This is a genomic window from Vibrio aestuarianus (assembly GCF_012395185.1).
GTDB lineage: Bacteria > Pseudomonadota > Gammaproteobacteria > Enterobacterales > Vibrionaceae > Vibrio > Vibrio aestuarianus.
Window position 1 is genome coordinate 1 of sequence record NZ_JAAZTU010000018.1, and the last position, 57,671, is coordinate 57,671.

General features: G+C 42.0%; 45 protein-coding genes and 4 pseudogenes (1 of these 49 running past the window's edge). 32 read left to right on the forward strand and 17 right to left on the reverse strand.

The genetic code is table 11. The features are described from left to right. The first annotated feature begins 208 nt into the window (after nucleotides 1–208). The 14 genes and pseudogenes from HGG78_RS10205 (at nucleotide 209) to HGG78_RS10270 (ending at nucleotide 17,388) form a co-directional block, all read left to right on the forward strand. The gene (locus HGG78_RS10205; RefSeq protein ID WP_171375404.1) at nucleotides 209–1,393 is read left to right on the forward strand and encodes a DUF3103 domain-containing protein; all 1,185 of its coding nucleotides are present in this window, start codon (nucleotides 209–211) and stop codon (nucleotides 1,391–1,393) included. Nucleotides 1,394–1,634: 241 nt separating this feature from the next. Beyond that, on the forward strand, nucleotides 1,635–2,546 hold the full coding sequence (locus HGG78_RS10210) for a siderophore ABC transporter substrate-binding protein (RefSeq protein ID WP_216835544.1): 912 nt from the start codon (nucleotides 1,635–1,637) through the stop codon (nucleotides 2,544–2,546). A 27-nt stretch (nucleotides 2,547–2,573) separates the two neighbouring features. Further along, nucleotides 2,574–3,509, forward strand: a complete 936-nt coding sequence (vctD, locus tag HGG78_RS10215) for an iron chelate uptake ABC transporter permease subunit VctD (RefSeq protein ID WP_172532819.1) — start codon at nucleotides 2,574–2,576, stop codon at nucleotides 3,507–3,509. Continuing rightward, nucleotides 3,502–4,452: an iron chelate uptake ABC transporter permease subunit VctG gene (gene vctG / locus HGG78_RS10220; protein ID WP_172532820.1), complete on the forward strand. Its 951-nt coding sequence runs from the start codon at nucleotides 3,502–3,504 to the stop codon at nucleotides 4,450–4,452. Before vctD ends, vctG begins: the two co-directional genes overlap by 8 nt. Before the next feature lie 5 nt (nucleotides 4,453–4,457). Next, nucleotides 4,458–5,219 (forward strand): iron chelate ABC transporter ATP-binding protein VctC, encoded by a 762-nt coding sequence (gene vctC / locus HGG78_RS10225; RefSeq protein ID WP_168787017.1) that lies wholly within the window; start codon nucleotides 4,458–4,460, stop codon nucleotides 5,217–5,219. 325 nt (nucleotides 5,220–5,544) lie between these two features. Next, complete coding sequence (locus HGG78_RS10230; protein WP_053310587.1) at nucleotides 5,545–6,738, forward strand: acetate/propionate family kinase; 1,194 nt, start codon at nucleotides 5,545–5,547, stop codon at nucleotides 6,736–6,738. A gap of 402 nt (nucleotides 6,739–7,140) precedes the next feature. Next, nucleotides 7,141–7,371 carry a hypothetical protein gene (locus HGG78_RS10235; RefSeq protein WP_170895388.1) on the forward strand — a complete coding sequence of 77 codons (231 nt, stop codon included), beginning with the start codon at nucleotides 7,141–7,143 and terminating at the stop codon, nucleotides 7,369–7,371. Nucleotides 7,372–7,840: 469 nt separating this feature from the next. After that, the gene (locus tag HGG78_RS10240; RefSeq protein WP_170895387.1) at nucleotides 7,841–9,451 is read left to right on the forward strand and encodes an AAA family ATPase; all 1,611 of its coding nucleotides are present in this window, start codon (nucleotides 7,841–7,843) and stop codon (nucleotides 9,449–9,451) included. 382 nt (nucleotides 9,452–9,833) lie between these two features. Next, a complete protein-coding gene (locus HGG78_RS10245) occupies nucleotides 9,834–10,397 on the forward strand; it encodes a sigma-70 family RNA polymerase sigma factor (protein ID WP_171981189.1) in 564 nt (187 codons plus the stop codon). A gap of 130 nt (nucleotides 10,398–10,527) precedes the next feature. After that, entirely contained in the window at nucleotides 10,528–11,535 is a 1,008-nt protein-coding gene (locus HGG78_RS10250; RefSeq protein WP_172532821.1) for a permease, read from the forward strand. A 120-nt stretch (nucleotides 11,536–11,655) separates the two neighbouring features. Next, nucleotides 11,656–11,895 (forward strand): thioredoxin family protein, encoded by a 240-nt coding sequence (locus tag HGG78_RS10255; protein WP_246203264.1) that lies wholly within the window; start codon nucleotides 11,656–11,658, stop codon nucleotides 11,893–11,895. Between the two features lie 176 nt (nucleotides 11,896–12,071). Further along, nucleotides 12,072–13,277 carry a tyrosine-protein phosphatase gene (locus HGG78_RS10260; RefSeq protein ID WP_338326133.1) on the forward strand — a complete coding sequence of 402 codons (1,206 nt, stop codon included), beginning with the start codon at nucleotides 12,072–12,074 and terminating at the stop codon, nucleotides 13,275–13,277. Between the two features lie 255 nt (nucleotides 13,278–13,532). Then, nucleotides 13,533–15,489, forward strand: a pseudogene (locus HGG78_RS10265) (LTA synthase family protein). A gap of 663 nt (nucleotides 15,490–16,152) precedes the next feature. After that, nucleotides 16,153–17,388 carry a RidA family protein gene (locus HGG78_RS10270; RefSeq protein ID WP_172532822.1) on the forward strand — a complete coding sequence of 412 codons (1,236 nt, stop codon included), beginning with the start codon at nucleotides 16,153–16,155 and terminating at the stop codon, nucleotides 17,386–17,388. A gap of 168 nt (nucleotides 17,389–17,556) precedes the next feature. On the opposite strand, the pseudogene HGG78_RS18935 reads toward HGG78_RS10270, so the two are convergent. Together HGG78_RS18935 and soxR are read right to left on the reverse strand one after the other, a co-directional pair. Then, nucleotides 17,557–17,697: pseudogene (locus HGG78_RS18935) on the reverse strand (AraC family transcriptional regulator); the annotation flags it as partial. Further along, nucleotides 17,681–18,139, reverse strand: a complete 459-nt coding sequence (gene soxR, locus HGG78_RS10275; RefSeq protein WP_053310615.1) for a redox-sensitive transcriptional activator SoxR — start codon at nucleotides 18,137–18,139, stop codon at nucleotides 17,681–17,683. The gene soxR and the pseudogene HGG78_RS18935, both read right to left, overlap by 17 nt. Nucleotides 18,140–18,251: 112 nt before the next feature. On the opposite strand from soxR, the gene HGG78_RS10280 reads away from it, so the two are divergent. Then, nucleotides 18,252–19,478 (forward strand): MFS transporter, encoded by a 1,227-nt coding sequence (locus HGG78_RS10280; RefSeq protein ID WP_172532823.1) that lies wholly within the window; start codon nucleotides 18,252–18,254, stop codon nucleotides 19,476–19,478. A 10-nt stretch (nucleotides 19,479–19,488) separates the two neighbouring features. On the opposite strand, the gene HGG78_RS10285 is transcribed toward HGG78_RS10280, so the two are convergent. Both HGG78_RS10285 and HGG78_RS10290 read right to left on the reverse strand, forming a co-directional pair. Next, entirely contained in the window at nucleotides 19,489–20,565 is a 1,077-nt protein-coding gene (locus tag HGG78_RS10285; protein ID WP_172532824.1) for a PQQ-dependent sugar dehydrogenase, read from the reverse strand. Between the two features lie 274 nt (nucleotides 20,566–20,839). Continuing rightward, the gene (locus HGG78_RS10290; protein ID WP_172532825.1) at nucleotides 20,840–22,300 is read right to left on the reverse strand and encodes a hypothetical protein; all 1,461 of its coding nucleotides are present in this window, start codon (nucleotides 22,298–22,300) and stop codon (nucleotides 20,840–20,842) included. A 434-nt stretch (nucleotides 22,301–22,734) separates the two neighbouring features. Here HGG78_RS10290 and HGG78_RS10295 point away from each other — a divergent pair, with 434 nt between their 5' ends. Next, nucleotides 22,735–24,441, forward strand: a complete 1,707-nt coding sequence (locus tag HGG78_RS10295; RefSeq protein ID WP_172532826.1) for an autotransporter assembly complex protein TamA — start codon at nucleotides 22,735–22,737, stop codon at nucleotides 24,439–24,441. Between the two features lie 57 nt (nucleotides 24,442–24,498). Here the strand turns inward: HGG78_RS10295 and HGG78_RS10300 are convergent, their stop codons facing one another. The 4 genes and pseudogenes from HGG78_RS10300 to HGG78_RS18940 form a co-directional block, all read right to left on the reverse strand. Then, a complete protein-coding gene (locus HGG78_RS10300) occupies nucleotides 24,499–25,959 on the reverse strand; it encodes a phospholipase D-like domain-containing protein (RefSeq protein WP_172532827.1) in 1,461 nt (486 codons plus the stop codon). A 67-nt stretch (nucleotides 25,960–26,026) separates the two neighbouring features. Continuing rightward, complete coding sequence (locus HGG78_RS10305; protein WP_172532828.1) at nucleotides 26,027–28,045, reverse strand: carboxylesterase family protein; 2,019 nt, start codon at nucleotides 28,043–28,045, stop codon at nucleotides 26,027–26,029. A 206-nt stretch (nucleotides 28,046–28,251) separates the two neighbouring features. Beyond that, complete coding sequence (locus tag HGG78_RS10310; RefSeq protein ID WP_168524571.1) at nucleotides 28,252–29,922, reverse strand: hypothetical protein; 1,671 nt, start codon at nucleotides 29,920–29,922, stop codon at nucleotides 28,252–28,254. 349 nt (nucleotides 29,923–30,271) lie between these two features. Then, nucleotides 30,272–30,538, reverse strand: a pseudogene (locus HGG78_RS18940) (IS110 family transposase); the annotation flags it as partial. A gap of 209 nt (nucleotides 30,539–30,747) precedes the next feature. Here HGG78_RS18940 and pdxY point away from each other — a divergent pair. The 4 genes and pseudogenes from pdxY (at nucleotide 30,748) to HGG78_RS10330 (ending at nucleotide 35,796) form a co-directional block, all read left to right on the forward strand. Next, nucleotides 30,748–31,500 carry a pyridoxal kinase gene (gene pdxY, locus HGG78_RS10315; RefSeq protein WP_172532829.1) on the forward strand — a complete coding sequence of 251 codons (753 nt, stop codon included), beginning with the start codon at nucleotides 30,748–30,750 and terminating at the stop codon, nucleotides 31,498–31,500. A gap of 527 nt (nucleotides 31,501–32,027) precedes the next feature. Further along, the gene (locus HGG78_RS10320) at nucleotides 32,028–33,212 is read left to right on the forward strand and encodes a patatin-like phospholipase family protein (RefSeq protein WP_053310624.1); all 1,185 of its coding nucleotides are present in this window, start codon (nucleotides 32,028–32,030) and stop codon (nucleotides 33,210–33,212) included. Nucleotides 33,213–33,493: 281 nt separating this feature from the next. Further along, nucleotides 33,494–34,392, forward strand: a pseudogene (locus HGG78_RS10325) (LysR family transcriptional regulator). A gap of 174 nt (nucleotides 34,393–34,566) precedes the next feature. Beyond that, nucleotides 34,567–35,796: a BamA/TamA family outer membrane protein gene (locus HGG78_RS10330; RefSeq protein ID WP_422108884.1), complete on the forward strand. Its 1,230-nt coding sequence runs from the start codon at nucleotides 34,567–34,569 to the stop codon at nucleotides 35,794–35,796. A gap of 379 nt (nucleotides 35,797–36,175) precedes the next feature. Here HGG78_RS10330 and HGG78_RS10335 read toward each other — a convergent pair whose 3' ends face one another. Beyond that, nucleotides 36,176–36,694, reverse strand: a complete 519-nt coding sequence (locus HGG78_RS10335; protein ID WP_172532830.1) for a cysteine hydrolase family protein — start codon at nucleotides 36,692–36,694, stop codon at nucleotides 36,176–36,178. A 118-nt stretch (nucleotides 36,695–36,812) separates the two neighbouring features. Between HGG78_RS10335 and HGG78_RS10340 the strand changes: the two genes are divergently transcribed. Beyond that, nucleotides 36,813–37,727 (forward strand): GlxA family transcriptional regulator, encoded by a 915-nt coding sequence (locus tag HGG78_RS10340; RefSeq protein ID WP_172532831.1) that lies wholly within the window; start codon nucleotides 36,813–36,815, stop codon nucleotides 37,725–37,727. 295 nt (nucleotides 37,728–38,022) lie between these two features. On the opposite strand, the gene HGG78_RS10345 is transcribed toward HGG78_RS10340, so the two are convergent. From HGG78_RS10345 to HGG78_RS10360, 4 genes are all read right to left on the reverse strand, one after another. Beyond that, nucleotides 38,023–38,280 carry a hypothetical protein gene (locus tag HGG78_RS10345; RefSeq protein WP_172532832.1) on the reverse strand — a complete coding sequence of 86 codons (258 nt, stop codon included), beginning with the start codon at nucleotides 38,278–38,280 and terminating at the stop codon, nucleotides 38,023–38,025. A 160-nt stretch (nucleotides 38,281–38,440) separates the two neighbouring features. Then, nucleotides 38,441–40,138, reverse strand: a complete 1,698-nt coding sequence (locus HGG78_RS10350; protein ID WP_172532833.1) for an FAD-dependent oxidoreductase — start codon at nucleotides 40,136–40,138, stop codon at nucleotides 38,441–38,443. A 68-nt stretch (nucleotides 40,139–40,206) separates the two neighbouring features. Then, nucleotides 40,207–40,335: a pyridine nucleotide-disulfide oxidoreductase gene (locus HGG78_RS10355; protein WP_172532834.1), complete on the reverse strand. Its 129-nt coding sequence runs from the start codon at nucleotides 40,333–40,335 to the stop codon at nucleotides 40,207–40,209. A 50-nt stretch (nucleotides 40,336–40,385) separates the two neighbouring features. After that, nucleotides 40,386–40,571, reverse strand: a complete 186-nt coding sequence (locus HGG78_RS10360; RefSeq protein WP_053310630.1) for a YgaP family membrane protein — start codon at nucleotides 40,569–40,571, stop codon at nucleotides 40,386–40,388. 154 nt (nucleotides 40,572–40,725) lie between these two features. Between HGG78_RS10360 and HGG78_RS10365 the strand changes: the two genes are divergently transcribed. The 5 genes from HGG78_RS10365 to HGG78_RS10385 are packed head-to-tail and all read left to right on the forward strand — an operon-like array spanning nucleotide 40,726 to nucleotide 46,179. Further along, nucleotides 40,726–41,034 (forward strand): metalloregulator ArsR/SmtB family transcription factor, encoded by a 309-nt coding sequence (locus HGG78_RS10365; RefSeq protein ID WP_420895668.1) that lies wholly within the window; start codon nucleotides 40,726–40,728, stop codon nucleotides 41,032–41,034. 19 nt (nucleotides 41,035–41,053) lie between these two features. After that, nucleotides 41,054–41,473, forward strand: a complete 420-nt coding sequence (locus HGG78_RS10370) for a YeeE/YedE family protein (protein WP_168524576.1) — start codon at nucleotides 41,054–41,056, stop codon at nucleotides 41,471–41,473. A gap of 12 nt (nucleotides 41,474–41,485) precedes the next feature. After that, a complete protein-coding gene (locus HGG78_RS10375; RefSeq protein ID WP_172532836.1) occupies nucleotides 41,486–41,944 on the forward strand; it encodes a YeeE/YedE family protein in 459 nt (152 codons plus the stop codon). 52 nt (nucleotides 41,945–41,996) lie between these two features. Further along, the gene (locus tag HGG78_RS10380; RefSeq protein ID WP_172532837.1) at nucleotides 41,997–43,016 is read left to right on the forward strand and encodes an efflux RND transporter periplasmic adaptor subunit; all 1,020 of its coding nucleotides are present in this window, start codon (nucleotides 41,997–41,999) and stop codon (nucleotides 43,014–43,016) included. Between the two features lies 1 nt (nucleotide 43,017). Further along, nucleotides 43,018–46,179 (forward strand): efflux RND transporter permease subunit, encoded by a 3,162-nt coding sequence (locus tag HGG78_RS10385; RefSeq protein WP_172532838.1) that lies wholly within the window; start codon nucleotides 43,018–43,020, stop codon nucleotides 46,177–46,179. Between the two features lie 61 nt (nucleotides 46,180–46,240). Here the strand turns inward: HGG78_RS10385 and HGG78_RS10390 are convergent, their stop codons facing one another. Next, complete coding sequence (locus HGG78_RS10390; RefSeq protein WP_172532839.1) at nucleotides 46,241–47,143, reverse strand: endonuclease/exonuclease/phosphatase family protein; 903 nt, start codon at nucleotides 47,141–47,143, stop codon at nucleotides 46,241–46,243. A gap of 293 nt (nucleotides 47,144–47,436) precedes the next feature. Here HGG78_RS10390 and nrdD point away from each other — a divergent pair, with 293 nt between their 5' ends. From nrdD to HGG78_RS10410, 4 genes are all read left to right on the forward strand, one after another. Next, nucleotides 47,437–49,557 carry an anaerobic ribonucleoside-triphosphate reductase gene (gene nrdD, locus HGG78_RS10395; RefSeq protein WP_172532859.1) on the forward strand — a complete coding sequence of 707 codons (2,121 nt, stop codon included), beginning with the start codon at nucleotides 47,437–47,439 and terminating at the stop codon, nucleotides 49,555–49,557. 21 nt (nucleotides 49,558–49,578) lie between these two features. Then, nucleotides 49,579–50,046 carry an anaerobic ribonucleoside-triphosphate reductase-activating protein gene (gene nrdG, locus HGG78_RS10400; protein ID WP_172532840.1) on the forward strand — a complete coding sequence of 156 codons (468 nt, stop codon included), beginning with the start codon at nucleotides 49,579–49,581 and terminating at the stop codon, nucleotides 50,044–50,046. Between the two features lie 62 nt (nucleotides 50,047–50,108). After that, nucleotides 50,109–51,290 carry an amino acid aminotransferase gene (locus tag HGG78_RS10405; RefSeq protein ID WP_053310638.1) on the forward strand — a complete coding sequence of 394 codons (1,182 nt, stop codon included), beginning with the start codon at nucleotides 50,109–50,111 and terminating at the stop codon, nucleotides 51,288–51,290. A gap of 28 nt (nucleotides 51,291–51,318) precedes the next feature. Then, complete coding sequence (locus HGG78_RS10410) at nucleotides 51,319–51,942, forward strand: ATP-dependent zinc protease family protein (RefSeq protein WP_053310639.1); 624 nt, start codon at nucleotides 51,319–51,321, stop codon at nucleotides 51,940–51,942. A 193-nt stretch (nucleotides 51,943–52,135) separates the two neighbouring features. Here the strand turns inward: HGG78_RS10410 and fruA are convergent, their stop codons facing one another. The 3 genes from fruA to fruB are packed head-to-tail and all read right to left on the reverse strand — an operon-like array spanning nucleotide 52,136 to nucleotide 56,006. After that, a complete protein-coding gene (fruA, locus tag HGG78_RS10415; protein WP_172532841.1) occupies nucleotides 52,136–53,887 on the reverse strand; it encodes a PTS fructose transporter subunit IIBC in 1,752 nt (583 codons plus the stop codon). A gap of 18 nt (nucleotides 53,888–53,905) precedes the next feature. Further along, nucleotides 53,906–54,859, reverse strand: a complete 954-nt coding sequence (pfkB, locus tag HGG78_RS10420) for a 1-phosphofructokinase (RefSeq protein WP_172532842.1) — start codon at nucleotides 54,857–54,859, stop codon at nucleotides 53,906–53,908. A 10-nt stretch (nucleotides 54,860–54,869) separates the two neighbouring features. Next, nucleotides 54,870–56,006: a fused PTS fructose transporter subunit IIA/HPr protein gene (gene fruB / locus HGG78_RS10425; RefSeq protein ID WP_171980491.1), complete on the reverse strand. Its 1,137-nt coding sequence runs from the start codon at nucleotides 56,004–56,006 to the stop codon at nucleotides 54,870–54,872. Nucleotides 56,007–56,166: 160 nt separating this feature from the next. Between fruB and cra the strand changes: the two genes are divergently transcribed. Further along, complete coding sequence (gene cra / locus HGG78_RS10430; RefSeq protein WP_172532843.1) at nucleotides 56,167–57,300, forward strand: catabolite repressor/activator; 1,134 nt, start codon at nucleotides 56,167–56,169, stop codon at nucleotides 57,298–57,300. A 106-nt stretch (nucleotides 57,301–57,406) separates the two neighbouring features. Continuing rightward, on the forward strand, nucleotides 57,407–57,671 hold the 5' end (the start) of the coding sequence (locus HGG78_RS10435) for an exonuclease SbcCD subunit D (protein ID WP_171980492.1). 878 nt of this gene lie beyond the right edge of the window; only the first 265 of its 1,143 coding nucleotides appear in the window; its start codon is at nucleotides 57,407–57,409; the stop codon falls past the right edge of the window.

Genomic DNA, 57,671 nt, shown 5'->3' on the forward strand with positions numbered 1-57,671 from the left:
TTATCGTCTATGTTCTTCTAGAACACGTCAGCCTACGAGGGCGCTGTACTTGTGTATTATGTAAGTGAGCCGGCCATGTCGCATTCTTCAGCTTTCTATTCTTCGTCAGCTCCAGCTTTTGTTTAGACACTTTATCATAACCCCTTGCAAATTGATGTGTCTATTTCAGCTGGCAAGGGAATAATAACGAGAATATAAAGGGTTCATTATGAAATATATAACACCCGTTTCATTACTACTTGTGGTAACGCTGGTTGGCTGCCAATCTGAAGAGACGAGTACGACTAACTCGGCACAATTTAATGCTGATGCCATCACACAGCAAAAACGCGAATTGGCGCTGAAGTTAAGTGAAAGTTATAGCGAGTTTGAAGCGACGCTTAAAACGCAAATTAGTGCTCAAAACTTATCCATTTCGGTTTCCACTTTGAAAGAAAAACAGCCTGATTCTGACTTTAGCCAGCAAATGGTTGCGGTTGATGCCCAAATTCGCTCGATGAAAGGGATTGAGGAGTTTACTCAACAGCTGCTACAACTTCGTATTGCTGATGCATCCATGGTTAAAGAATGGCAGGAAGGGCAGAGCCCACTATTTGCATTCGAGCCGAAAGGAAATGATGCATCATGGCAATATATTGAAGCTTTTGATGTGTACGGGCAGGTTCATCAACTTGATGTGTACCAGATGCCAGATGTGCCTGTTTTTGTTGTTGATAGCAATAGTGAAGTGGAACTGCGTGCTGGTTTACAAGCGATGCGCGTTGAAATGAATAAACTTGGTCAACCTACCATGTTGACTACGACGGAAAGTGGTCAAGTTGAAGCAGTTTCAATGGCACGCAGCACTGAAGTTAGCAGTGTTGCTCCAATCTCCACGACCGTACTAAAGAAAATTCAATTAGCGGATGATAAAGAACCGTGGATTTCTGGCAGAGCTGAAATCTACGCCATTGTGACCGGAGTGAACCCCAGCCGTGATGAACCGACTATTGATTTAGTTGAAATGCCTTATTTGGACTACGACAAGCAAGATTATTTTCCAAACCAAGTGATGATCCAATGGTCTCGTTACCGTTGGGGGGCGGCTGATCTCATTCTAATGGAGCAAGATGATGGTACTGATTATAAGGAATTGGGTAAGTTATTGGTCAAAGTAGCTGAAGAAGTTATGAAGCTTATCCCAGATCCAGAAGTACAAGCTTATGCGATTATCCCACAGATTACCGGGAAGATTATTGATGCAATCCCAGACGGTTTGCTCACTAATGACGATGATTACGTAGATGTTTTTTATACGATTATGCAAGACACATCTTACATTGATCATCCTGGAGCAAGTGGTAATGCAGTGGCAACGTTTGAACCACTAACGATTAATCCGACCCGCCCTTAACGACTCTTTTCTTTGTTTTTAGCCCCACCAAACCACCTACTTCAGTAGGTGGTTATCATTTATATAGCGCTAACGTTTTGTTGTTGTTTGTTTTTTCGACATTCTGCCTATTTCATCACCTCATCGTCAGTTTTTCAGGTAAAGACGGTTGCTCTTAGCGATGTCTGCAATTATATTACCACCAAATCCAATGCGAATGATTATCAAAATCTGTCGCAATTAACTTTAAATGGAAATCTGTATGAAATCGCTTATTAGTTTGGTGACGGTAGGGTTGCTTGCCTCTTTTTCTTTGCACGCAAACACTGTTTCAGTGGAGCATGAACTCGGTACAACTACATTAGAGCAAAAACCGCAACGTGTTGTTGTCATTGGTTTGGGTGCGCTTGATGCACTAGATAGCTTTGGTGTGGAGCCTGTTGCCGTTTCGAAAGTCGCCCAATTACCAAGCTATTTGGACAAATATAAAACCAAACAATACGTTTCAGCTGGTTCGTTATTTGAACCCGATTTTGAAGCTATTTACATGCAAAAGCCGGACGTTATTGTGATAGGTTCACGAGCGGCAACCAGTTATGACGAGCTATCAAAAATTGCTCCAACCTTTGTGTTTGCTGCTGACGCGAGTAAAGGCTACTGGCAGAGCACTCAAGAGCAGTGGCGCAATTTGGGTAAAGTCTTTGCGATTGAAGACAAAGTAGAAGCAAAAATAGCGGCTTTGGATAAACAGTTTCAAGCGATTCGCCACTTCAATCAAACCAGTCATATAGACGCTCTCACAGTGATGAGCTCTGGTGGCAATATTACTACTTTTGGTCCTGAATCGCGTTTTTCTGCCATATACAAAGATTTTGGTTTTCAACCGACAGTGGAGAGTATTAAGGCGACACGACATGGTGACCTTATCTCCTACGAATTTATTCGCGAGCATGATCCAAAAACATTATTGATCATTGACCGCGATAGATTGGTCAATAAAGGACAAAGCAATACTCGTCAAGAGTTCGAGAATGATTTGATCAAAGCAACGCAAGCTTATCAAAATAAACATATGGCCTTCCTAGACCTTAACGCTTGGTATCTTTCTATTTCTGGCGTAACAGCAACAGAGCAGATGATCCAAGACGTTAAAAATGCAGTTGGTATTCAATAAGTTCCCACAAACAAGCTGAGGTTAGCTTTGAAAAAGTTATTGCTTGTTTTATTGGTAATTGGTCTATCTTCACTGTTTGTGGGGGTAGGCGATTTATCGTTGACAGCGTTATTCCATGGTAATGCTAGTGCGTGGCAGTTATTGTTTACCAGTCGCTTGCCTCGTTTATTAGCTGTGGTACTGGCAGGTGCCGGGCTAAGTATCGCCGGGCTTATTATGCAGCAAATTAGTCAAAATCGATTTGCTGCTCCTTCCACTTCCGGCACCATTGAATGTGCAATGCTTGGTTATGTACTGAGCCTAGTGTTTTTTGGGCATGGTGATAATTTGTGGCTTATATTTTCAGTCGCGATTGCTGGCACTTTAGTGTTTGTGCAGCTTATTCAGCGTATTCAGTTCAAGAATGCCATTTTTGTCCCTTTGATCGGCATTATCTTTGGTAATGTTATCGACTCTGTCGCTTCGTTTATTGCTTATAAATACGATGCCGTACAGAACTTGTCTGGTTGGGCAGTTGCAAACTTTGCTAATTTATTGAAAGGGGATTTCGAGCTTCTGTATATCGCACTTCCTATTGCTTTGTTCAGTTACTTGTATGCAGCGCGAATTTCCGCTGTGGGTATGGGTAAAGATTTTGCAATGAACTTAGGACTTAACTATCAGCAAGTACTTGTCATTGGTGTATGCCTAGTTTCTGTAATGTCAGCCACAGTAGTGATGATCATCGGACAGTTGCCTTTTTTGGGGCTGATTGTACCGAACTTAGTCAGTCATTATTACGGTGATAATCTGCGCAAAAACATTCCGCGTACCGCGATGTTTGGTGCGCTGTTAGTTTTGCTGTGTGATTTAGCTAGTCGGCTGATTATTTTTCCTTACGAAGTCCCTATTTCGATGATCATAAGCATTCTTGGTGGTGGCGCATTTGTGTTGCTGATTTTACGAGGTCGCAGCCATGCGTGATAATACAAAGCTTTTGTTGCTAGTTTTGCTTTCACTAATATTTGCTGGGTTATTTATTGGTATTGGCCTCAATCTTGATAATTATCAGTACTTTTTATCTCGTCGGGTACCTAAAGTCTTAGCAATAGTATTAGCGGGAATTGCGATCGCACAATCTTCTCTGGCATTTCAAACCATTACTCATAATCGAATTTTAACACCTAGCATCATGGGGTTTGATTCGCTGTATATGTTTGTTCAGGTCATGGTTGTGGTGCTGTTTGGCGGGTTAAGTAGCTACGCTCTGAATCCGTATGTGAATTTTTCACTTTCTGTTGCTGTTATGTTGGCTTTTTCGAGCTTATTGTTTGCATTCTATTTTCGTAGGCAGCAAAGCAACCTGATGGCGCTACTACTCTTGGGCGTCATATTGGGGCAATTATTTTCCAATATATCCTCGTTCTTCATCATGCTGATGGATCCGAACGACTTTTCATCAGTTCAAGCCAATATGTTCGCTAGTTTTAATAACGTTAAAGTGGAATTAGTTTATTGGGTGACACCCTTGTTATTACTGGTTTGTTTCGGATTGTTTCAAATGCACCGTTTACTTGACGTGTTCTGGTTAGACAACGATAACGCGGTCAGCTTGGGGGTCGACGTACGGTTGGTTACACGTAACGTCTTTATGCTTAGTGCGATTCTAATTGCAATTTCGACGGCATTAGTAGGGCCTGTGATGTTCTTTGGCTTGCTAGTGACCAACTTAACCCGAGAATGGTTTCGTTCATATCAACACAAAACGTTGTTGATTGGTTGCTCCGCGATATCGGTGTGTGCACTGCTATCTGGGCAGTGGGTGGTAGAAAAAGTGTTCCAATTTGAAACCACGCTGAGTGTGGTGATCAACTTCATTGGTGGCATTTACTTTCTCTCACTCCTTTTACGCAATAAAGTGGTTTAATTTTTATGATCCAATTAGATAAATTGACCAAAGTATTTGGTCAACAAGCAGTAGTCGACAAAGCCAGCGCGCAGTTCGAAAAAGGTAAAGTGACTTCAATTATCGGCCCAAATGGTGCAGGTAAAAGTACCTTACTATCTATGGCAAGCCGATTAGTTAGCCGCGACAGTGGTAAAGTTTGGATTGAAAACCAAGAATTAGTGGAGTGGGATACTAAAGCCCTCGCGAAAAAACTTTCGGTACTGCGTCAGGCTAATACATTGACGATGCGTTTTACGGTTAAGGAGCTTGTTGCGTTCGGCCGTTTTCCTTATTCACAAGGTAAACTTACCGCAGATGATCATGCCGTCATTGAACAATCTATCGATTATCTCGATCTGAAAGCCATTCAAGATAAATATTTAGATGAATTAAGTGGTGGTCAGCGCCAGTTAGCGTTTATTGCGATGGTTATCGCGCAAGATACCGATTATGTCTTTCTTGATGAACCCCTAAATAATCTCGATATCAAACATTCCCTGCAAATCATGGCGACTATCCAGCGTTTAGCTCATGATCTAAACAAAGCCGTGGTTGTTGTTATCCACGATATTAACTTTGCTTCTTGCTATTCTGACCGCATCATCGCGCTTAAAAAAGGTAAAGTGGTTGCGACGGGAGCCGTCGAAGAGGTGATTGAATCTTCGGTACTCAGCGATATCTATGAAACGCCATTTAACGTATTAGAGATCGAAGGTAAACGTATTTGTTTGTATCACAATAATTAACCCACTTCTAATATACATTCATACAAGTTAAGTCAGTAGATGCATATCGATCTTAATCATTCGAGTTCGTCGGCTATGATATTCAATGGTGCCAAGAATGGTAAGGATGTAAACGTTTGCTTCAATAAGCACTTGTGTCGATACAAAACGATATATTTCTCAGTTCGAAAAAAATAATAGTTTGCGTTAGATCAAGAAAAAATCGTTTGGTTTGGATAAAAAACTAAAACAAAGTTGAAAGATTCAAAAATTATTGAATAATGGTCCTTATATCTAAACAAGCGATAAAGCTTGAAAGTTGGTCTCACACAGGAATCTTACCCCCATGTCTAATTCGTATGTTCTGGTTATTAACTCTGGCAGCTCTTCACTGAAGTTTGCTGTAATTGATTCAAATACGGGCGACGCCGTACTTAGCGGTCTAGGTGAGTGTTTTGGGCTGGAAGACGCTCGAATGAGCTGGAAGTTTAATGGCGAAAAAGCAGATTTTGCGATTAAAGGTGAAGAGAACCACCACCAATTGGCTGTCGCAAAATTAGTTGAGTTAGTGAAAACCTACGGTCTGATTGATGATGTGGTTGCTGTTGGGCACCGAGTGGTACATGGCGGTGAGAAGTTCACTAAAACCGTTAAGTTAGACGATAAAATTGTGCAAGAAGTGGAAGCATTGAGCGATCTTGCGCCACTACACAACAAAGCACATGCTATCGGTATGCGCGCAGCAATGGCTGCATTCCCTGAATTGCCACAATTCGCGGTTTTTGACACGGCTTTCCACCAAACCATGCCTGCAAAAGCGTATACCGGCGCAATCGCGAAAGAGTTGTACACTGAATTTGGCATTCGTCGATATGGTTTCCATGGTACAAGTCATTACTATGTGAGCCGCGAGGCTGCAAAAATGATCAACAAGCCAATCGATGAAAGTAGTTTTATCTCTGTACACCTTGGCAACGGTGCTTCTGTGTGCGCGATTAAAGACGGCCAAAGTGTTGATACAAGCATGGGTTTCACACCACTTTCAGGTTTGATGATGGGTACACGTTGTGGTGACCTTGACCCAGGGATTATCGAGTTTCTATTGAAGAAGGGTTGGTCGCAAGAGCAAGTATTCAACTCACTCAATAAAGCGTCTGGTTTCCTTGGTGTATCAGGTTTAACCAGTGATGCTCGTGGTATTTTAGAAGCGATGGAAGAAGGTCATGAAGGCGCAACTTTAGCATTCCAAGTCTTTACTTATCGCGTTGCAAAATACATAGCTTCTTACCTAGCCGCTTTAGATTCATTAGACGGCATCATTTTCACTGGCGGCATTGGTGAAAACGCACTACCAATTCGTCGTGAAATTCTGCGCAACCTGAAAATTCTAGGTTTTGTTGAAGATGAACAAGGCAATGAGCAAGCTCGCTTTGGTAACGCTGGTATTATCGCAAAATCAGACATGCTAAATGCAGTTGCGCTTGTTGTACCAACTAACGAAGAATTCGTCATTGCCCAGCAGTCGGTTGAATTGCTGTAATTACATTTAAAATCAAACAGATAGGAGCGAGCTTTGTGCTCGCTTTTTTTTGTGTTCATATGTTGGATAGACCATCGCAAAGCACGCGAATGGCGAGCACTCAACGCTCACTAAATTGACTTATGCAATTCACTATTTTAGCTCCACACTAGTGAGGTTAGTGTTGGCTTGTTTATGCCAAGACTCTTCTCAGCGCGCTCATTGCTAGCAAGGTTTTGCCCCAAAACTGTTTAGTTCTAGAATCTTGACTCGATACTGTTGTTATTAGTTGACCTACTTTGGCTAATGGTAAAATATGTGCCTAGTTTATTATGGAGTGTTAGGTATCGGAAACCGTAATGCCCTCACACCATGCTCCAACATCTGAAAAATTAACCAAAGAAAGCTCATTAAGGTATAGCCATGAATAAGAAACCAGCTCAAAGCAAAAAACCTGGAGACCTAGATGTTAACGGTCATCCAATCCCAAGATATATCATCCATGGTGGGCCAGAACTTGCCAAACAACTGAACCTTCCAGCCTCAGAGTGTCAGTTCTTCGATGAGCCACCGCATTCAGAAGAACATCGCAAGAATCGAAAAGCGATGTGGGCACGCTGGATAAAAGCTGGAGCCGAGCACATTTACCCTTAGACAGCACTCGGTACGCCGCAATAGAGGCTTTGCTACTAAGCAAAATTTACGTTAAGCATCACAAATATTAAGGCGATGATAGTTATCCGAGTTCAAATTTAACTAATAACTTTCAAGAGTTTTCTCAGCGGGCACCTTTCTAAATCAAAAGTGCCCCCAAAAGAGTTAACTCGTTGTCTGTGGTGCAGTCCAACGCAGACTTTCTCGCCTACAAATTTTCATCCGTTTAACTCAAATGTTGCCATTCTTTGTAATGCCTAAAAGCTGGGCAGATATACAGTTATATTGAAATCAAGACGATTTTTATCTCAACTTCGTGCGCGTTTTCACATTCCGATATGAATAAATGTTCTTAAAATCACGCAATTATAAAACCTATGTGTTAGATAATAGGTTTGGGAAACGCGCATGCGTAATAATAAAATGTTAGCGCTCAAAAAGTGGCCAGAATCTATAGATTGAGGAATCAATGAGAATAAAAAAATTGCAATTGAAGAATGGTTACAAGAGATTCTTTGATTTGACGATCGATTTGGGCGATGAGCCTAAGCGTATAGTCGCATTGGTTGGCCCCAATGGTTGTGGTAAGAGTAGCGTTTTAGATGGGATGCTTTTTCATAATAATGCTTATAACCATATTGGGAACAAAGGTGGTAAGAATCACGAATACCACTCAATGAATAAAACACCAAACTATAACTATCAAAATGTAAGCATCGAGTTTTCTGAAGGAAGCTTTCAAAAAATACGAGAAGAAAGAGCCAAAATCGGCAAAGAAAATACAATTTTTTCATTTCGAAGCCCTTATAGATATAATAGCAGTTTAAAAGTTACCCAATCGCAAGCAACTAGCGAAATTAGATTAAATAATTATGGGGCCTCTTCGGCATCTGATCTCGATGACAAAATGGAGGAGAACTATCGTCGTCTGTATATAAAATTCAATAAGTACTTGCATGAGACAGACTGCAAACCTAGTGAGGCTAGGGCGAAAATAATTGGCGATTTGAACTCATCAATATCTAAATGTCTTGATTTGGAGATCTGTAGTATAGGTGACATTGAAGCATCAGAAGGCACTCTTTATTTTCAAAAGAAGGATCATCCAAATAGATTTGAATTTAATGTTCTTTCGTCTGGAGAGAAAGAAGTCGTTGATATTCTTCTGGATCTATATTTAAGAAAAGATGAATATTGCGATGCGATATTTTTATTAGATGAGCCAGAGTTACACATTAATACATCCATACAAAAAAACCTTTTGATAGAGATTAATCGGTTAGTTGGGGAAAACTGTCAGATATGGATAACAACACACAGTATTGGTTTTCTAAGAACACTCCAAGATGACTTAAGAGATTATTGTCAAGTTATTCAGTTTAAAAGTGAGTATGAATTGGCATCTAAACCATATACGTTAAAACCATTGAAGGGGGCTAGAGCTAGCTGGAAGGAAATCTTTTCTATTGCGCTAGATGATTTAGCTAACTTAGTGTGTCCAAAACGAATAGTTTATTGTGAAGGGCGGGATAGTCCAGGTAGAAATGGTTCCGAAAGAGGCTTGGATGCTAACGTATTTAACAATGTATTTTCAGAGAGCCATCATGACACGCTGTTTGTATCCAGCGGTGGAAATACGGAGCTTGATCAAAGAAGCGATATTGCGATTGCCATATTAAGCAAAGTTTTTTCTGACTTAGAAATACTGGTTTTAAAAGATAGAGATATGGCATCTGGTAGAGACACTAACGAGAATGATCGGCAAGTATATCTCCAAAACAATCCCGACAATCACAGAGTTCTAAAAAGGTGGGAAATCGAAAACTATCTGTATGACAAGGAGGTCTTGTTTAATTACTGCAAGCAAAACGGCTTAGCTTTTGATGAAGTTTCATATGACCAATTTGTAACTGACATCGTTAATCAGAATCTTAAAGATGCCACAGGAAGGATAAAGAATTTCTGCCAAATCACATCTAGCATCAACGCGGAAAAGTTTAAGTTAACTCTTTCTGAGTATATGACATCGGACATGGCTGTATACAAGGAGTTAGTTTCATGTGTCTTCGAGCGCGGATAGTGACGGCGCTAACAAGTCAAAGCACTCGGACACAGCAAAGCTGCGCCGGTGTTTGAAGTGTTAGCCCATAGAAATTTTCATCCGAAAATGACGAGTTAGAGTTAAGGCTTTAACTCGGAATTGTCCAAATCCCTGTTAGTAGATGCGATACTAATAGAAACCCAACCAATGAAGAATTCGTGATTGCTCAGCGGACAGTGGAATGGTAGTAAATTTCAAAGAATATTGAACATCGAAAGTGAGCTGTTAGATAGCTCGCTTTTTTTGTGGGGGGATTCGTTATTATTAGGGTGTTGGTTTTTATCACTAGCAGTGAATCTCTTGAACATGAGAATCACTTTAAAATGTCAACGCATCACCTTTATGTGTAAGCGAGCTTGTTATGCCTGATACTTCTCATCCTACCGTTGTTCCATGCCTTCTTCAGACTTGGCATTTAACGGAGTCTGAGCTATTTCATTGGCTACTTAAGCAATGTGGTAACAAAGAGCTAGCCTTTGATCTTCTTCAAGAGACATTTTTACGTGCCTTGCTGCAGAAAAAAGCATTTTGTGATATCAAAAATCAACGTTCTTGGTTGTTTCGTGTCGCCAACAATTTACAAGTTGATGAGTGGAGAAAGACGAAAGAGGTAATGTTTGATGATGACGCAATATTGTCATTACATGGCGAATGTGATGAAGATCCGCACGTAATTGATAGCCTCGCGCAATGTTTACCCAAAGCGTTGGATCAACTTTCTCAAGCGGATAAAGCAATCATAGAAGCGTGTGATCTCAATGGCGAACCACAGCAAATATTTGCACGAAAACATGGCTTAACTTTACCGGCAACCAAGTCACGTATTCAACGCGCGCGTTATAAATTAAAGCAAATTCTGAAAATACAATGCCGGATCCGTTTTGATGAACAGCAGCGAGTTTGCTGCTTTTTTCCTGAAAAATAACTCATCCATCTCATATTTGGTCAATTAATCCTAAAATCTTGCATCTTTTTAGCTCGTCTTTCGTCTTATGACAAAGCGATAAGTCGATGTATCAGGTTATCGGCTCAACAATAGCCATATGGGAGCTGTCATGTTTGAAGTATTCTCGCTGCTTGCAGATTGGTTGACCTATTCAGTCTTTTCTATTACGCCCAATTCAAAATTGGCCGATGGCGTACATTTCTTCATTGAAGACACCAGCAAGATCATGGTGTTGCTGGTGGTCATGATTTACGTAATTGCTCTTTTTCGGGCTTCGCTAAATGTAGATAAAGTTCGTCATTACCTTGCGGGCAAAAGACGTATTTTCGGATATGTAACTGGTAGTTTCTTTGGGGCAATTACACCATTTTGTTCATGTTCTAGTATCCCGGTGTTTTTAGGATTTACAACGGCAGGTATTCCGTTAGGGATAACCATGGCTTTTTTGATCACATCTCCATTAATCAATGAAATTGCGATGTTGCTGTTAGTGAGTTTACTTGGGTGGAAGTTCATGCTGATGTATGTGTTTGTCGGAATGTTAATTGGTGTTACTAGCGGATGGTTTTTAGATTCGATTGGCGCAGAACGTTGGCTTCAACCATTAGCAATGAAAGCACTTCAGCGTGGTCAAAATGCTAAAGCACAAACGTCAATCACGACTATGACTGCACAGATGACATTGGCAGACCGCCACGCTTTTGCCAAACACGAAATGGTAGTTATTGTTTCGCGAGTTTGGATATGGGTATTTATCGGGGTGGGTATAGGCGCGGGTTTGCATGGGTTTGTGCCCGATGGCTGGATAGAAGCTCACCTAGGGCAAGGGCAGTGGTGGTCTGTTCCTGCTTCTGTTTTGTTGGGTATTCCGCTTTATTCTAATGCAACTGGGGTGATCCCCATCATGGAAAGTCTGTTGATTAAAGGATTGCCGATTGGGACGACATTGGCATTTTGTATGAGTACTGTTGCTGCCAGCATTCCGGAGTTTGTGATGCTCAAACAGGTCATGCAATGGCGTCTATTAGGGCTACTTTTTTGTTTGTTGCTCGCTGCATTTACGGTCATGGGGTGGGTGTTTAATTTATCTATTTGGAATTACTCCCTTCCTACTTGAAGCTGCAGCGGTGTTGGCCACGTTCACTCACCCCAATCACATAGTTTATTTATGCTAATGGGGATGAACTCACTTGCCGCCTACCTGCAACTTCAAGTTGTTTGGGTATATTAGGAGTCGATGATGAAAATATTTAAAGTACTAGGTTCTGGTTGTGCTAATTGCGTCAATACAGCGAAGCTTATTGAAAAAGTGGCAAATGAGATGGGTGTTACAGTCACCGTCGAGAAAGTGACGGATCTCGAAACGATTATGGATTACGAAGTGATGTCTACACCTGCGGTAGTTTTGGATGAAACTGTTGTCCATTGTGGCTCCATCCCAACAGTGCAAATGATATGTGCCTGGTTGGAGGGTTAACTTGGTTCGCCTAACACACTTTATGCCAGCGATGATGTTAGGCGACCCCTACTAAGTTTTGTTACTGTCACAAGTTTCTCTTTGTGTCGTTCATATCTCATGTTTTGTATATACCATTTCGGTAGACTGAGTTTATCCATACCCTTCCGACTTGAAGTTGCAGCGGTGTTGGCTAGGTGCGCTTATCCCAATCTCATAGTTTATCTATGCTCATGGGGATGAGCTCACTTGCCGCCTACCTGCTACTTCAAGTGGTTTGGGTATATATTGGTCTATATTTAAGGTTCAGCAAAGTGATGCACTATCAATATCGTGGCGACAATATTATTTTCAATATTCCAATTCAAGCGAGCAATAATATCTTTTTTGTCGGTAACGCAACCAATTGGAAGGTAAAAGAGGATTTTAAGTTTCACCGAGAGGGCGATTCGCTGACGCTGATTAAACCCAAAGAGTTAGCACTGCACATCGGTAATTCAGGCTATTGTGAATACTTTTTTTGGGATCAAGATTTAGAACAAGCGTTACCTTTCGACCACAATCATCCGCAAGGTTATTTTTTCAACAATCAGTTTAATGGAAGTTTCAACTATTTGCTGTTGGCTGAAAATCCAAGCCAGAATGAATTGGTACAGATACATCAAGCAAGTGAAGCCTCTTTTATGATTAAGCAGCAACGAGAAGATTATTCGAGTGAAGAGTCGCTAGCCAACTTTAGAACAGTATTAGGAGGCGCTTTAAAACCTAAGCGCCTATACCGTTCTTATCATCCGATTTCACCATCTCGATCTCATATAGCAGAACTTAAATCGCTCGAAGAGCTCCGACAAATAGCGGTACGTAAACTGCTCTCACAGTACCAGATCGCCAATATCATCAATTTGTCTGAAACGGATCACCAGCTTAAACAAGAAATAGAACAACAAGGGGCCAGTTATTATCAACAGCTCTGGTCTCAAGGGTGTGTCTATTCAGTGCCGATGTCTTACGAGACGGTTTATTTTATGTCGCATCTTAATCAGGCTTTTAATGATAATGAACTTGGTTTTCAAGATGGTATCAAACAGATCATCACTATCATTGCAAACGAGCAAGCACCATTCCATGTTCATTGCCGGTTAGGGTCTGATCGTACTGGTGTCGTTATTGGTTTTTTACAACTGTTTATGGGGGCCACTAAGTCTGATATAGAAAACAATTACTTGCTGACCAATCAGCTGGGTATTGGTGAATATCGAAGCTTTAAATTGCTTGAAGTTGCGCTCACCAACGCGCTTGGAGAGAATTGTTTTGATGATGGTCGTCAGGTTGTGTATGACTATTTATTAAATTTAGGGCTTGAAAAATCAATGATTAATAATGCGTATCAAAAGTTGAGTTAGAGAATCAGATGGGCGGTTAAATTTTGGTGGTTAATTATAAATCAGGAGTCTTACCTTTATCTGTTTCAAGCTTTGGCTGAATGCTGACATTTTTTCTACATCGCTGGTGGAATACTCAGCAAATTGATACAAAAACTTGATGTCAGTGCACACGAAAGTAAAGAGTCTTTAGGAAAAATGAGGAACTTATTCGTTTTAGCTATGCCATACAGTATCATCCACCAATCCAGTCAATAATAATGCGTCTTGAAATTTATGCTCAATAAACTAAAACCTTACTTCGGTCCCTTGTATCCTATCGTTGCCGTTTTCCTTATGGGGATTGCAATATTTTTCGTATCTCGCTTAGGGCTCGCGATCTGGCATTCTGACAGAGTCAGTGACGCTCACGGTTGGCTGACCATTTTCTTTAGTGGCTTGCGAGTCGATATTGTATCGCTATGTTATCTACTTATTTTACCCGCGCTGCTCTCTTGTTTATTGTCTGGTAACCACATTGTTGGACGCGCCTGGCATTGGGTTCTAAGAGTCTGGATCACACTGGGTCTATGGCTTATCGTGTATATGGAAGTGGCCACTCCGCCATTTATCATGGAATATGATTTACGTCCAAACCGCTTGTTTGTTGAATATCTTATTTACCCGAAAGAAGTGTTCAGCATGCTGTGGACAGGCTATAAGTTAGAGCTGCTTATTGGCGCGGTCGTTTCTACTTTGACGGTTGTTTTAGGTTGGAAGTGGAGCAAGCAGTTAGTTGCTAACTTAAGTTTTCCTAAATGGTACTGGCGACCGCTATTGGCAGTGTTAGTCATTGCTGTGGGGGTGCTAGGTGCACGTTCTTCATTGGGTCATCGTCCTCTAAACCCAGCCATGGTTTCATTTTCCAGTGATCCATTGATCAACGATTTAACGCTTAACTCATCATTCTCTGTTATTTTTGCGGCTAAACAGATGAAATCTGAAGCGAACGCATTTGAGTTCTATCCCAAAATGGAGAAGCAAGAGGTGATCGATGAGATTCATGCATCGATGAACATTGATGCTCAATATTTTGTTTCAGATACTCAACCAAGTATGGCTAAGCATCAGGCAACATATCAAGGGAAACCAAAGAACATCGTTATCTTACTACTTGAAAGTCACGGTGCACGCTATGTCAGTCGATTAGGCGGGATTGATGTCTCACCTAACATGGATAAGCTGATTGACGAAGGATGGGCATTTACTCGTTTGTACGCAACAGGTACACGTTCGGTACGTGGTATAGAGGCGATGACAACCGGTTTTTCTCCAACACCAGCACGCTCTGTTGTCAAGTTAGGTAAAAGCCAAACTAACTTTTTCTCGATAGCAGACTTGCTAAAGTCGCGTGGCTACCATACTCAATTTATTTATGGTGGTGAAAGCCATTTTGATAATATGAAGAGCTTCTTCTTAGGTAATGGTTTTGTCGACATGCAAGACTTCCCAACCTTTGCTGATCCTAAGTTTGTTGGTTCTTGGGGCGCATCAGATGAAGATCTGTACCAAAAAGCAAACCAACAATTCACACAAATGAATGAAGAAGGGAAACCTTTCTTCAGTTTGGTGTTTAGCTCATCCAATCACAGCCCATTTGAATATCCTGACAACGTGATTGAGCCATATAATGAGCCGAAACAGACGGTTGAAAATGCGGTGAAATACGCTGACCATGCGTTAGGGCAGTTTGTTGAAGCGGCTAAAAAATCGGATTATTGGGATAACACCATCTTTATTGCGGTTGCAGACCATGACGCAAGAACGCAAGGTAACCAACCAGTACCAGTTGATTACTTCAGAATCCCTGCGGTGATTTTTGGTGGTGGAATTGAACATCAGATCGATGATCGTCTTGTGAGCCAAATTGACCTAGCACCGACGCTGCTTTCACTAGCCGGTATTAGCAGCCAAAACCCAATGATTGGGCATGACTTAACTCGTGATGTTCCTGTTGAAAAAACAGCGTGTTATGATGCAGCGTGATAAGAATTACGGTTATATGACAGCTGATAACCAAGTGGTAGTTATCCAACCTGGACAGGGTATATCAACTTATGAATACGATCAAAAAACAGACACATTAACAGAAAAAGCGGTAGATCCAGATGTGGTGAAGCGAGCTCACGCAAATGCCATGTGGGGAAGTTTAGCGTTTAAAGAAAACTACTACGTTGCTTCTGATAAATATTAGTTTTTAGCGGTTTAGTGAATAATAAAGTACAAGGCGAACCATTGGTTCGCCTTTGTTATTTCTTTCATTCAATGTTTACAATATATACCCTTCCTACTTGAAATTGCAGCGGTGTTGGCTACGTTATTTCACCCCAATCACATAGTTTATCTATGCTCATGGGGATGAACTCACTTGCCGCCTACCTGCAACTTCAAGTTGTTTGGGTATAGATGATGATTGAAATAAAAATCACCATTTTCTTTAACATAAGAATGACACACTTGAGTTTGTCAGATAATTTATTCATTTATAAAGACATAAAAATCGTATCAATTGAGCTGATGTGAGTATTTGAACTGTTTTGTTGTGAACAAGGTATCAAAATTGCGATAAATTAAGTGAGTTAATGGTTTTAACCTCTGGGATTCTATTCACTATTTTCGAATCATTCTTGTGCTAAATATTAATTAATCTAATTTATTCTTAGAAATGTGGATAATTAGTCGTTGAGTGACTATTTATCCTGTTTTTTATGGCCTTATAGAAAATGATAATTTGTAGTATGTCACATTTACACCGAGTAAATTTACTTACCATTGCGCCACTTTAATCATTCTTTCCAATACGATCTATTAAATATAAATACGTATTCCTGCAATATATAATAGGATAAATTTCGATATGACTGGCGATATTGTAAAAGTTTCAAGAAACACAGACAACGCACCTAAAAGCACTGTATCTACTCAAACTGTAGCTTTTTCTCATTATAATAATATTTCAGCTCAACTACCTATAGATCCTACAACAGGTGAAATTGTAGTGGGTTGTGTAAAGGACCAAGCCAAACAGTGCTTAAAAAATATTAAAGCGATAGTGGAAAGTATTGACCATGTTATGGACGATGTGGTGAAGATTAATATCTTCGTTAAAAATATTGCCGATGTTGATGCTATCGATGAAGTTTATCCAGCCTTTTTCCAAAGTTCCCTTCCTACCCGCACGACTGTCGCGGTTGCCGCTTTACCGATGAGCGATGCTTTAGTTCAAATGGATGCGCTTATTTCAAACGGTGAAGGCACAGCTCCACAAGCTCCATGTGCACTTATTAAAGTTTCAAGGAACACAGATAATGCACCACAAGGCTTGTATTCACAAACCGTTGCCTTTTCTCATTACAATAACCTTTCATCTCAACTGCCTATTGATCCAACCACAGGTGTATTGGTTGCAGGTGGTGTTAAAGAGCAGGCAAAACAATGTCTAAATAACATTAAAGCCATTCTAGAAAGTATCGATCATGTAATGAGTGATATCGTTAAAACAACGATATTCCTTAAAAATATCTCAGATATTGAAGTGGTCAATGAAGTTTGTGCTGAATATTTCCCAAGTTATGTTCCGGCACGCACTGTTGTTAGCGCAGCCGCTTTACCTATGGATGCGTTGGTGCAGATTGATACCGCAGTGTCACACGGTGACGGCACACCACCACAATTGCCAGAAGATACTCGTCTACTTGTGATTGAAGCAAATAATACAGAAAATGCACCACAAGCGCCTTACTCGCATACCGTGGCTTTTTCTCATTACAACCATGTTTCTGGTCAATTACCTGTTGTTCCACAAACAAGTGAAATAGTTGCCGGTGATGTAAAAGCGCAAGCGGAACAATGTTTGAAAAATATTAAGGCTATCATAGAAAGTGTTGACCATGTTATGGATGATATTGTTAAAGTAAATATTCAACTTAAACATATTGAAGATATTGACGCGGTAAACGAAGTTTATACTACTTTCTTTAAAGGTGAGCTTCCTGCAAGAACAGTCGTTGGTGTTTCAGCTATTCCTATGGATGCATTAGTACAAATTGATGCAGTTGTTTCTAATTGTGAAGGAACTCCTCCGCAAGAATAAGTAATTTATTGTTATTTACGAAGGTTAAACTATTTATCCTAATTAAATAGAGAATAAGCAGGTCTATTTGTTTGTTGATTTCAGTATCAGTCAAGTGATTATTCCTGCTTTTAGTTTTTAGTGATCAATATAAAAATGTGTGTAATTGAAAATAACTCACTATAACATTTATGTTCGTGGTGGGTTGATTATCGTCTTCATATAAGCACTTGCTGTTAAGCCAAAATTTAGTGCATGGTTCATCCGTACTTCAGATAATAGCTCTCGGTATTGTGTTCCTTCCTGTTTCAATTTACGTATCAACGTCGCCAGACCATTCTTCAGGGTGTGTGATTAGGGTTTTGCCAGCAAAGGTTTCTGCTCGAATATCTTGCGGGTTGTAGATAGCGCATGATTCCATGGATAAGCAACCGCAGCCAATACAACCTCCGAGATCATTTTGTAGTGCCTTTAGCTGCCGAATACGATGCTCAAGCATAGCGCTCCAATTTGAGGCCATTTTTTCCCACTGCTGACGACTTGGTGCCTGATGTTTTGGTAAATTAGCCAACGAGTCTGCTATTTCTTCTAAGGTAAGACCAACCATTTGCGCTGCTTTGATCACCGCAATTCTGCGCAACACATTTCGATGATAGCGACGTTGGTTGCCTTGATTACGCCAACTATAGATAAGCCCTTTCTGTTCATAAAAATGTAAGGTGGAAACTTTAACACCAGCTCTTTGAGCGACTTCACCAACCGTCATTTCCATATTTTTCTCCAATCGACCGAGCTTTGTCCCTAATAAAATGAAAAAGCGCTTTACCTAAAGTTAACTTGAGGCATTAACGTAGCATCAAATTGGCAATCGATGGAATACAAATATGGAATTGAATGTAATAAAAACTCCCACACAATTTTATCTGGCCGGACGCTTTTTTGATGGCATCTCCTCAGGGCTATTTATGATGGCACTACCTTGGATCATGCTATCTACACCTAATATGGGTTCTTTTGTTGCTATGGTTGCTTTAGCTTGCACAGGTCTTTCCTTTATTCTGACACCATTTTTCTCAACCTTGATTGATCGTTGTTCGAGAAAGCAACTGCTGATATTGGTTCAATTATTACAAGCAAGTACTGCCGCATTAGTCGCTTTGACTTATGGGTTTGGATATCAATCTCATTGGTTACTCGCCGCAGCTCAGATGGTGTTTTGGACTTCTAGCAATTTAGCTTGGTCAACCAATAATGCTTTTACCCAAGAGAATTTTTATCAACATGAATATGCTTCGATTTCTGGAAAACAAGAGATCATCATGCAGGGAACGACTTTGGGGGCAGGGGCATTGGGTGTTGTGCTACTAGAAATATGGGGGATGTTTGAATTCTCGTGTTTCGCTGCGATAGCTTCTGCAATCGCGAGTGTTAGCTATATATTGACACCTTATCGCCGACAATTACGTCAGTCAATGTCGGTCTCTTTTATGGCGCAAATGAAGGCGAGTAGAGAGATATTCACGCAGCGACCACACTTTTATGTTTTTTTAATGCTCTCGGCGTTGAGCTACCCAATACTCACTTTTCTCACTAAGTTAGTGCCTATTTGGTTTTCAGAAATAGGCATCTCGGGTGAGTGGTTTGCGGGTTATAACATTACCTTTGGAATGGGTTCATTAGTGACTGGTCTGTTTGTCGGAAGGTTATTAGGTTTAGGCTCTCATCGAGTTATTATGATTGGCTCAATGGGGCTAGTCGCTATCATGCTCATTGGCATGAGTTTATCATTTTCTCCGCAACTACTACTGATGTTTACGTTCTTCTTTGGCACATTTAACGCCTTAAACCGTGTTGCTCGTACAAACTGGATGCATCACAGTATTAGTATTGATCAACGTGGCCGAGCAGACGGAGGGCTACAAATGTTTGCGACCTTAGCTCAAAGTATCAGTTATGTCGCCATCGCCTTTTTAAGTCATTTCGGCATAACGCAACTCGGTTTTTTGCTTGCAGCCGGTGTTATGGTTATGGCGGTCTTGATTATGATACGCCTGAACAAAGGGCCAGAGCTTACAACGAGGACGATTATTCAACCGAGCGTAGGCTCATAAATGAGTTTGGTTACTGAGGCTGGAGACGGAAGATTTTTCCACTATCGGTTGAAAAGTAAATATAACCATCGGGGCTGATGGTGATGTCTCTTACACGTTCGCTAAGGTTTTTCAGCAACCGATTTGATTCTGTTAGCTTACCGTTTTTAATCGATACCACATTAATGTGTGCTAATTTCAGTGCACCCGCTAATATTTTACCATTCAATTCTGGGTACTTTTCACCACGATACAACACCATGTTACTTGGTGCGATAGAGGGAATGTACACCAGTTTTGGATCTTCCATGTTCGGTAGAGATTCGGCTTCACCGACATCCAGTGGCCCCCAATATTCTTTACCGTGAGAGACTCTTGCCCACCCGTAATTTGCGCCTTTCTTAATCAGGTTGATCTCGTCACCCCCACGTGGTCCGTGCTCGATAGACCATAGTTGTTTGGTTGCTTTGTCATAAAAGAGACCTTGAGGGTTTCGATGACCGTAGCTCCAGATTTCAGGTTTGGCTTGGGCGGGTTGAAAAGGGTTATCTTTAGGAACAGAGCCATCAAGATTAAGGCGCAAAATAGCCCCCGCATGTGTTTGGATATTTTGTCCGTTGTCGCGATCGCCTCGGTCACCAATGGTGAAGTAAACCTTATCGTCGACAAACGCAATGCGGCTCCCATAGTGCTGGCCAGTATCAGTTATCGCGTCAGCAACAAATAGATCTTTCCAGCCGAGCAGAGCAGTGTTGTGTAGTGTTGCGGTGGCTAATGCAACAGTATTACCTTTGTCGGTGCGTTTAGTATAAGTGAAGAACAGTTTCGGATTTTGTGCGTCTGTATTAGGTGAGAGTGCAACATCAAGTAAGCCACCTTGGCCGCTAGTGTTAACATCTGAGACGCGATAGAGCTTTTCTTTTTTGCCGGACGCTATATCGAGTAACGAAATCGTACCATTTTTCTCAGTAACAACAGCGTGTTGATCGTCAAGAAACTCAATGCCCCAAGGGATCTGGAATCCATTAGCCACTTCTTGAGCTCGGTATTCTGCCGCCAGGGTCGAGAGGGATAGACAAATAAGTAGCGTTGCGACAACTGTTCTCATGATTCCTTCCTCTCTGAAGTATGGCTGTATCTACAAATTAGCATTAAATTCAGTGATTGGCAGACCATTAGTTGTATATAAATGTAAAATTCTACGATATGAACTTCCCTGACTAGGACAGATCACTGTTGTTTAAAACTAATTTTATAACTTAGTCTATTTCAACAAACCAAAGCCAAATAGCGATGAACTAAAAATAAAAATCCAGTGTATTGTAGACACTGGATTCTTATTACGTACTGATACCTAGAGTTCTTAGATAACGTCTTCAGCTTTATTGACAAGCGTCTTTTGACCAGCTCACACCATCATTTGAGCACTCAACCGAGTTTGTCCCATTCTGGTAATAATAACCTCTAGTCCAGTTACCTTGAGAATATTTAGACGTTATTATTTGAGTATAATCAAACGGAGTATTTTCAATGTATGCATTTTTATGTCTGCCCCAGCTATCTGCACCATATGAACTATTGTCATCAAAATCTACCGACAAGTAGTCTAGCGCATCAAAGTCGCTGCGAGAGACACTGTCTAATGAATCTTCTCGATCAACCCACTCCGGGTGCGGAGCTTTATTACTAAAATTGAAGTCCGCTTGTACTTGGGTGTACTGATCTTTGTAGTCACTTACAACAGCAAACGTCAAGCTTTGCATGAATCCAGCACCTATATTTTGATCTGAGCAGCTTTCCCAATCCCGCTGTTGAGACAAGCTACGGTTCACCACACCAAAGGTGGTCAGTGAGTTAGGTTGTACCTGTTGCTTAATTGTTTCCTGAACTGAACACGAATACTGTATTCCATCACTTTTCAATGAGAGCCAAGCTTCTTTGTCATACTCCAAACCATTTTTCTTCTGGCTATTACGCTCAATATGTTTATTTAAAATCAGTTCAGTATTTAGATCTGCTGAAACTTCATGTTCGATAACAATCAACTTGTCAGCGGTCATCACTGTTTTAACTTTATACCACTTATTAATTTCAGCTTTTTTAGAGTCATCCCAATGCTTCCAATAATAATCAACATAAGCTTGCTGGGCTGTTGGGTTCTCTTTTTGAATATCTTTGGTCTCTTGATAAGACTTTTTGATAGCGGGCATCATTTTTTGCGCTAAGTTATAGAGCTCGGCATTTTGATCTTTAACGAAATCGCCATACAAGTCCTCAACCGCGATGTTGTATCGATTCGCAATTCGGAAGTCATGCTCCCTCACATTTCTGATAATACTATCTTGAGTATTTACAGCTTGCTTCAAAGCTGAACAACTGTTTAATCCACCTTCATGTAAGTCAGCTTGAATTTCGTTCCATAACACTGTAGTCAGCGGAGTCGTTGATTTAATTTGTAGTTCAGAACTCACTGTCATTACTGGTGGGAATACTAACTGATAAGGTTCGGTAATCGGTGAGTTAGGGCTGTCCGCATCAATTGCACCGATCGGAACGTTCACGACGATTGGCGCATAGTCCATGCAGTCAGAATTAGAACCAGTTAAAGACAATTGATAATTGCCTTCATTGTCCGTAATGCTACTTGGCTCTCCCTCATCTAGTACGCCATTATAATTGATGTCCAAAAAGGCGGTTGCCCCTGAAATGTAACCGTCAATGGCCACACCTTGTAGGGTTTTCGTTTGAGGAGCGGGAGCAGGGGTACTGCTACCACTATCTCCTCCGCCACAAGCCGTAAGGCCACCAACTATAATTACGATAGAAATAAGCTTAAGTTTCATTCGATTAGATCCTAATGAAATACATTAATAAGTAGAGTTGCCATTGAGGGGATGACCGAGAATGACTCAAATGGTTATGGATGGCCATAATAGTCATTTACATTCAAAAGAAACATGAAAGGTTAGAGGGAATTCATGCATGTTTTATTTTGGCCAAAGCTAAGTAAGCGCGCCCTAAACCTGCATTCTAATCACCCAGCACGAATAATAAGATCAAACGAATAAAAAACGTCAGGTTTTGCCTTTTGCTTTTGAATAAAGTAGCCAAATGCAAGACCTGACCCCATATGTGATCGATGTTTTTAGACAGCACATTGTGCCTCTTAGCATCGGTGACTAGTCACATAGGGAGGGTATCGTCCTGCATATACGATTAACTTGATTCCCATCACCGCAATAGACTATTGAAGTGTAAGATTAACGCAAACAGACATATGGCTTCTTTGGTAAAAAAAATAGTGGGTATATCAATCTGTGCGTCGCTCCCTGTTTGCAATGTTTTTGCAGCGGAATTTACGATTCAAGGGTTGGCTAAACCATTAGAGAAAAACCTCGAATACTATCTCTCGCCATTGTCTGAAACCCCTGCTAAGAACATTTCTCAAGGGCAACTCAGAAAGTTAGTTAATGATGCACTAAACCCATACGGCTATTATCACCCCAAGTTTAATGTATCTAAAAATGCAGATGAACAGGTGTCCATTGATGTGGACGTTGGTCCAGTAACGCTTATCTCGAGCTCTAGCATCTTGATCACGGGAGAAGCAGCCCAAGATCAAGATTTTATTAATTTGACTGATGCCGCCAAGCTTCAACAAGGGCAGCCCCTTTCTCATTCAGACTACGATTCATTGAAGCGAAACTTATTGTCCCTTGCACAACAAAAAGGCTATTTAGAAGGTCATTTTGTGCAGTCAGTGATAGAAGTGATCCCAAGCATGAACCAAGCGAATGTAAAGGTGCATTTTGATAGTGGTGTTCGTTATCACTTTGGCGAAGTTTCTGTGGTGAGCTCGGTTATAGAAAACGATCGTATTGAAGCTTTAAGTCCATTTGCTAAAGGGGATGGATTTAATTCCATCAAACTGGGCGAATACCAATCTAACCTTTCACAGACTAACTGGTTTCGCAGTGTCGCGGTAAAAGGCAATTTTGATCAAAAAACCGAAGACAACCAAGTGCCTATCGAAGTGTCGACAGTCCCTAATTCGCGAAACATAGTCCAAGTTGGTGGTGGTTATAAGACAGACTTAGGTCCTAGAGCATCACTTAAATGGACTAAGCCCTGGTATAACAGTCGTGGGCATAGTTTGAATGCGGAAGCATCGCTCTCTCAACCTGAACAATCGCTTTTGATGGGTTACAAAATACCGACCAAAAATGTTCTAACGGATTACTACGGTATTCAGTTTGAATCTACGCGTGTCGATTATAGAGATACAGCGAGTTTTACCAATAAACTTACGTTCGAAAAGCACTGGCAGTTAGAGCGTGACTGGCAAAGTACGATGCATGTGAGGTATTTACGAGAGCAATATCAACAGGCATCGGAAGATAGTCAGTCACAATTGCTAATGCCAGGTATCACTTTTTCTCAGCTTGAGCGTAAAAATGATCAACTGGAATTGAATCATCGGCATATTTATTCTTTAGAATACTCAGAGCCTTACTTACTTTCAGATTCTCGGTTGCTTCATTTGGAAGGGAACAGCGTGTTATCTTGGGATATAAGCGAGAAGCAAAAATTTCATTTTCGTTCAAATGTCGGCATTAATATTGTTAATTCACTTGAAGATGTTCCCTCGTCGCTTCGTTTTTTTGCTGGTGGTGACGAGAATTTACGTGGGTATGATTATGAGTCGATCTCACCACGAGATGAAAATGGTGCGTTAACAGGGGCTCGTTATATGTTTACCGCTGGTTTTGAATATCAGTATCAGGTTTACCGGCAAGTTTGGTTGGGCGCGTTCTATGATATTGGTGATGCGTTTAACGACGATATTGCCTTGAAGCGTGGAACAGGCTTGAGCTTAATTTGGAATTCCAAGTACGTACCAATGAAAGTTGATTTTGCTTACGGATTAGATGCACCTGAGGGCGATGAGTTTCGAATCCATTTCTCAATTGGGACTCAGTTCTAACTTAAAATTGTATTAAAAAAGGGCTTAACCAATGGTTAAGCCCTTTTTTGTTGTCGGTTACAGCTCGAACTCAGCGTCCATTTTCCTAAAAATCCAATCGATAAACTCGTGTTCAGCACCATAGTTAGGGTTATCAACGGAAGTTTCACTAGGGGATGACCATAGAGGCTCACCTTGTTCATCCAGTGTCACTTTCCAGAACAAGTCTTTGTCTCCCAGTAGATACTCTTGCAAGTGTTTGGCAAAAGCGTCACTGCGGATAAACAATCCAAACTCCAGATTTAAAAAGTCTGATCTGGGGTCAAAGTTGGAAGATCCAATAAAGCTTAGCCTGTCGTCAAAGATTAGCGCCTTGTTATGATAAAAAGTATCACCATGATAGAAATGATCTTCGTTGTGGGCCGTATCTTTATATTCGTACAGGTCAACACCTTTATTTAATAGTGTGATGCGATGCTTTTGGTAATACGCTGGAATAAACCCAGAGTCATTCGATGCCGAAGAGTTGGTGAGTATAGTCACCTCTGTCCCTTGCTTTTCGAGCTGTTCTATTACAGAGAACTTACCTTGCGTCGGCACCATATACGGGGTTGAAATGATCACATTTTTAGCGGCATTCAACTCAGCTTTGATGGTTCGCTCGGCTCGCGTACGAAAATAAGGCTTGTTGTTTTCGAGTTTTTTTAACGAGTCGAAGACAGGAGTAACCTCAGCACTAATCAAATCAGGCTGTTTCAATTTGGCGACTTGGTCATAGACATCTTGAATGACCGGTGTATTGCCTTTGTTTGCCTTTGCCTTTGCCATTGCTTTGTAGAAGTCAGCATAACGATGATTCTCATCGACTTTGATAAGTTCTTGGATGGGGGTCACATGCTTACTGTTCCACATATGGTTGTAGTTGGCATCAAAGGCTTTGATGACATCACCTTGGAATAGTACGTCCAAATCAAAGAAATTTGCTTTTTTGTTGTAACCGAAATAATCGCTACCAATATTTCGCCCACCTAAAATCATGTTCGTATGGTCAACATTAAAATATTTCTCATGTAAGCGGTTGTCTAATCTGTCTTGGTTCGAGGCAAAGTTAATCGCACGGCCAAGCCAACCTATTTTTCGAGAATCAAACGGGTTAAATATACGGATTTCAATATTTTCGTGGCTATCGAGTTCGGCAAGCCACTTTTCGTTGAATACCATAAGGTCATCAAGGGTGAGCCTTACTTTTACGCCGCGGTTGGCGGCAAATTTGATTTCGCTTAACAGCAAGATGCCTAAGGTGTCTTTCTCCCAGTCGAAATACGTCATATCAATCGATGATTTTGCGTTGCGAACCAATTGGATACGTTTGGCAAAAGCCTCTGGTGCACTCGCGAGCAGGGCAACTTCTGCATGATAGCTTTGTGCCTGCCAATCTGATTCAAAGTCTGGTTCTACTTTGGGGTAAGGCTGTGCGCATCCTGCGACAAATGCGACACACAATAGGACACATAAGGTACGAAGTGTTTTGTTAAACATAGGACTCTCGTAGGATTTAAAAAGGGTCGTTATAAAAAAGGCCAGCGAACTGGCCTTATTCATTAATTTAGTCTTGCAGGTAGTTCATCAAGATTCCTTGATCTTCTAGACCACTAAGGCGACCGTTTCGCAGCTTCGCATCAATGCCTTTATTTTCTGTTCTATCCCAATCTTGAGCAGAAAGGTGAACGCCGTTTTCATCAATCAGCAATATAGAGTCTTGTGTTGCATCATATTGATAATCTGAGAACAATTCGTCGCTGAACCATACACGTGACATTTCGTTCATTAGCTTTTTATCTTTTGAGCTAGGGTGAGTTTCTGTACCATCCATTTTGACGGCTTTGTTAAACACAAACGGAAGTTCAGAACCGTTACAAGCACCAGTGATACAGCTGATAGATTTCAGCAGGTCACCTAAGTCTTCTACTTTACCATCAGGCCCAGTGTTGTAAGTCCAGATATTAAAGCTTGGGCTATGATTAAAGTAATACATGGTGGCAGCTTCACTTTGAGCTGCTTTCAATCGTGCTGGACCTGTGAACAGCATGTCCTTCATGATCGTGCGATATTGCCCCATGTTGTCAAAGGCACCACTTAACTCGTGCTCGTCATTTGGATAGAAGTCAGCTAGCGCAAGCAAGTTACTGCCAGTATCGTTATCGTTCTTCAAACCAAAGAAAAGCGGAGTAATGGCTTCATAAGCGGACTTTGGCAATTTCTCAATCAAGTCTTCGAGAGCTAGTGGCGCGCTAAACTCATCACTGCTTGCCAGTGTTTGAATACGTGCTTCAACAAGTTGTTTATTTCCGTCAACAGATAACCATTCAGCCATACGTTGCGCTGTGTACTCAGCATCACCCGTGTCTTCACCCATTAGGTCAATGATAAGCGGCACTAAAGACATTAAGTTTGGTAGAAAGCTCATGCTACCTGAGTCTTTCGCATTAACACCAATAACGGTTGGGACAACGAAGTTCTCTTGACTGGGTTGTGGTTTTCCCATTTCATCTTTACAACTACCAGTAACCGAGTATATTTGAGAACACTCTAAGTAGGGCGCATAAGGCATCAGTGTGGCCATTGGGGTGTTGTCCGATTCAGGGCTAAATATCGGGAAATCTAGCGACGACAACAACCAGTTTTCTAATCGTTGAAGTGGATCTAACGTTTCACTTTGTGTTTCTAATACTTGCTCTAATGGTGCGCTACGTAGGTTATCCAAATCGGCCGCTTGATCTTTGGCTACGTTGTAGCTTTTGTATTCAAAGCCATATGGCATACTTTGCATGATGGCGCGTTGGAAATAGGTATCTTCCAACTCACCCTCGGCGACTTTTTGTTGCAATAAAGCGATCGACATAGCACCTGAGCCTTGGCCCATCAGGGTGACGTTACCAGCGTTACCACCAAAGTCTTGAATATTGTCTTGCACCCATTTTAATAGGGTTTCTTGGTCACCAAGACCATAGTTACCATTGTCGTCTTTGTCGGTACCTTTTACCCAGCTGGAACCAAGTAAGCCCAAGCGGTAGTTAAACGTCACGGCAATAAATGGATTACCTTCATCTGCACCTTGCGCCACCACTTTGTCACCGTGGATCATCGGGTTTGCACCTGAGCCGTATTCAAAATCACCACCGTGGATAAATACATAAACAGGTAGGTCTTCACCTTGAACGGTGCCTACAGGACGCCAGATGTTTAGGTTTAAACAGTCTTCGCTCTGTGCTTGAGTCGTTGCTTTGATTTGTGGACAAGCATCACCAAATTGAGTCGCATCAATATCACCTGAAAAATCAACGGTATTACTGTGATCAAACCGCACGGCCTCAGCAAAGGTGATGCCTTTGAAAGATTCAACAGAGCCAAGCTTTTCTTCACCTTCAGCGGTTGTGATAACTAGAGATTCTTTCATTGCTTTAACGTTGGCATTGCCAACTGCAACATCAACCGTTTGGGCTGGTTGAGGTTTTAATGGTTCAGGTTTCACTGGCGCACCAGAGTTTCCAGAGTCATCGCTGCCACAGGCAGAAAGTAAAGCTGCAATAGAGATTGCAAGTATTGAGCGTCTAGTGATTTGCATTGTCATGTCCACAGTTGTTTGTTGTTATCAAACAAGCGGCTCCATGCGCTAGTTTCATCCTGAAGTATTGCTTGATATATTTATTTCGCTGATGGGATGTATCTTAAAGCTATTTATTATATCGATGTAATCGCATAAAGAGGACGCTCTCCTACAAGAGCAGCCCGTAGGTGATTCTTGTAGGAGAGTCTGTCTATCACAACGGATTAGAATCGATATCCAAAGTTAACCGTGAAGGCACTTCGAGTGTTACCAGTGTTATACAGGCCAGTGATATTGTAGTTTTTGCCAATCTGCTTGTTAAAACCAATCAAATAGGCCCACGGGTCAACATCAACACCGACGTCATAATCAAACTGGACATCACCGCTAATAACACGGCCATCCATACGATTGTCTAAGTCTTGGTATTCAGCGCCAACAAATATTTGGGCACGATAGTCAACTAATTGATAACCCAACATAGGCTGAACGGTAAGAATCCCATCGCCCCAATCTTGGCCACCTTTAATGCGCGTTTGCGCAAATGAGCCTGTCACCGATGCAAAAAATTCTCTATAACCGACCGATAAGGTAGTACCGACACCACGTAAGTCATATTCTAGATGCAATGGCACGTTCAAGCGCCCACGGTTACATAGGGCGGACAAACCATCGCACAACTTATCCCCAAGACCTGGCAGTTTGTCGTTCAACTTGTCTTGTAGGTATTCGCCCGCCGCGCCAGTATAAGCGGCGTCAACGTTGGCATCGACGTTCACTTTACCGATAAAGCCGAACACATTCCAAAATGGCAGAATGTTAACATCACCACGAATGCTCACACTTTCTGCGTGGACGTTAGCAATACTATCCTCAGGGTCGAACAAATCATTCAAACGCACCCCTTGGATGAGGTAGTCGGTCATTGGGATATTCATGTCTTGACCACGGTAGGCGACAGAAATGCCAAATGGTAGTGGCAAATCAATACCTTGGCGGCGGACCATGTCCCCCATTAGTGGGAAGACGCGGTTAAGTTCGACACTTTCTTCATGCATACGCGGATCAGAGACTTCTTGAAGTTTCTCTTCGTCTATAACTTGTACGTTCATACCTTCATCATAAAAGGCCACTGGTTCTATCTTGGTGATGATCTCAAGCGGTTTCTTTTTATGTGTGCCAAGCAGTTGTGTTTGTTTGGTGCCGATAATGACCTTACCTGACTCCAAGGTGCTAAAGGTGAGCTCTTGTTTATAAGATTCAATATTATTGCCATTAAAATTGAACGGCTTTTTGTTGGTGATCAGCATGTTTTTAGGCTCGCCGTCCACCAAAAAGATTTTGACGGTCATAAAGCGGAAGTAAGCAATGTCTTGTGGCAAACCGTATTTAGAGTAGTCAAAGCTGATCTCAACATTGCCTTTTCCGTCATCTTTGGCTTTAACACTTGATGAGTCATACGCCTCAGAATAGTTTCTTAGGCGGTATTCGTTACGTGTGAAGGTTTCAATCTGCTCGATCACATCTTCGTGTTTATCCAGATGATTCGGGTCGTACTTCATACGCAGATCGATATTGCCTTTGGTATCGGTATTTTTAATCAGATACACGGATGACTCTTGAACGTCTTCACCGATAGTTACTTTTCGGTAAGCGTACTCCACGAGGTGATCGCCTTGCATAAGCGAACTCAGAGCAAGTTTAGGTAGGTCATGATCAATACCATATTGCTCAAATACTTTTTTACCATGAGTACTGATTTCAGAATACGTGGTTAGAGTTTGAGTCTGCTCTTCGGCAGAAACAACAGGTGACGTTGCTAGCAACATAGAACTAGCAATAAGTGACAGTGTCGCCATTTTTGTTGAACGATTAGGTGTTTTAGTAAAAATCATGTCTAAGTCATTTCCAGTATAAGATTTTCAATACTATGAAAACTCGGCTGTTAATTTATCGCTGGACACCCTGTCCCACATTTTTATTGATGAATAAGTTTCTATTTAGCGTTTAAATGTGAGTTTGAATTTCACATTGGCTTGGCTGATGGATTTATTTTAGGTAGGGAAGGGCAAAACCAATAATCAGTTATGGAGGACAATATCCATCAAAACTGGGATGAGGTCAGTGATAAACAAAAAATGGTGAGATAGTAAAGAGTTAGCGTATCGTTTGAGACAGATTAAACAACGAATCAATGACTGGGTTACCGCTAAAACAATAAACAGAACTGGTATCATGACCAACTAGCGTTGGCAGCAAATCCTGCATCGCATGAAATAGCTCATTCTCTGCATCTTCAATCGCTATGGGTAAATGACATCGTAATGCTTTAATGGCTAGAGTGAAAATAACTCCGTACTCAGCCGCGAGTCCTCTGGCTTGGTTGGCCAGTGCCGTTCCATTCTCGACTAACGTTTACGAACGCTGCATATCGCTTTAAGGTATTGCTGCTCAACCGATTTTACGGGAGCGAAAAATCTCAGGTCTAGAAAAGGCCTCACAAATCGCTCTTATTGCTCCTATTCTCATTGGTTGGCATCATAAGTTTGGTACAACTATGTTAGAAGGAAGGTGCGTCTATCACATCAAGGCCGATGAACAGTAGAAAAAATACCAGTTAAACGTAAACGGTTATCGATGACTCTATCCTACATTCGCGAGTACTTAACCAAATAAAAATCCGATATGATTAGTGAGGTTAATATTATTTGAGCAAAATTATGAAAGGTATACTTTCGATTCAGAGTCATGTCGTTTATGGACATGCAGGGAACAGTTCTGCTGTATTTCCCATTCAGAGAATGGGACTGGAAACATGGCCGATTCATACCGTCCAATATTCTAACCACACGCAATATGAACAGGGTTGGAAAGGGCAAAGGTTTAATGCTGATGAAATCACAACCATTGTCAACGGCCTTGATGATATTGGTCAACTTTCCAATTGCGATCCAGTTATGGGTGACCCAGATAAAGGCTGCATCTTACCCGAAGGCGTAACAGAAGAATTGATTCAAACCTTAATGCCAATCGCGGATGTTATCGTACCCAATCAGTTTGAACTAACCCAATTTACCGGAGTGAATATAACCTCTCTCTATGACGCGATTACGGCGTGCAAGAAAGCGATAGAGCTTGGCCCAAGGTTTGTGCTGGTAAAACATTTGAGCACCTTATCTGAGGGTGTATTTAGTTCGTTGCTTGCCACGCCGAAAGCTTGTTACTTGGTTCAGCGCCCTGAAATTGAATTTGATAAGCCACCGGTTGGCGTGGGTGATTTAATTACCTCCGTGTTTACCGCTTGTCTAGTGAAAGGTATGTCGCCAGTAGCCGCATTCCGTCATACCAATAATGCCGTTTATGGAGTGCTAGAGGTCACACAAGATAATGGTGAGTGGGAATTGCAGACCATTTTAGGCCAATATGAGTTCGTAGAACCCACCCATGATTTTGAACCGAAAAAAGTGGCTTGATCGAAAATGAAAGCCTAGCCATATAGTGCTGGGCTCTACTGATATTCTTTTCTTTCCGTTGTGTTAAGCTGACATCCCATATCTATTGTTTGGGCACCATCAGACAGTGAGACGGAACTCTTTTTAGCATGAGCTCTTAGGCTGCCTTTTACTCTTGATATCCTTGTGGAAAATCGACCAGTATTTTATCGACGTCAAGCCCCAATCGTTTCGCCAATACAATGCGCTGGTCAAGGCCGTCTTTTTCCATTGGGTTGAGTGGTCATGGGATGATTTTCTTGTTGAATAAGTGCTTGAATGAATGCTGCTAATAGAATAGTAGCAATGAAAGACAAACCATCATCATAGTGTGCCTTCGAAATATTCCATTTACCTGAATAATCATAGCGAGTGAAGGTTATTGGTTTATACAATGATTGAAGGGCAAAATCCTACATATGTGAGTTATGTATCTGCAAATTACAGCTTAAAATAGGTACATTCAGTAACCAGCTCACCTCATTTTGGTGACAAACTAAGAAGACACAATGAAAAAAATTCAGACGCTTTTGACGACTTTTTCTATTGTTGCAGTACTTGCGGGTTGTACTTCAACTGCTCACCAAATTGAAACGCGAGTGACGCAAGACAACTACCGCCAAGTAGAACTGCCAATTGAAGCGCATAACCCGACCGCGGAACCAATGAGAACTTGGATGGGCGATGGTACACAATATTTTTATTCAGAAGAGACGCAAACTACACCAATCCGTGTTACTGGCGATCAATTAAATGTGATGGTTCTTTCTGGAGGCGGTGCCAATGGTGCCTTTGGTGTGGGTTTTATAAATGGTTTGTATGAACAAGACAAATTGGATGACTACTCTATCGTTACTGGTATCAGTGCTGGAGCGCTCATGGCACCTTTTGTCTTTGTGGGTGGTGAAGAAATTCCTAAATTGAAAAATACCATTTTGGGATTGGATGACAAAATGGTGCTCGGTAAGAAAAACTTCTTAAATGCCATTTTTAAAGATGCTTTATCCAAAGGTGACAGCTTTATGTCGTATATTGCAAAAGTATATGACGAGGAGCTAATCGAGAAGATTGCCATTGAGCACGAGAAGGGGCGACGTATCTTGATTGGAACGACACAATTTGACTCTGACGAATTAGTGATCTGGAACTTAGGTCAGATAGCAGCAAGCGATTCTGAGCACAAGGTTGATTTAATCCACCAAATACTCGCGGCGAGTTCGTCTATTCCTGGTGTATTTCCACCGCAGTTTATTGATGTCAATTACAAAGGCCAAAAATTAGAAGAATTGCATGTGGACGGAGGGCTATCGGCTCAAATGTTCCTCCAAGCTGTAGATATCGATTTTAAGAAAATTAATCAAGCATTAGGTCTAAAGAAGAAGCCTCAGGTGCATGTAGTAAGAAATGGTATGTTCAAAATGCCGTATGAGACTGTTGAAGATAAAGGTGTCAACTTGCTCAGTCGAACTCTTAAATCAATGACTACCTTACAAAGTCGGGGTGATTTGTATCGCATGATGTATTACAGCGAAATACAAGGTTTCGACCTCCAGTTTACTTACATCGCTGATGACGTTTCTGCGACCAAAACAACTAAGAAAATGTTTGACCACAATTACATGAACTCACTTTACCAATACGGTTATCTTAAAGCTCAAGGCTTAACACCTTGGACGCAAGATGTCCCATTTTAAGAAGGCTATACCACAGCTTGCTCAAGAGATGGCTTCGTGACAAACACCAATCGCTGAATAAGGTGTTATCTAGGTTGATTTTGATTCAAGCTATGAAGCTGCAGAGTATTCTGGTTATGTGGTTAACCTATACTGACTGCAGTTCTAACTAAACATGCCCGCTAATTTTAGCGGGCATGTTTAGTTTTACTGGACGCCAACGTGCATATGAGCGATTCTTCTACTAAAGTATTGAATATTAATACTGAACATTGATTCTAACTCGCTCGGTAATAATTGCTATGAATTTTAGTCTAGAACAACTCCTCGCTTTTGTTGCGGTATATGATGAACTTTCGTTCAGCAAAGCAGCCGTTAAACTCAATAAACATCGCACGACAATTTGACAAGTGGTAACGAACTTCGAAGACCAGCTTGCGGTGACATTATTTGATCGTATAGGGCGTTCAGTGGTGCCAACCGAAGATGGTGAATTGTTATACCATTACGCTAAACAAACCATTGAGCGCGCTCGTACACTGGATAAAGTTGCGTTAAGCCTCTCATATGGTGGTTTAATGTTACTATCGCCTATCCGAGTTTTGTCCCTCATCGCGTTCTGACGGATATCAGAATACAGCTAGCAAAAGATTTCCCACTAATGAAAGTTAACTTCCTTGTTAGAGGAAAAGCGGAAATCAAGCAAGGAATGGAGTCTGGTGATATCCACTTTGGTATCGTCAATTCTCATGATAGTACTGCCATACACAGTGTTGATGGAGTATATGTAGGACATGTCGAATTTCTCCCCTTCGTAAAAAAAGGTGGTCGTTTTTCTCACTTGTCTCCCGACAAAGCGCTCTCTGAATTGTCCAGTGCGCGCCAATTCGTTTTAAGAACCTTTTTTGAAGAGGGGATCGACGAGAAAGTTGTTCTGAGCTCAGAACATGAAGTAATCGATCAGCTTGCTCTGGCCATAAAGTTTGTAGGTGAAGATTTAGGATGGTCGCTGTTGCCTAAAATGCTGGAAGAATCAGAGTATTCAATTGATAAGATTGAAGTGCTACAAATATCCCAAATGAAACAAGGCTTTAAGTTTGGCGTTGCGCTGTGGTCGCAACATTCTAAGCAAGTGAAAGAAGTCAAAAAATCGATTGTTAAAGTACTAGACGACTATATTGAGAGGTTTAAAGTTTCGTAGAACGGCGCAACTGTGATGGGTTTGGTCCTACATAACCGATTATTACTTCTCTCTCTCTTTATGCTTAATATAACTCTGTTGTCAATAATTACTGCAGCATAGTGTTTTACATATTTATGTCCTGCATGGACGCAATATTTAGCCGGATTAATCATCCGGCTCTTTTTTAGAGAGATGACTGTGAAAATAAAATCGATCGCTTTTCTTACCATGTTAAGTTCTTTTACGTCCTATGCTAGTGATATTTCTTTTACGGATCCTGTAGATCAGCGTTTTGACATGGGTGAGTACATGGCCGAAAAAGCAGTCGGATTTTTACCTGTTCCAATTATTATTACTGAACCTGCAGTCGGTTATGGCGGTGGTATTGTGGGGCTGTTTCTTCATGAAACCGAAGAAGAAAAGCAGCAACGTAAGGTAGCTTCATTATCCGCGATTGATGGTGGTGCACAGCTTGTCCCTGCGGCGATGAGTGTCGTCGGGGCGCTAGGTACGGAAAATGGCACTTGGTTTGCTCTTGGTGGGCACCGTCGTTCTTGGAAAGGTGATTCTATTCGCTATACTGGTGGTGGTGGCCTTGGGGTGGCAAATATCGATATTTATAAAAACATTTCGACGCCTGAAATTGAAATCCCCGCAATTCCTGGGTTTCCTGGATTTCCTGGATTTACCATAGGTCCTATAGATAAGACGCTTTCTTATGGGACTAAAACAAAGGTAGCAGCTTTGATGCAACAGGTGCAGTTCCGTGTTGCGAATACGCCACTGATGTTGGGCATTAAACAGGTTGCTGCGATATCTAGCGTCGAGTCAGATAACGAGTCCGTGTCAAAAATAATACAGTATGCGCTTGGTGATGAAGCAGTTTCATCAGGGTTAGGAATACTGGCCGAATACGATACGCGTGATAACTTGTTCTACCCAACCAAAGGTTTTCAATTAAGCGCTGACTATATGATTTATGACGAGGCGTTAGGGAGCGATTATAATTACGATCATTTCAACTTTGATGGACAAGGCTTTATTCCATTAGCGTCCAAGTGGACCTTAGGTTTGGCGGGGAACTACCAATACTTTAAAGAAAAAGATACGCAAGTGACCCCAACGTCAAAACCTTACGTTAAGTTACGTGGTGTCTCTTCTTTTCGCTATCAAGGTGACGAAATTAGCACCGTGCAGAGCCAAATTACCTACAGCATTGATAATCGCTGGAAGGTTTCTGCATTTTACGGTATTGGGAAAGCGATCAATGATCATGATGATGCTACCAGTGACTCTGTACAGGCCGGAGGCGTGGGCTTCCGTTACCAAATTGCTCGACGATATGGTCTACATATAGGTATGGATTACGCGAGAAGTAAAGATGAAGATGCTATTTACTTCAATGTCGGAAGTGGTTTTTAGACTAATAATTGAGTGGACAAAAATAATCGTCAGTAAAAATCCCTAGTTGTGGCGATGCTGCTTTCTAGGGTTAATCAGCTTCAGTTACAAGTCACATCAATTAAAATAGCCAGCACAAAGTTGCTGGCTATTCCAAATTATCGAATACTCACTACATCTTAGCAAACTTGTAAGTGCGATAACCGCCAATCAAATTACGACCAAGTTAAAAGCTAAACACATATAAATGTTTAAGGCTTCACCACACTTGGCACTTTATAACTTAAAAATGCCCAGGCACTTCTCAGCTCGATCATTGCGAGCAAGGTTTTGCCCCAGAGCTAAACCTCACTAGCAAGCAATACCAGTGAGGTTTCAATATATTTTCTTATGGCTATTTCTATAATACTTCGGTAAATGTTGCTAGAGGTACGCGAAGTGATGCTGCATTCAATGCAATTTTATGAATCATCGCATCTGTAGTTGTGCAACAATCTTCAATAATTGAAACTTTATATCTTTCTGCTTTCTTTGATATTGCAGTATGCGTAACGCAGTTTTGCGTCATCATCCCGCATATAAACAATTCATCAATATTGAACTTTTCCAACGATTTATCTAAATGAGTTCGATAAAAGCTATCTGCATACTGTTTCTGTATGACTTCAGCATTAGGGCATATTGCCATTATTTCTGGGTGGATATTTGCTCCTTTACTACCTTTTTCAAAGAAAGGTGCCACTCCTTTAGGGGCTGAAGATAAGTGTTGGATAAGAAAGACAGGAACATGCTGTTGGTTAGCTTTAGCAATTAATTCTTTAATGTTTATCAGGATTTCATCTGTATTCCACAACGGAAATTTACCTTCAGGGAAGTAGTCATTTTGTATATCGATTACAAGTAATGCCGTTTTGTTCATTTTTGATCTCCTGTTACTTCAACTTTTGGTTCAGGAAAATTATGAGTAACTTGCTGTACTCTTTTTAGAGGTTAAAATGACATAAAAAAGGGAAAAACCGACAATTGTAGAGAGTCACATGACAAAAATAGCCATTGGAATTTGTGAGTATCCTTCAGTATTGAAGTCTGCAGTTTATGGTCTTGAAGAGATGTTTTTGCTTGCAAGCAGAGTTTGTAGGGAACAGGGGATTGAGGTCTTATTTGAGCCAGTCATTATTCCGCATGATGATCTGCTAGAGGATAGTTATACAGTTGTTTTGCTACCGCCAGCTTCAATAGATGATTATTATTTAGCCCCTGAAGCCAAATTTATTGACTGGCTTAGAGAGCAGTATTCCAAAGGTACCGTTCTATCATCTGCTTGTGCGGGGGTATTTATTCTAGCCGCAACTAACTTGCTTGGTAAAAGAGAAGTGACAACCCATTGGGCGTTAGCAGACACATTTGCCAGAATGTTTATGGAGATTCCTCTTAACAGCAACAAGATATTGATCGATCACGGTGACATAGTTACGGCGGGCGGTATGATGTCGTGGCTGGACCTCGGGTTTGAACTGATCTCTAAATATTCCTCTCCTAGGGTTGTACGCCAACTTGGTAAAACACTTGTTATCGACACCGCGCAAAGAGAACAGAGCTATTATCAACAGTTCAAACCATCGTTCGCTCATGGTGATTTGGTGATTGTTTCGGTTCAACAAATAATGCATCAAAGTTATACGGAACGGTTATCGATACATCAGTTATCGAAGCAAGTAAACGTTACGGAACGTACTATGCAAAGACGATTTCTAAAGGCCACGGGTTACAACCCAAATCAATATTTGCAGCGTCTCAGAGTACAGAATGCATGTGACTACCTAGAAAATACAAACCGTTCATTTGAATGGATAGCGAACCAAGTCGGTTACGAAGATATCAGTGCATGTCGAAAGGTTTTTATCAATATTGTTGGATTAACTCCACGAGAGTTCCGAAATAGATTCTCTTGATTCTTGGTGAATCGAATCTGTTCAAAATTTTTCTACAAACTGATCGGCTAGATTGTGATTGAGACCTTCCCGGTCTCACTTCTCATTTACATCAAATTTATCCATGAGATTTTGAATTAAACTAGGTGAAACGCATGCAATTCCAGCGTCAATAAAACGTTCAGGGCAATGAGGCTCTATGAAGGCTTTGTCGTATTCATCACTTACAAAGAACTAATCAACATCAATTGCGTGTGCATGTGCAATTTTATGGTTTACTTCATTGGCGTCGCTGTTCCTAATAGTATATGAAGCGTCAGGAGCTTGGATCGATTTGTTTGATTAAAAAGTCTCGTTTAAAACGTTTCTGGATAGGGTAAAGAAGAAAACTAGATTTTTGACTAAATTCAGTTAACAACTCAATTGCTCTTTTGTCTAACGAGATATTATCAAAGAACTCTTGGTTGAATTGACTATGAAAATCAATGAATTGTTGTACAGCTTGTGCGCTTTCTCTGTAAGGGGCAGATAGTAGTAGACTGCTGACATCAATATATAACACGCGATTTTTCATACTTTATCCCTGAAGGTTGTCAGTTCAATATCGTTAGACATTAAGTGTCTATGGATAAAGTGATTATGGCGATTACGTAAGATTATAGCCGTCTCTTTAATATAAAAAGGCCAGCACGGAAGTGCTGGCCAATATCTAACTAATAGAAATCGATATGTTATTAAGCTTTCGCAAACAGGTAAGTACGGTAACCACCAAGTAGATTGCGTGCTTTATAGCCGTTGTTCACTAACTGACGGTATGCCACGTTTCCGCGCAGACCTACCTGACAGTAGATAACTATCTCTTTGTCTTTTGGTAGCTCGTCCATACGTTGACGAAGTTGGTCAACAGGAATGTTAACTGCACCTGGTAGGTAACCATTTTGTAGCTCACCTGGGTTACGAACGTCTAATAACAGTTGGTCTTCGGTTAGGTTATCAATCTCATCAAAGTGAATTGCTGTTGAATCGCCTTTGATTAGGTTGTTCGCTACGAATGCCGCTTGGTTAATTACGTCTTTCGCACTTCCGTATGGTGGCGCGTAAGTCAGCTCTAAGTGTTGTAGTTGTTCTACTGTCATGCCTGCACGTTGAGCTACCGCCATCACGTCGATACGCTTGTCGATGCCGTCTTTGCCCACTGCTTGCGCACCGAAGATTTTGCCTGATTTTGGATCGAACAGCATTTTGAACGACACCACTTCAGCGCCTGGATAGTAGCTCGCATGGCTGGCGGTGTGTACGTACACTTTTTCGTACTCAACGCCTTCGCGTTTTAGCTGCTTCTCATTCTTACCTGTTGAAGCCACCGCTAGGTCAAAGATCTTACAAATAGCAGTACCTTGAGTACCTTGGTAAGTTTCGCTGCGGCCAAGCATGTTATCTGCTGCCATACGACCTTGACGGTTAGCTGGCCCTGCTAGAGGAACCATAGTTTGTTTGCCAGTGACGAAGTCTTTCTCTTCGATGGCATCACCGACCGCGTAGATAGATGGATCGCTGGTTTGCAGGTATTCGTTAGTATAAATACCACCAAGCTCACCAATTTGCAGACCAGCTTCTGAAGCTAATTTAGTCTCAGGGCGTACACCAATCGCCATGATTAGGATATCAGTAGTGAGTGTGTCACCATCGCTTAGCGTCAACTCAAGCTCGCCATTAATATGTTGGTGTTCTTTCTGACCAGAATCCATGCTTGCTAATGATGTTGTTGGCTTAAATTCTACTGACTTCAGGGCTGTAGATAGGCGTAAATCAATGCCTTTTGCGCGAATTTCTGCGTGAGCAAAACCTGCCATTTCACGGTCTACTGGCGTCATCACTTGGTCTGCCATTTCTAGCAAGGTTGTTTTAATGCCAAGTTGGTGGAACGCTTCCATCATCTCCAAACCGATAAAACCACCACCCACAACAGTTGCGTGGTCAACTTGGTTGGTATTAATGGTTTGGATAATTTTATCCATATCAGGGATATTGCGCAGTGAATGCGTCAATGGGTTATCTAAACCTGGGATCGGCGGAACAACTGGGCCTGCACCAGGGCTTAGAAGTAGGAAATCGTAGCTTTCAGTGTATTCACTTTGGTCTAACAGATTACGAACCGTAATGGTTTTACTATCGCGGTTGATACGAAGTACTTCATTCATCACACGTACGTCTACATTAAAACGTGCAAGGAAACTTTCCGGCGTTTGAAGTAGAAGATTACCGCGTTCTTTGATGTCTCCACCGATATGGTACGGCAACCCGCAATTAGCGAACGAAACGAAAGGGCCTCTTTCAAACATAATGATTTGTGCGTCTTCACTAAGACGTCTTGCACGAGCTGCTGCTGATGCACCACCTGCAACACCGCCAATAATTACGATTTTGGTCATGCTGATCTCCATAAAATCAATGATATAGATAAATTAAAAAGGAAAAATCAAAAAATGTAGTCAATTATCTATTTCACTAACGATGCATAAGGGCCGCGCTCGAACATGATGATTTCAGCATCTTGACTTAGACGACGGGCACGGGCATCTGCTGATGCGCCACCAGCAACACCACCAGTAATCACAATTTTAGTCATAACTCACTCCAAAAAAATTAATCAAAAGCTTGGCTTAGGGATATATCCCCTTAACTTAGGCCAAGCTTCTTCAAGAAAAATACAGCAGGGCAAATCCCTGTAAAAGCGCTTTGGATAAGGTTTACACCGACAAATACGGTTAACCAAACAAAGTTGGGATGTACAAACATCGTGAGAATTACCGAAAGCAATATCATACTGCCCGCCAATACTCGTACGCCATTTTCAATAGTCATATTGTTACCCTCCGTTGGAAATTGAAATCACTATAATCCTGTAAATTAGAAAAGTCTAATGTTAATTTATCTAAATTCGCATTAACTAAATAAGCATTGACTAAATTACATTTATTAGTATCATCTAATTTAAATGTATCGCGGAGGAATAATGATGGATGCTACATCGATCAATATTGAGCAAATGAAAACCAATGCTATCGAAGTGTCTGAGCTGCTAAAAACGTTAGCTCACCCAGAACGCTTGATGGTGCTTTGCCAGTTAATAAATGGTGAGGTAGGGGTTGGGCTGCTGCAACAAAGTTCAGCGTTGAGCCAGTCGGCGTTTTCTCAGCATCTAACCGTAATGCGTAAGCACGGCATTATTCAAGCAAGAAAAGAGTCACAACAGGTGTTCTATTCGTTGTCTGATTCGCGCATTGCTCAGCTTATCCAAAGCTTACAAACCGTATTTTGTAATTAGTGAGAATAGAGGAAAAATAATGGCTTTTAGCATTCCTTGGGAATCGTTGTTTGGTGGTGTTTTACTAGGGATATCAGCCACATTAATGTTGCTATTTAATGGCAAGATAGCAGGAATTAGTGGTGTTTTAACTGGGTTGATGACGCCCAAAACGCGTGACTTTGCATGGCGTTTATTGTTTGCGCTTGGCATGGTTTCAGGTGGTGTGTTGGGTGTGCTTTTCTTCAGTGCAGAAGTACCTCAAACCTTTACGATTGGTAGTGGCATGCTGGTATTGGCAGGGTTACTGGTTGGTATTGGTACACGCTTAGGGAACGGTTGCACAAGTGGGCACGGGATTTGTGGTATCGGCCGCTTATCTCCTCGTTCTATTGTTGCTACTTGTGTTTTCATGGTGGTTGCAGCCATGACTGTGTTTGTGCGTCTTCATCTTAGTTAAGTGAGTGTAAAAATGAACAATCTGTTGTTTCGATTAACGTCTTTAGTGGCGGGCCTGTTATTTGGTTTAGGTATGGTGTTATCTGGCATGGCAGACCCAGCAAAAGTCGTCGGTTTTCTAGATATCACTGGCGCATGGGATCCAAGTTTAATGTTTGTTATGGGCGGAGCGCTTGCGGTTTTTATGCCAATGTACTTATTGGTCATTAAACCAAGACAGAAACCAGTCAATGCTGAACAATTCTGTTTATCGAATAACCGTAATATCGATGCAAAGTTAGTATCCGGCGCGGCAATCTTTGGTATTGGTTGGGGATTGGCTGGTATTTGTCCGGGACCAGCGTTGTCAACTTTAGCATTAGGAAATAGCGGCGTTTGGATTTTCTTCGCTTCGATGATGGTTGGACTAGGCACTACTAATTTATTGATCTGTATTAACAATAGTAAAAAACGTCAAACACAAACTGCCTAGTGTATCTAAACTGGTATAGGTAGATGGAATCGTAATGATAAGTGAGGGAAAGATGAAAAGGCTATCTTGGAGTGTATTAATTGCCTTAGTCAGTAGTAGTTACGGGATCAGCGCCTATGCTAGTGCTTTATACACAGTAAAAAGTGAACGACTACCGCAACGAGTTGAACTTGACGGTGTTGTTCAGCCTGTGAATAAGGGTACGGTGGCAGCACAAACGTCTGGCCGTGTTGTTGGTCTATATGTTGACGTAAACGACTATGTTAAAAGCGGTGAGGTTCTGCTTGAAATCAGTGCGGTTCAGCAATCGGCATCTTTAGATGCATCTCAAGCTCAGTTAGCCAGCGCTGAAGCACAAAACCGAGAAGCCCAAGCTCAGATTAAACGTTATCGTTTACTCTTTCCTAAAGGCGCGATCTCTCAAGACCAAATGGATGGTGCTGAAGCGAAAGCGCGCAGCAGCGCTGCCGCTGTGAAAGCGGCAAAAGCTGCCGTATCACAAGCGAAAGAATCACTAGGCTACACCAATATTACGGCACCTTATGACGGTGTTGTGACTCAACGTCATGTTGAGTTAGGCGAAACGGTTTCGCCAGGAATGGCACTGATTAGCGGTTTTTCATTGGATAAATTGCGAGTAGAAACTGAGATTCCACAACGTTATCAACCTAATGTGACGACCATTGACCAATTTCAAGTCATCGCGCCTAGTGGCGAAAAAATCACACCAACAGAATTTAGCCTGTTTAGTTATGCAGATCCTCAATCTCACACCTTCAAAATTCGCTTAGATTTACCACAAACAGGGCAATTCAACTCTGCAGAAACTCTTATGCCAGGAATGTGGGTCAAAACTGAATTTAACTACGGTCAACGTGATGTCATGCTTGTGCCGAATTCGGCAGTTTTGCGCCGAGCTGAACTTAGCGCGGTGTATCGCATGGTGGATGAACAACGTATTTTGAACCCTGTACGTTTAGGACAAACCTATGGTGAATATGTCGAAGTGTTGTCTGGCTTGGAGCAAGGTGACACGGTTGCAAGTCGTGCGTTTACACAAGTAGGTGAGTGATATGGATAGTCGTTTAGGTATTTCAGGACGAATAGCAAAAGCATTCCAGAATTCAGCAATGACACCCTTGTTAGCCTTGGTTGGTTTGCTGATGGGAGTATTCGCTGTAATGGTGACTCCTAAAGAAGAAGAGCCGCAAATTGATGTCACCTTTGCCGATGTTTACATCCCTTTTCCCGGTGCATCGCCAGCGGAAGTGGAGAGTTTAGTGACCAACCCTGCCGAGCAGATCATCTCTGAAATCCAAGGAATCGATAAGATTTACTCTTTTTCCCAACCTGATGGCGCAATGATTGTGGCCATATTTGAAGTTGGAGTACCGCGTAATGAAGCAGTTGTGCGTATTTATAATAAGCTCTATTCAAATAAAGATTGGATGCCAGCCGGTGTTGGCGTCGGCGAGCCAATCATTAAACCCAAAGGCATTGAAGATGTGCCGATTGTCAGCATTACCTTATCCGATAAGTCAGGGCTTTATGATGCTCAACAACTCACGCAAGTGGCTCATGGTTTAGAAACCGAGCTTAAGCGGATTGATGGCACACGCGACATTTACACTGTTGGTCGCCAACCTACGATTGTCGATGTTCGCTTAGATCCCGTCAAAATGAACAGCTTTGGTATCACGTTAGATCAACTTAATCAGCATTTACCGGCGGCGAATGCCAGTTCAACTATGCTGAAGTTGACACATGACAATCAGCAGTTTCCGGTTCAGGTAGGTCAGTTTTTAACTCGAGTAGAAGAAATTAAACAATTGGTTGTGGGCCTACATAACAATACGCCAGTCTATTTGTCTGATGTCGCCACAGTGAACTTAGGTGTTGACACACCGACACAGCATGTTTGGACCAGTGATAAACAAGGTCTTTACCCTGCTGTGACATTAGCCATTGCTAAAAAAGGGGGCGAAAATGCGGTGCGAGTCGCTCAAGTTGTAGAAGCGCGCGTTGCTGAGCTAGAGAATCAATTGATACCCAAAGGTATCAGCGTTGAAATTACCCGTGACTATGGCCAGACCGCTGCTGACAAAAGTAATACCTTAATTGCCAAATTAATTTTTGCCACTACTGCGGTTGTGATTTTAGTTGTGCTTGCGATGGGCTGGCGTGAAGCGATGGTGGTTGGCATTGCGATTATTGTCACTTTGATGATCACTCTTTTTGCCTCATGGGTATGGGGTTTTACCCTCAACCGCGTTTCACTCTTTGCGTTGATTTTTTCGATCGGGATTTTGGTTGATGATGCAATTGTCGTGGTGGAAAACATTCACCGACATATGGCGATGGGCAAGCATAAATTGTCGGAGCTTATCCCAGTTGCGGTTGATGAAGTCGGCGGGCCGACAATTTTAGCGACGCTAACCGTAATTGCCGCGCTTTTACCAATGGCCTTTGTTTCTGGGTTAATGGGACCATATATGAGCCCGATTCCGATCAACGCATCGATGGGGATGTTGATCTCTCTAGCGGTTGCGTTTGTGCTTTCACCATGGCTTGCGGGGAAGTTTCTTAAATCTGCGCCACATCATCCAGAAGGTAAAGCGGCAAGTGGTATTTTCCATCGAATTATGAACCCTTTTGTGACTTCATCAACGCAGGGGCGTAATCGCTGGTTGTTGCTGATGGGGGTGTTTGCTCTTATCGCTGGGTCAATCTTATTGCCGGTGACCAAAGCCGTGGTATTAAAAATGCTGCCTTTTGATAATAAATCTGAGTTTCAAGTGGTACTTGATATGCCAGAGGGGGCATCGCTTGAAAAAACGCAACGAGTGTTGTTTGAATTAGGTGCAGTGCTTAATAATGTTCCAGAGGTGAGTGGCTACCAAATTTATGTAGGTACGGCAGCACCAATTAACTTTAATGGTCTTGTTCGTCACTATTTTATGCGAAACCAAGCCCACCAAGGTGATATTCAAGTTAACCTGCTTGGGCGTAAAGAGCGAGATAAAGACAGTCACACCATTGCAAGCGAAGTTCGCCCATTACTTAATGAAGTTGCTCAGCGATTTGGCGGTAAGGTAAAAGTAGTCGAAGTACCACCTGGGCCACCCGTTTGGTCGCCTATCTTGGCTGAAGTATATGGACCAACACCTGAAATCAGAGCGCAAGCTGCGCGACAATTAAGAGATATTTTTCGTTCAACACCAGACATTGTTGATGTCGATATGTACTTGCCTGAAATTCATCAAAAATGGCAAGTGGTGATTGATCGCAGCAAAGCTTCTCACTATCAAGTACCTTATGCATCGATTGTTGATGCATTGGCAACAGCTGTGGGTGGAAAGCCTGTCACTTACTTGCACAGTGAGCACAGTAAATACCCCATTCCTGTTCAAATTCAAGCGACTGAAACCGCAAAAGTTCGCTTAGAGCAAGTGCTGAACATGAAAGTTGGAAGTTTGACGGGGAGTGCATATCCATTATCTGATTTGGTAGTAGTGCGCCAAACGCAAATGGATGACTATATTGTGCATAAAAATCTGTTACCGATGGTGATGGTTGTTGCTGATATGACCGGTGAAACTGACAGCCCACTGTATGGCATGTTTGAAATGGCACTTAACATGGATGAATTGGGGCTACCTGTAGAGCAGTACTATATTCATCAACCAACGGGTTTAAATGGCGTAGAAATTTTCTGGGATGGGGAATGGACCATTACTTATGAAACGTTCCGCGACATGGGGATCGCCTACGGTGTAGGAATGATTTTGATCTACTTATTGGTGGTCGCTCAATTTAAATCTTACCTTGTGCCTTTGATTATTATGGCGCCAATCCCACTGACCATTATTGGTGTGATGCCTGGGCATGCCATTTTAGGCGCGCAGTTTACCGCCACGTCCATGATTGGGATGATCGCATTGGCAGGAATTATTGTGCGAAATTCGATTTTGCTGGTGGACTTTATAAACCAACAGGTGGAAGCCGGAATGGAATTTTCAGAAGCGGTGATTCAATCAGCCGCGGTGCGAGCAAAGCCGATCATGCTGACTGCGCTAGCGGCAATGATAGGTGCGGTATTCATCCTTGACGATCCCATTTTTAATGGGCTAGCCATCAGCCTTATCTTTGGTATATTTGTCTCAACGGTGCTGACCTTGCTGGTAATTCCAGTTCTGTACTATGTAGTGATGAAAAAGCGTTTTTGCCCCCATTAGCATGGAATGCGTAATCAAGTCGTCTGCCGCCTTGCTCAATAGTGAGGCGGCATTTTTTAGCTTAATAATTGATTACACTGGTTATTGGGCAGTGGTCACTCAAGCGGTATTTGAGAATTTGGGCACTCGGGTAAGTGATCTGTTGGGTTTGCGATGCCTTTAATGAGTGACTGACAATCACATGATCAATCAGAGAGCGAAACTGATGAGTTCGCTGTGGGTTTTTGTTAGAACGTACCTTGCAAACAGCGGCAGTATCTTGAGTCGCTAGTTGCGGAGGTTGGACTGCTCCATCTGTTATTACCTGCCATAACCAGTCGTTGGGGTAGGCCAAGTTATGATTGAAATCACCGAGGATGGCATAGGCTTGATTCAACCGCTCTTTTTCTAATAGCCATTGGTTGAGTGCCAGACCTTGTGCTTTTAAGGTTTTGCAGCTGGTAGAACTCGCTCGAAATTTCCCGCTACAGCCAGCTTTGAGGTGCACCGATAGCAAATGAATTTGTTGTGGGGTATTTGGGTAAAGCACCACATAGCTCGCGAAGCGAAGTTTATGCTTGTTGTTTGGCGTGAGATTGAGATCGTCAGGATCAGCAAAAGCAATGCCTTGCCGTACAGCAAAGCCGGTGTATTGATTTTGGTCGTTAAATTGATAACGGCGGTTGCCTTTGCTTGATCGATCAGATATGAGCACATTATATTCCATCCCCACTATGCGCTGTATTGCCTCTCGGCTATCGACTTCCTGAAATGCCAACACATCGGGTGGGAAATTCGTAAAATGGTGCTGTAGAGCGGAGAAATCTTGTTCACTTCGTTGTGACTCGGCAATGTTTGTCGACGGCGTCAGCGACAACCATTCAATATTCCATGTTGCTAATTTGAGACTTTGTGCCCATCCACAAAAAGAGATCGTAAAAAGTATTCCTGCCGTTAAAACAGGTCGAATTTTTGATTTTTTCATACGAATATTTTGTCTGCCTCATCTAAGCCTTTAGCCTAGCAGGTTTTGTGAAAATTCAAGAAAAAAATCAAGCAAAATTGCAATTTTCATCGTTTCTTTTGTAAGTGAGAAGTAACGCTCTAAGATCGAATTGATCTTGTTCGATGCTCGTTATTTGTTGATCTAAATCAATACGCTGGACTAGTCGTTCTCGTTAAATACGCCACAACATATTGTGTCAGTCGGATAATAAACTGCTCTATATAGTGTATTTGTGGATAAGTCTGTGGGTATGCTCGGGGTAAGGAGAAATGGTGAAACCTATCGTAATCAAACGTGACGGATCGAGAGCCCCGTTCAACCGTGATCGCATTCAATCTGCTGTTGAAAGTGCTGCCGAGCATATCGACAAAGAGATTGCTATTTATGCGTTAAATGTTGCTCTAGCGGTTGAAATAAAGCTCAAAGATTACGATGAAGTCCATATCGCTGAAATTCAGACTCTGGTAGAGAACGAGCTAATGCAAGGTCCTTATAAAGCATTAGCTCGTTCATACATTGAATACCGCCATGATCGTGATATCGCACGTGAAAAACAGAGTGCTTTAACACAAGAAATTGAAGGCTTGATTGAAGAAAGCAACGCAGATTTGCTCAATGAGAATGCCAACAAAGACGGTAAAGTGATCCCAACGCAACGTGACTTATTAGCGGGCATTGTGGCTAAGCACTACGCCAAAACGCGCATTTTACCTCGTGATATAGTGCAGGCTCATGACGAAGGCGATATTCACTATCACGATCTTGATTACGCACCATTTTTCCCAATGTTCAACTGCATGCTGATCGATTTAAAAGGGATGCTAACCCACGGCTTTAAAATGGGTAATGCAGAAATTGACACCCCAAAATCGATTTCGACGGCAACGGCGGTGACTGCGCAAATTATTGCTCAAGTGGCAAGTCACATTTATGGTGGCACGACCATCAACCGTATTGATGAAGTGCTTGAACCGTATGTGATCACCAGTTACGAAAAACATTTAGAAATCGCCAAAGAGTGGGATATCCATAATCCTGAAGATTTTGCTATTTCACGTACTGAAAAAGAGTGTTACGACGCATTCCAATCCCTTGAGTACGAAGTCAATACACTACATACCGCGAACGGGCAAACACCGTTTGTTACTTTCGGTTTTGGTTTAGGGACGAGCTGGGCATCAAAACTGATCCAGCAATCGATTCTTAAAAATCGCATTGCGGGTTTAGGCAAAAATCGCAAAACCGCAGTGTTCCCTAAATTGGTCTTTGCTATCAAAGACGGCTTAAACCACAAAGCGGAAGATCCAAATTACGACATCAAACAATTAGCTCTAGAGTGCGCGACTAAGCGTATGTACCCAGATATTTTGAACTACGATAAAGTGGTTGAAGTGACAGGTTCATTCAAAACCCCAATGGGTTGTCGCAGTTTCTTGAATACTTACGAAGAAAATGGTGAGTTACTCCACGAAGGGCGCAACAACTTAGGCGTGGTTAGCATGAACTTACCACGTATCGCGCTAAAAGCGGGTGGCGATGTGACCAAATTCTACGCATTGTTGGATGAAAAACTAAAACTTGCTCGTCGTGCACTTGAAACGCGTATTAGCCGTCTTGAAAAAGTGAAAGCACGAGTTGCGCCAATCCTATATATGGAAGGGGCGTGTGGTGTGCGCTTGAAAGCTGATGATTCTATTGCGGATATTTTCAAAAATGGTCGCGCTTCAATCTCACTAGGTTATATCGGTGTTCATGAAACTATCACCGCATTGTTTGGTCAGCAGAAGCATGTGTATGACGATAGTGAATTGCGCGAGCAGGCGTTAAATATCATTAAACACTTAAAAGATGCCGTAGAGTTGTGGACTGAAGAAACCGGTTATGCATTTAGCTTGTACGGCACGCCTAGTGAAAACCTTTGTAGCCGTTTCTGCCGTATTGATGCTAAAGAGTTTGGTGTTATTGAAGGGGTCACAGACAAAGGCTATTACACCAACAGCTTCCACTTAGATGTTCAGAAGAAAGTAAACCCGTACGATAAAATTGACTTTGAGATGCCTTACCCAGACATTTCTAGTGGTGGATTTATCTGTTATGGCGAGTTTCCGAACATGCAGAGAAACGTGGAAGCGTTGGAAAATGTGTGGGATTACAGCTATAGCCGCGTGCCTTATTACGGTACAAATACGCCTATCGATGAATGCTATGAATGTGGTTATACCGGTGAGTTTGAATGTACAAGCAAAGGTTTCACTTGCCCTAAATGTGGTAACCATGATTCCTCTAAAGTATCGGTGACTCGTCGAGTGTGCGGTTACTTGGGTAGCCCAGATGCACGCCCATTTAACTTCGGTAAGCAAGAAGAAGTTAAACGACGCGTGAAGCATCTGTAATACTGGGTCAGTGAGATTTCAATGCATTATCATCAATATCACCCGATTGACGTAGTCAATGGCCCAGGGACACGCTGCACGCTGTTTGTCTCTGGGTGTGAACATCAATGTAAGGGGTGTTATAACCAAGGAACGTGGTCTTTGCGATCTGGTCATACTTATTGTGCGGCATTAGAAGATCAAATCATTGCTGATCTCAACGATACTCGCATTAAACGTCGCGGGTTGTCATTGTCTGGCGGAGACCCACTGCATCCACAAAATGTCGCTTCCATATTACACTTGGTTAAGCGAGTTAAAGCTGAATGTCAGGGTAAAGATATCTGGCTATGGACCGGCTACACGTTAAATGAACTCAGTAATGAACAGCAGCAAGTCATTGAATATATTGATGTATTAGTCGATGGTAAATTTGAACAAGATAAAGCCGATCCAAGCTTGGAATGGCGTGGTAGTTCCAATCAAATAATCCACCAATTTAGACTGTAAAAATTCTGTATCTAGTGTTAACGTGAAGGTCATTGCTTGAATTTCAAAGGGTTGTGACTTTCATGTTTTCACACTTACCAACACCAACACTTGATCCAATACTTTCATTATCCGTTGCATATCGTAACGATCCTCGCGCTGAAAAGGTTGACCTAGGCATTGGCGTTTATCGCAATAGCCAAGGTGAAACGCCAATCATGCGTTCAATCGCTAAGGCGCAAGACATTGTTGTCGCTACACAAACCACCAAAGCTTATGTTGGACTTGCTGGCTGCGAAGAATTTAACCAAAGCATGGTTAATTTGCTGCTTTCAGGAACATCGGCGATGGATCGCGTAGCTGCAATTCAAACTCCTGGAGCCAGCGGTGCGCTGAGAATGCTTGGCGATCTCATGCGTATTGCTCAGCCTGAAACTACAATATGGATCACCGATCCTAGTTATGTGAACCACAAACCTGTAATGGAAGCCGCTGGCCTGAAAGTGAGATACTATGCTTACTTCAGCCGTGATACTAAACAAGTAGATACCGCACGTATGCTTGAAGATTTAGCACAAGCAGGGCCAAAAGATGTGGTGCTTTTACATGGTTGTTGCCATAACCCAACAGGTGCTGATATCGATTTTGCTGCATGGCAAGAAATTACTAAGCTTGCGCAAAAGAACGGATTTATTCCGTTTGTTGATATTGCATACCAAGGTTTTGGCGATGGTTTAGAAGAAGATGCTCAAGGTCTTCGCTATATGGCTGATAACATAGAAGAAATGTTGATTACTACTTCATGTTCGAAAAACTTTGGCTTGTATCGTGAACGGACGGGAGCGGCCATTGTTGTGGGTAAAAATGCGCAAGATGTGGCGAATGCAAAAGGCAAACTTCTGACGCTAGCGCGTTCCACGTACACCATGCCACCAGACCATGGCGCAGCATTGGTGAAAACGATTTTGCAAAATCAAGAGTTAACTGCAATTTGGAAGCAAGAGTTAAGTGAAATGCAGCAGCGTTTGTTAAACCTGCGTAAAACCTTGTGTAATCAATTGAGAAATCAACATAATACTTCACAATTCGACTTTATCGAAAGTCACAAGGGCATGTTTACTGTGCTAGGCTTTACTGTAGACCAGATGACTCAGCTACGTGAGCAATATGGTATTTATGGGGTGGGGGATGGTCGAATTAATATTGCAGGTCTATCTGAAAAACACATTCCTTATGTAGCAGAAGCGATAGTAAACATCTCTTAAATTTTTATCAGTTTGATTAGGTGAATGAATGAAACAGCAATGGAAAGTTATTGTTCCTTTAATGCTCAGTGGCAGTTTAATGGCGTGTAGTACTACTAGCCAAATACCCGTTGAACCGGAGCAAAAACCTAAAGTTGAACAACCCAAACCAGAAACTGAACAGCAAACGAAACCGGCTGAAAAGCCGGTCGAAAAACCAGCGATTGTCCTCAAGGCGAAAAAAACGTCAGATGGCAAGTTGATTCTGGGTGAAAAAGAGTGGGTGTATGTCCCTGGCTTAAACGAAAATTTCAGAGCGCGTGTTGATACAGGGGCGACGACTTCTTCAATCAGTGCGGTTGATGTTGTTAACTTTGAGCGCGACGGGAAAGATTGGGTTAAGTTCAGAATTGAGCATGATAATGTTAAAAGTGACGAGATCAGCTTACCAGTTGAGCGTTGGGTGAATATTCGTCAATCTAGTGCTGAAGGTACACAACAGCGTGCCGTAGTAGTGGCATGGATAGAAATCGGTGATCTTAAAGAGAGAACGGAATTTACATTGGCCGACCGCACTCACTTAACATTTCCGTTGTTATTGGGACGCAGCTTCTTTAAGGATGTTGCCGTTGTTGATGTAAGCCGTAAATACGTCCAGGACAAGCATAAGTAACGACTTATTTTCTGTCTTATTAACGCATTAAATAGACCAGCACTCTGTTGCTGGTTTTTTTATTACGTAATGAAAGTGAGTTACAGATATAAAAAAGCCAGTGAAAGGAGCAATTCACTGGCAAGTTAGTTGAGGGGGACTAAGAAAAAAGAAGTGAGCAGCATGCTGCTCACAGGTTTAAATTTTATTGTTTTTAAGCGGTTGCCGCCGACTTATCATCCGCTTTAGCACGGTTTTTCAAGAAAGCGTAACCAAAGCCTGTCACTGCTGTACCTGCTGCAATGGCAACTAGGTACATCAATACTGGTGTGATTGCATTTGGGATTAGTAGCACAAACAGACCGCCATGTGGAGCCATCAATTTAGCACCAAACAGCATAGACAGCGCACCTGTTAATGCCCCACCCGCCATACATGCAGGGATGACTCGCATTGGGTCCTTAGCTGCAAATGGGATAGCACCTTCAGAGATAAAGCATAAGCCAAGAACAAATGAGGCTTTACCCGCTTCACGTTCACCCGCTTCAAATTTATCTTTCGCTAGGAAGGTTGCTAAACCCATACCCAATGCAGGCACCATACCTGCGGCCATGATGGCAGCCATCGGGGCGTAAGTTTGTGAAGCCAATAGACCAACACCAAAAGTGTAAGCCGCTTTGTTGATTGGGCCACCGAGGTCGAAACACATCATCGCACCAAGAATAACACCGAGTAAGACCGCGTTAGCAGAACCCATGTTGTTCAGGAACTCTGTCATTGCTGTCATGATACCAGCTACAGGACCACCGACGACGTAAATCATTACCAAGCCAGTAATCAAAGTCGCAATAAATGGAATGATTAGAATTGGTTTCAATGCTTCCATTGATTGAGGTAATGAGACTTTATCAGCAATAAATTTGGCTGAGTAACCGGCAATAAAACCGGCCGCAATGCCACCAAGAAAACCAGCGCCGGTAGAGCTTGCCAGCATACCGCCAATCAAACCAGGAGCAAGGCCAGGGCGATCTGCAATCGAAAACGCAATGAAACCCGCAAGTACAGGGATCATCAATGCAAACGCAGAGCCACCACCAATAGTCATTAACGCTGCGGCCAATGTGCCTTCTTCTTTAAAGGCTTCTATACCGAAAACAAAAGATAGAGCGATGATCAAACCACCAGCGACCACGACTGGAAGCATATGTGAAACACCGGTCATCAAATGTTTATAAACGCCTTTTTTCTCTTCAGTTTGGTTGCTATTGGCTGATGAAGACTGCGTGTAAATAGCTGCTTGATTAAAGGCATTAGTTATTTCTTGCTCGGTTTTCTTCAGTGCAAGGCCTGTGCTGGTTTTGTACAATTTTTTGCCATTAAAGCGCTCAAGTGGCACTTCAATGTCTGCGGCAATGATAACCAGATCTGCATCAGCAATTTCTTGCGCTGTTAATTGATTTTTTGCACCCACAGAGCCACGAGTTTCTACTTTAATCTGATGTCCAAGGCGCTTACCGTGTTCTTCCAAAGCTTCGGCGGCCATAAACGTATGAGCGACACCCGTTGGGCAAGCGGTAATGGCAACAATCTTCTTAGCTGTATCGGTTGCTGTATTTGTCGCAACAGAGGCCGCTAAAGTGGTAGCAGCTTGCTCGGTTAGTTCTGTCGCTTCATTTACCGCTTTGTTCAAAAAAGCACTAGGGTCTGCGGTACAAGCGGAAATCTCACTTTGATACACTTTCTTACCGATAAAGCGAGTAGTATCTAGCGGTGTGTTTGCCGCAATAATAATGACATCTGCGTTAGTAATGTCACTATCGGAGAGCGTATTACCTTGAATGACACTTGAATGACATTCAACGTTAGCCGTCCAATTAAGGGATTTTGCTGCTTGTTCAAGCAATCCGGCAGCGATAATGCTGTTGGCGACGCCACTAGGGCATGCAGTGATAATGGCAATATTCATAGTTACGACCTTCTGTCCTTATTGGTTAGCACGGTGACTAACGGGTTGTAATTGGATTTGTTGTTGTAGGGTTTCTAATTGTTTAGGGTTTGAGATACCAACGCCCACTTGAGTAACAGCCAGTGCTGAAAGGGCTGTCGCGAACGTCAGTAGCTCAGTTTTTTCCATTTTTTGCATGTGTCCCCAGCAAAGTCCGGCCACGAGTGTATCTCCCGCACCAACCGTGCTGACCACTTGCATACGGGGTGGTTTCGCATGTAGCCATTGGTTTTGATTGAGCCACATCACACCATTAGCGCCCATGGAAACCACAATATTGTCGATACCTTTCTCAGCGAGTTGCGCGGCAGCCTGTTGACATTGTTCTGGTGAGTGAAGATCTCGTCCGACAAATTGAGACAACTCTTCATCATTCGGTTTGATAAGCCAAGGATGTGCATCTAGGCCTGCTTTGAGGGCGTCACGGCTGCTATCAAACAGCACTTTTTTACCCATAGAGTGCAGTTTTTCAATCCATGATGCACAAAGCGCAGGTGAGATGCCTTGTGGTAAACTACCCGCTAACACAAAGAAATCATGATCCTCGGCAAGTCTTAGTAGTGTTCGTTCAAACTGTTCAATAGCAACTGGTGTGACAGCAACACCAGGGAAATTGATATCACTCACTTCACCGGAGGCTTCTACCAATTTAACGTTGATTCGAGTTGAACCATCAACACGGACAAACTCATCTTTTGCGCCTATTTCTTCAAATAACTGACAGAACATTTCTTGATTATCACAGCCAAGAAAGCCCGTGACGGTCACTTGAGCACCTAAATCACTCAGTACTTTTGCAACGTTTACGCCTTTACCTGCGGCATGAAGTGAACCTTGCTCAACCAAGCTAACAGAGCCGATATTGAGTGTGTTAAGACTACCCGTTAAATCAAGTGCTGGGTTGAGGGTGATAGTGACAACCTTATTGGTCATAATTATGCCCTCAACCTTCGCCTAAGCCAGAAGCAATCGCTTTACCGATGGATTCTAAAGCCAGAGCCGCGTCTGGACCTTCTGCTGAGAATTGAAGTTGATGGCCATGCTTGACACCAAGCGCAATCACTTTCATCAAACTTTTTGCGTTCACAACTTTACCGTCACCATCAAGATTGGAGACCTTAATTGCCGACTCAAATTTTTTCGCTTCTGCAACCAACATTGCACCAGGGCGGGCATGCAGACCGTGAGCATTCTTAATTTTGAATACCGCTACATTTCCAGAGTTGCTTTCTTCAGCAGTGGCTGTTTCTTCATTGTTGAAGAACGCTAAAAGTTGCTCAGTCGTTGCATTGAGTAAAGTATCTTGCTGTTGTTGGAAGATCAGTTGTGAAATTTTACTCAGTATATTTTGGTGAGCACTATTGCATGCCGCAAGTGCAATCAATGCTTTAACTGGAATTTGGTTGTATTCGCAAGCATTAGCAGTGGAGACAAAAGCCATCGCCGTACGTTTCACGGACTTATCACTGCTGACTAGCCATAAACCTTTGCCTAAATGTGTCGGTTCTTTAGTCACCAGTTCCGCAACAAAGTCATTTTCAGCGCAACCGGTGTTGCGCAGCAAGCCACCAGCAACTGCGCTCAGTTGCACCATATCACTGGCAGGGAAAAGTAGTTGAATAAGAGATGCATCAAAATCAGTCTCAAATTGAACTTCACCATTAAGTAAAGCGATAACGTCGTTTTCGGTTCTTGCTTGCTTTAGTTTTTCTTCCACGCCATCGGCTGAAAGCACTTTGGTAAGTTGTTTAAGAATACCTAAATGTTCGTCTGATTTTGCTGCGATACCGATAGCAACATAAACCGTATTACCATCTCCCCAATCAACACCTGAAGGAAAATGATGAACAGCCACACCCGTCTGTTTAACCAATGAACGTGTGTCAGTCGTTCCGTGTGGAATAGCGATACCATTGCCAAGGAACGTAGAATTCTGTGCTTCGCGGTTGAGCATTCCTTCAACATAGCCAGAATCGACCAGTCCTTTTTCAGCAAGATCGGCAGCGATAGCTCGAATCGCATCTTGTTTATTGGCTTGCGATTGGCTCAATTTAATATTATTTGAGGTGAGTTGCAGCATGTTGGCCCCTTGTTGCCTTGCGGCTTATTCGTTATCACTAATAGAAATAAAATCAGTAATAGTTTAATAATCGTATTTCATCAAGCTGAATCGATTCAGCTTTCAGTCCAAAAAAATTCAGCAAACGCATTTATAATCAAAAATGGTGCTGCTGATTGAAATGAGCACTAAATGTCGTGTGGCTTATCATTTCTTCGTTTTGCTGAATCCTTTCAGCTTTTATACTGAATCGATTCAGCGTATAATTCAACCTCATCAGAGATCAAATGATTATTTCTATGATCCGACGCACAGAACAAGAGTAGTTGATATGACACTAGATGAAATAGCCAAGTTGGCTGGTGTTTCTAAAACCACGGCCAGTTATGTAATTAATGGCAAAGCTCAGAAGTATCGAATTAGTGAAAAAACACAGCAAAAAGTGATGGACGTGGTCAATGCTCATAACTATCGCCCAGATCATGCTGCCTCTGCATTAAGAGCTGGCAATAGCCGATCGTTTGGGTTGATTATTCCTGATCTCGAAAACACCAGTTACGCTCGTTTAGCTAAATTGCTTGAGCAAAACTCTCGCCAGGCGGGCTACCAAATTTTGATCGCCTGTTCTGATGATGACGTTCAAACTGAAATGTCGGTTGCGGATGCTTTAGTTTCTCGTCGAATTGAGGCGCTTTTTGTTGCTAGCGCAATTCCTAATGCTAGTGATTTTTATCAAAAATTACAAAATGCAGGTACGCCAGTTATTGCAATTGACCGCCCGTTAGATGATGAATTTTTTGCTTGTGTTATCAGCGAAGATTTTAGCGCTGCTTATGAATTGACCCATTCTTTACTTAACCAAGAGATAAAAACCGTAGGACTGGTTGGCGCATTGCCAGAACTTAATATTTCTCAAGAACGTCAATTAGGCTTTGAGTCGGCGCTACGTAGCCAAAATATTGCAAGCATTGTGGGTTATGGCGAACACTTTAACCGTGAAGAAGGCAAAAAAGTGGTATTGAATTGGCTAGAGAACGATCAAATGCCAGATGCCATTGTTGCGACCTCTTATACTTTGTTAGAGGGAATCCTCGATGTGTTACTCGAGCAACCTCAATTGGTCAATAAAGTTAAGTTGTCTACTTTTGGTGACAATCGATTACTTGATTTTCTACCGTTCAAAATTAACTCATTGCCACAGCAATTTGAACTCATTGCAGACAGCGCATTAGCCCTTGCATTAAACGCTTCAGCAAAGCGTTATCAAGCGGGCATTGAATTAATACCTCGAAAATTGAAGGTGCGATCTGCGTAACGACAAACAATGCCTCTAGCGGACAAGTTTTGAGAGCTGTTAGATCGCATTTCTTTGCTAATCGGGTATCATAGAGCGACGCGTATCATTGTATTTTAGGGTTGGAATGAAGTTTCTTCACACCTCTGACTGGCATCTCGGCCGACAATTCCATAATGTGTCTCTATTAGACGATCAACGAGACGTACTCAACCAATTGATTACGTACTTACAAGATAACCCGGTCGATGCTTTGGTCGTGGCGGGGGATATCTATGATCGTTCTGTGCCGCCAACCTCTGCTATTGAATTGTTAGATGACGTGGTGACGCGTGTATGTCATGACTTAAGTATCCCGATGATTCTCATCCCTGGCAACCATGACGGTGCGA

Coding starts and splice junctions, on each gene's coding strand:
- HGG78_RS10230 (WP_053310587.1), top strand. CDS start 5,545: ATGTCTAATTCGTATGTTCTGGTTATTAACTCTGGCAGCTCTTCACTG.
- HGG78_RS10340 (WP_172532831.1), top strand. CDS start 36,813: ATGACAAAAATAGCCATTGGAATTTGTGAGTATCCTTCAGTATTGAAG.
- HGG78_RS10305 (WP_172532828.1), bottom strand. CDS start 28,045: ATGCAAATCACTAGACGCTCAATACTTGCAATCTCTATTGCAGCTTTA.
- nrdG (WP_172532840.1), top strand. CDS start 49,579: ATGCATTATCATCAATATCACCCGATTGACGTAGTCAATGGCCCAGGG.
- fruA (WP_172532841.1), bottom strand. CDS start 53,887: ATGAATATTGCCATTATCACTGCATGCCCTAGTGGCGTCGCCAACAGC.
- HGG78_RS10270 (WP_172532822.1), top strand. CDS start 16,153: ATGACTGGCGATATTGTAAAAGTTTCAAGAAACACAGACAACGCACCT.
- HGG78_RS10365 (WP_420895668.1), top strand. CDS start 40,726: ATGGATGCTACATCGATCAATATTGAGCAAATGAAAACCAATGCTATC.
- fruB (WP_171980491.1), bottom strand. CDS start 56,006: ATGCTGCAACTCACCTCAAATAATATTAAATTGAGCCAATCGCAAGCC.
- cra (WP_172532843.1), top strand. CDS start 56,167: ATGAGCACTAAATGTCGTGTGGCTTATCATTTCTTCGTTTTGCTGAAT.
- HGG78_RS10355 (WP_172532834.1), bottom strand. CDS start 40,335: ATGACTAAAATTGTGATTACTGGTGGTGTTGCTGGTGGCGCATCAGCA.
- vctC (WP_168787017.1), top strand. CDS start 4,458: ATGATCCAATTAGATAAATTGACCAAAGTATTTGGTCAACAAGCAGTA.
- HGG78_RS10285 (WP_172532824.1), bottom strand. CDS start 20,565: ATGAGAACAGTTGTCGCAACGCTACTTATTTGTCTATCCCTCTCGACC.
- HGG78_RS10405 (WP_053310638.1), top strand. CDS start 50,109: ATGTTTTCACACTTACCAACACCAACACTTGATCCAATACTTTCATTA.
- HGG78_RS10390 (WP_172532839.1), bottom strand. CDS start 47,143: ATGAAAAAATCAAAAATTCGACCTGTTTTAACGGCAGGAATACTTTTT.
- HGG78_RS10295 (WP_172532826.1), top strand. CDS start 22,735: ATGGCTTCTTTGGTAAAAAAAATAGTGGGTATATCAATCTGTGCGTCG.
- HGG78_RS10375 (WP_172532836.1), top strand. CDS start 41,486: ATGAACAATCTGTTGTTTCGATTAACGTCTTTAGTGGCGGGCCTGTTA.
- HGG78_RS10210 (WP_216835544.1), top strand. CDS start 1,635: ATGAAATCGCTTATTAGTTTGGTGACGGTAGGGTTGCTTGCCTCTTTT.
- HGG78_RS10385 (WP_172532838.1), top strand. CDS start 43,018: ATGGATAGTCGTTTAGGTATTTCAGGACGAATAGCAAAAGCATTCCAG.
- HGG78_RS10205 (WP_171375404.1), top strand. CDS start 209: ATGAAATATATAACACCCGTTTCATTACTACTTGTGGTAACGCTGGTT.
- HGG78_RS10250 (WP_172532821.1), top strand. CDS start 10,528: ATGTTTGAAGTATTCTCGCTGCTTGCAGATTGGTTGACCTATTCAGTC.
- HGG78_RS10240 (WP_170895387.1), top strand. CDS start 7,841: ATGAGAATAAAAAAATTGCAATTGAAGAATGGTTACAAGAGATTCTTT.
- soxR (WP_053310615.1), bottom strand. CDS start 18,139: ATGGAAATGACGGTTGGTGAAGTCGCTCAAAGAGCTGGTGTTAAAGTT.
- HGG78_RS10245 (WP_171981189.1), top strand. CDS start 9,834: ATGCCTGATACTTCTCATCCTACCGTTGTTCCATGCCTTCTTCAGACT.
- vctG (WP_172532820.1), top strand. CDS start 3,502: ATGCGTGATAATACAAAGCTTTTGTTGCTAGTTTTGCTTTCACTAATA.
- HGG78_RS10330 (WP_422108884.1), top strand. CDS start 34,567: ATGACTGTGAAAATAAAATCGATCGCTTTTCTTACCATGTTAAGTTCT.
- HGG78_RS10310 (WP_168524571.1), bottom strand. CDS start 29,922: ATGATTTTTACTAAAACACCTAATCGTTCAACAAAAATGGCGACACTG.
- HGG78_RS10350 (WP_172532833.1), bottom strand. CDS start 40,138: ATGACCAAAATCGTAATTATTGGCGGTGTTGCAGGTGGTGCATCAGCA.
- HGG78_RS10335 (WP_172532830.1), bottom strand. CDS start 36,694: ATGAACAAAACGGCATTACTTGTAATCGATATACAAAATGACTACTTC.
- HGG78_RS10360 (WP_053310630.1), bottom strand. CDS start 40,571: ATGACTATTGAAAATGGCGTACGAGTATTGGCGGGCAGTATGATATTG.
- pdxY (WP_172532829.1), top strand. CDS start 30,748: ATGAAAGGTATACTTTCGATTCAGAGTCATGTCGTTTATGGACATGCA.
- HGG78_RS10300 (WP_172532827.1), bottom strand. CDS start 25,959: ATGTTTAACAAAACACTTCGTACCTTATGTGTCCTATTGTGTGTCGCA.
- HGG78_RS10320 (WP_053310624.1), top strand. CDS start 32,028: ATGAAAAAAATTCAGACGCTTTTGACGACTTTTTCTATTGTTGCAGTA.
- HGG78_RS10380 (WP_172532837.1), top strand. CDS start 41,997: ATGAAAAGGCTATCTTGGAGTGTATTAATTGCCTTAGTCAGTAGTAGT.
- HGG78_RS10370 (WP_168524576.1), top strand. CDS start 41,054: ATGGCTTTTAGCATTCCTTGGGAATCGTTGTTTGGTGGTGTTTTACTA.
- HGG78_RS10345 (WP_172532832.1), bottom strand. CDS start 38,280: ATGAAAAATCGCGTGTTATATATTGATGTCAGCAGTCTACTACTATCT.
- HGG78_RS10280 (WP_172532823.1), top strand. CDS start 18,252: ATGGAATTGAATGTAATAAAAACTCCCACACAATTTTATCTGGCCGGA.
- HGG78_RS10290 (WP_172532825.1), bottom strand. CDS start 22,300: ATGAAACTTAAGCTTATTTCTATCGTAATTATAGTTGGTGGCCTTACG.
- HGG78_RS10410 (WP_053310639.1), top strand. CDS start 51,319: ATGAAACAGCAATGGAAAGTTATTGTTCCTTTAATGCTCAGTGGCAGT.
- HGG78_RS10255 (WP_246203264.1), top strand. CDS start 11,656: ATGATGAAAATATTTAAAGTACTAGGTTCTGGTTGTGCTAATTGCGTC.
- HGG78_RS10235 (WP_170895388.1), top strand. CDS start 7,141: ATGAATAAGAAACCAGCTCAAAGCAAAAAACCTGGAGACCTAGATGTT.
- pfkB (WP_172532842.1), bottom strand. CDS start 54,859: ATGACCAATAAGGTTGTCACTATCACCCTCAACCCAGCACTTGATTTA.